This window comes from Serratia marcescens subsp. marcescens ATCC 13880 (genome assembly GCF_017299535.1).
GTDB lineage: Bacteria > Pseudomonadota > Gammaproteobacteria > Enterobacterales > Enterobacteriaceae > Serratia > Serratia marcescens.
Genome location: NZ_CP071238.1, coordinates 343,885 through 400,299 on the forward strand (window position 1 = coordinate 343,885; position 56,415 = coordinate 400,299).

Below are 56,415 nucleotides of genomic sequence, written 5' to 3' on the forward strand. Positions count from 1 at the left end.
CGTTCATGGTGGCCGACGGCCTGGCGGACTTCTCGCGCGACGAACACCTGATGGCACTGCGCTACACCGCCGGCCGTTGCGGCCGGGTGGTGACCACCGCGTCTCTGCTGCCGGCGGCCGGTATCGCCAGCATCGATGCGCTGCGTCAGCAGATCCTGCCGCTGCTGGACGAAGACAGCGAAGACATGGGCAACGATGAAAACCTGATCGATTACGGGCTGGATTCGGTGCGCATCATGGAACTGGCGACCCGTTGGCGCAAGATCCGCAGCGACATCGACTTTATCGCGCTGGCGCGCAACCCGACCATCGACAGCTGGTGGGCGCTGCTTTCCGAAGAGAAAGCCTGATTTTAATCACGAGCAGAGGGCGGCCGTTCGGCCGCCCTGTTGGCTCTATAAGGAGATTTTGATGAATACTTTGATCACCAAGGGAAAACGTGCGGCATTTCCGCTGATGCTGCTGTCTACGCTGCTGTTCTCCAACACCTTGCTGGCGCAGACCGCGCCGGAAGTGCTGCGCAAGCCGGTCGGCAAGGGCGCCTATGAAATGGCCTACAGCCCGAGCGAGAACGCGCTCTACCTGGCCACTTCGCAGAGCCGCAAGCTGGACAAGGGCGGCATCGTCTACCGTTTGGATCCGGCCACGCTGGACGTGACCCAGATTATCCATAACGACATCAAGCCGTTTGGCGCAGCCGTCAACGCCAAGACCGGCACGCTGTTCTTCGGCAACACCGTCAATAACTCGGTGACCGCCATCGACGCCAAGACCGGCGACGTGAAAGGCCGCTTGGTGCTGGACGCGCGCCAGCGCTCCGAGACCGTCAAGCCGCTGGCGCCGCGCGAGCTGGTGGCGGATGCCGACAGCGATACCCTGTACATTACCGGGCTGGGTGAATCCAGCGTGGTGTGGGTGGTGGACGGCAAGGATCTGACCCTGCGCGCCACCGTGACCGACACCGGCAAATACGGCACTGGCCTGGCGCTGGACGCCGCCGCCAAGCGCCTGTACGTCACCAACGCCGACGGCGAGCTGGTGACCATCGATACCCAGAGCAACAAGGTGCTGTCGCGCAAGAAGCTGGATGAGGCTAAAGAGCACTTCTTCCTGAACCTCAGCCTGGATACCGCCACTCACCGCGCCTTCATCACCGATTCCAAGCAGCCGCAGGTGCTGGTGGTGGACACCCGCAACGGCAACATCCTGAGCAAGATCGACGTGCCGGAATCGCTGGCGGTGCTGTTCAACCCGGCGCGCAATGAAGTTTACGTGACCCACCGCCAGGCGGGCGAAGTGAGCGTGATCGACGCCAAGAACTACAAGGTGCTGAACACCATCAAGACGCCGACCCACCCGAACAGCCTGGCGCTGTCGCCGGACGGCCAGACGCTGTATGTCAGCGTCAAGCAGGCTTCCAGCCGCGAGAAAGAAGCGACCGCGCCGGACGACGTGATCCGCGTAGCGCTGAAATAATCCCTCGCTGGTTAAGCGCACACCGAACAGGCGAAGCGGCGACGCTCCGCCTGTTTTTTTTCGCCGTGCGATCTGCGGTATAAAGAGGGGATTGCATTATTGACCCGAAGGAACGTTGGATATGCCCGTCTCACGCTCTCCGCTGTTGTTGTCCATTATCACCTTGCTGCTGCTGGCCGCGCTGATCCACAGCGGCATCAGCCCTTACGATCGCACCACCTGGCTGATGGAGGTGGCGCCGGTATTGATCGTTTTGCCGCTGCTGTGGCTGAGCCATCGCCGTTACCCGCTGACGCCGCTGCTCTACACGCTGATTTTCTTCCACGCGCTGATCCTGATTTTCGGCGGCATGTACAGCTACGCCCGCGTGCCGCTGGGGTTTGAGGTGCAGCAGTGGCTGGGGCTTGGCCGCAACCCATACGACAAACTGGGGCATTTCTTCCAGGGGTTGGTGCCGGCGCTGGCGGCGCGCGAGATCCTGCTGCGCGGCGGTTATGTGCGGGGCCGCAAAATGCTGGGCTTCATGGTGTGCTGTATCGCGCTGGCGATCAGCGCGGTGTATGAGCTGATCGAGTGGTGGGCGGCGCTGGCGCTGGGCCAGGGCGCCGATGAGTTTCTCGGCACCCAAGGCGACCCGTGGGACACGCAGTCCGACATGTTCTGCGCCTTGCTCGGTGCGATAGCCGGCCAGTGGCTGTTCGGTGGTTGGCAAGATCGGCAACTGCGGCGTTTAAAGGCGTAAGCCCGGCGGCGGTTGGGCCTGGTGAAAATAGATATTTCTCGTGCCGCCCGGTATTTGCCGGGCGGCATTTTTAATGCCGACATGATAAAACAACAGCCATCAGTTAAATATTTTGTACTCTGTAATAAAGCGCAATGTTATTTCCTATATTTATGTTTAATTAGTTTTTTATATGTTTTTATAAGAATTTTCTTAACCCATGCCGTGTGCTAGTATTCCCGTGTTTAACAAGGGCTAATTAGTATTGATTAGTTTTTTGAGCGGGGAATAATGAGATACATTATTAATAATAAGATTAAATATCATGAAGATAGATCAGAACTGGTGGATCTCGACGCTGAGCTGCCGCCTCAACCGCTCACCGCCACGTTGAACCGCCTGCTGTCCGCGTTGGTCAGAAACAATAACCTTGTGATCTCTCGCGATACCTTGCTGACGCAGGTATGGGAAGCGCACGGCCAGGTGGCCTCCGGCAATAACCTCAATAACACCATTTCCATTCTGCGCAAGATGTTCGCCGCCCTGGGCGAGGACGACATTATCGTCACGTTGCCACGCCAGGGATTCATGTTTACCGCCGCTTCGTTGAAGACGACGGACAGCCAGGCGGAAGGCTTGCCGCAGGCGGAGACGCCAGCCACGGTGGCTGAGGGCGTATCTTCAGGGGTTTCGAGACGCCTCGCTCGCCTCAAGCGTTTTGGGTTGGCCGCTTTGCTGCTGCTGGCAACGGGGAGCGGGGTATGGGCCTGGCAGGATGCCGGCTATGCGCCGCTGAGTTCGGTAAGCGTCGGGAAAATCGGCAAATGTGACGTCAGGTTTGTGACTTCCTATCATAAGCCTGTTTCTGGGCAGGTGGATTTGACGCATTTGCAAAATATGCTGGCGCAAAGAAAATCAGATCGATGCACGGAACCGGCGACGTTGCTTTATTACGATAGCAAATCGGTGTTGTCTGATGCCATTGGGCGAGTCAGAACGTCTTACTACTATTATTGCCCACAGAACGCGATAGCTACGGGCCAAATGCAATGCGAGAACTACTATGAAGACCGCGCTCAGTAAGCGCTTTTGGCGTTATAGCTACGCTCTGTTGAGTCTCGTGGCGGTGTTAGGCTGTGGCATTTCCGCGTATTTTCTGTTTCTCAAACCGGGGATGCCCGAGTGTCGGGCGGTGCTGTACATGAGCGATCAGATATCCGATAAGTTGATACAGCGGGTTTTGTTGCTCAGCGTAGTGCCGGATGGGCCCCGAAAGGCGACTTTGTTAGTGAATGGCAGTCTGTTTGATGGTGACAGGCGTTATGTCATTGATCGGATTTTAGTGGTCGACTATCAGAAACAAGGGAGTAACTACAGGCTGCATTTGAAAGAGACAATAAGAAAGCCTTTGGATAATTTGGAGAAAGAAGACTTTAATCGACGATTGCCGATGTCCGCACCGGTATTCCATTGGCGGATAGAGCGAGTTGATCCGCGGCACTATCTTTTTACTGGTAACAATGCCCCATTTTTTGTTTGTGCCACTGCAGCTTGAAGGCTCCCCCGGCGTGCCGGGGGGCATTTGTTTCGTTGGCCCTGGGGATAAATGGCGCAAGGTTAAGGCTGTTTATTATTGATGTAATTGTTAATACAAGGGCTATTACTGGCTCGCGGACAATAGGTTAACCATTGCTCTTCTTTTTCGGCGCTGTCATTACGCATGTTGTCATAGTAATAGACATCCGCCTGATATTGACAGTTGAATCCAGCCTGCCGTATCTCTCGCTTAATGCTTGCCAGGTCGCCACTGCCTAATCGCATGGTATAGATTTGGCAATTTTGCTCATTGCCCAGCGGATAAACGCTGATGCGCGTGCTGTTTTGATAAAGCACAATCGCGGCAAACGGCACTAAACAAGCGGCCATAATCATAATTAAACGCTGCGCCGAGCGACGAAAGTTAGGCAACCGAGCCTTCGGTGGCGGCGTTGAGGCTATTTCGGTTTCGCTATAATCATTACTTTTAATCTCATCTGTTTTTATATCCATCTGTTGAATGCTTAAGGCATTAAATTTGAACCCCTGACGGGGATAGGTGACAATAATATCCTCCGCGCCGAACTGCGCCAATGACTTGCGTAAGCCGGAAACGTAATTATTCAGGTTGTTATTGGAGGCTTTCAGCCCATGTTCAACCCAAACGTCATTAAGCAACCTCTCTCGTAGCAGCAGTTTGTCGTTATTACGAATAAACAACGAAAGCAATCTGCTGGTCGGTTTAAGTAAAGCTACTTTATTGCTGGCATTATCGATATGCATCAATGTGCCTTCCTCCTCGTTATAGAGGATGCTCTCATTTATAATGAAAATCATTTCATTTACCCGTCAACTTTCCTGTCGAGAGATTATTCTGAGACCTGCTTGCGCTTTTTTCAATCCCTTGGGGTGGTGGTAAATAGGATTTTTCTCTCTTTCTCTATAATTGGTGTGAAATAGTTGTATGCATACAAGTGAATTAAAATAAATATAGATAATTAAATGATAATTCTTGGCATTAAAATCTATATAAATGAATTTTATTTATATAATAAACTGTGTTTTTGTATTTTTACGACATAACATTCCATTTTTGTAATGGGGAGTGTAAATTTGTTTCCACTGATACGGGGTGCGGAAACGCAACGTATTAGCCACGGAAGCTACGCCCAGAAATAATACGGTGCGTTGAAGATGTGACTCTAAGGATTTAATTTTCTCCACTACTTACTAAGGAATGTAAGGGATCTCTATGAAACTGAATAAAATCATGCTGGCCGCCGTTATGGCTTTTGGTGTTTCTTCTCTGGCTAACGCGGCAGACCAGGGCCACGGTAAAGTGACCTTCTCGGGTTCTATTATCGACGCGCCTTGCTCTATCTCTCCTGAGTCAATGGATCAGACCGTTGAATTGGGTGCGATCTCTAACGTGGCGTTGAAAAACGGCGGTAAATCTACCCCGCGCAACTTTGATATCAAACTGGAAAACTGCGAGCTGACAACTGCTGTTCCTGGCAAGAACAACACCGTTTCTCTGACCTTCACCGGCGCCGTTTCCGCCATTGACAGCAAGCTGCTGGGCATTACCGGTACCGCTAAGGGTGCGGGCATCGCTATCACCGACGGCTCCGGCAACGACATCGTGCTGGGTACGAAAACCAATGCGCAAACGCTGCAAAACGGCGCCAACACCCTGAGCTTCGCCGCCTACCTGCAGGGCGTTAATGCTTCTACCGGGGTTGTTCCTGGCGAATTCCAGTCTGTTGCAGACTTCACCCTGGCTTACCAGTAATCATTCTCCCAATGATGGACGTCTGATTATCGGGCATGCGGGATCACCCGCATGCCATTTAGACCCTGTTACTTCACAGGGAAGGAAGAGAACATGATGAGACAAGGAACGGTGGCACCTTGCCTATTGTGCGCGTTGTTAGGTTTTAGCTCACAGGCTATTTCTGCCTCGCAGGGCTGGGGGCGCGTCAATATGCAAGGAGCTATTCTCGATACTGCCTGCGCCATTGCCACGGAGAGTCGTGAACAAACAATCAATATGGAAATGGTTCCTTTCGCCGATATTATTCGCGACGGGCAGGGGCGGGCGGTGCCGTTCAGCATTGAATTAGTGAATTGCGTACTGGAGCGAGCAGATAAAACGCTGCCGGACTGGAAACAATTTCAAGTCACCTTTGACGGTTTTGCCGACGGTGAATTATTCGGTGTAAAAGGCGAGGCTTCAGGAATAGCACTGAGAATCACTGATGCCGCCGGAAATATAGCCAGGCCGGGTGCGCCTATGCCGCCAATGAATATTATTCCGGGAAGTTATCGCCTGAATTACGCCATGACGTTAATCGGCAATAACCAGCCACTAAAAGCGGGTGACTATTTCTCCGCGGTGCGTTTCAAAATGGATTACTACTGAGGCGAGCGTTATTTACAAGGACTCTAATAAATAAAAGGTTGTGGACATGATGTTTTTGCCTGCAGGGAAGCCGTTTCGTTTTCATCTTCTGAGCACCGGTGTGGCGCTGGCGCTGGCGCTGGCGCTGGGGAGCGTCTGGGCGCCTGTCGCTAACGCGGAGGAGATTCAGTTCAATACCGATGTGCTGGACGTCAACGATCGTAAAAATATCGATCTGAGCCAGTTTTCGCGTGGCGGCTTCATTATGCCCGGCAGCTACAGCATGGTGGTGCACGTCAACAAGAACGATCTGCCGGAGCAATCGGTGGCGTTCTATGCTCCGGACGACGATGCCAACGGCAGCCGCGCCTGCCTTACGCCAGCGCTGGTCGAGCAGTTGGGCATTAAGGACGACATGCTCAAAAAGCTGACCTGGTGGCGTGAGGGGGCCTGTCTGGACGAGGCCAGCCTGCCGGGGATGGAAATGCGTGGCGATCTGGCCACCTCGGCACTGTACCTGAACATCCCCCAGGCCTACCTGGATTATGTCTCGGAGGATTGGGATCCGCCGGCGCGCTGGGACGAAGGCATTCCCGGCATGCTGCTCGACTACAACCTGAACGCGCAGACACAGCGCCAGCTGAAATATGGCACGCAGGATTACAGCCTGAGTGGCAACGGTACGGCGGGGGCTAACCTGGGTGCCTGGCGGCTGCGTGCCGACTGGCAGGCGAACCTGCGCCACCAGACCGGTTCCGGTCAGCCGACGGACAAGCGGCTGGACTGGAGCCGTTATTACGCCTATCGGGCCGTGCCGGCGCTGCGTTCCAAGCTGACTCTGGGTGAAGACTATCTGGACTCCGGGGTGTTCGACAGCTTCCGCTTTGGTGGGGTGAGCCTGCGTTCCGACGACAGCATGCTGCCGCCCAACCTGCGCGGTTACGCGCCGGAGGTAACCGGGGTGGCGAAGAGCAACGCCAAGGTGACCATCAGTCAGCAGGGCAGGGTACTGTATGAAACCACCGTAGCCGCCGGGCCATTTCGCATTCAGGACCTCAACGATGCGGTCTCCGGTGAACTGGACGTGCGGGTGGAGGAGCAGGACGGCAGCGTGCAGGAATTCAAAATGAGCACCGCCAGCATCCCGTACCTGACGCGGCCCGGTTCGCTACGTTACAAGCTGGTGGCGGGTAAGCCGTCGGACATGGATCACCGTTACCAGGGGCCGATGTTCGTCACCGGCGAATTCTCTTGGGGGGTGAGCAACGGTTGGTCGTTGTATGGCGGTACGTTACTCGGTGGCGACTATAACGCACTGGCGCTGGGTATCGGGCGTGATCTGTTGCTGCTGGGGGCGCTGTCATTCGACGTTACCCAGTCGCGCGCCAAACTGCCGTACAACGACGAGACGCTGAGCGGCGGTTCGTACCGCCTCAGCTACTCGAAAAGCTTCGACGAGCTGGACAGCCAGGTGACCTTCGCCGGCTACCGCTTCTCGGAACAGAACTTTATGAGCATGGGCGAGTACCTGAACGCCCGTAGATACGGGCAGCGGTACGGCAGCAGCAAGGAGATGTACACCATCACCTACAATCAGCAGCTGCGCGATCTGGGATTGAGTGCCTACCTCAACTACAGCCACCAGACCTATTGGGACCGGCCGGCCAACGATCGTTACAACCTGACGCTGTCGCGTTACTTCGATGTGGGAAACATCAAGAGCTTGAGCCTGTCGCTGTCGGCCTACCGCAACCGCTACAACGCGCGCAATGACGACGGCATGTATTTGGGGCTCTCGGTGCCGTGGGGTAATGGCACCACGCTGAGCTATAACGCCACGCTGAACCGTGACGACAATACCCACCGTGTGGGGTATTACGATCGCATCGACGATCGCAGCAACTACCAGATCAGCGCCGGCGGTTCGCGCAGCGGCGCCAATCTGAGCGGCTACTACAACCGCGACGGTGATTTGGCACGGATGAGCGCCAACGCCAGCTACCAGCAGGACCGCTACAGCGCATTCGGCCTGTCGGCACAGGGCGGCATGACGCTGACTGCGGAAGGCGGGGCGCTGCACCGCACCAGCAGGGCGGGCGATACTCGATTGTTGCTGGATACCGAAGGCGTGGCCGGGGTGCCGGTACGTGGCTACGGCAGCGCGGTGGCGAGCAACCGCTGGGGCAAGGCGGTGGTGACGGATATCAACAGCTACTACCGTAACAACGCCAGCATCGATCTGGACAAGCTGGGCGACAACGCCGAAGCGATTAAATCGGTAGTGCAGGCGACGCTGACCGAAGGCGCCATCGGTTACCGCAAGTTTGCGGTGATTGCCGGGGAGAAGGCGATGGCCGTGATCAAGCTGGCGGACGGCAGTGAACCGCCGTTCGGCGCGACAGTGCTGAATGCCCGTAAACAGGAGACCGGTATCGTCAACGACGGCGGCAGCGTCTACCTGAGCGGCATCAACGCCGGCGAGCGCATGACGGTGCGCTGGGACGGCGCCGTGCAGTGTGAGGTGCAAATGCCGACGCCGCTGCCGGCTGAGATGTTGGCGACGAATTTACTGCTGCCGTGCCGGGCATTAAGCGCCGGTGCGAACGGCGAAGAACACTGAATTGAGGAGTTTTTATGATGAAGCAACGTAATGTTATCGGTCTGTTGGCCACGACCACTTTATTGGCCGGCGTCCTGGCACCGACGGCGCAGGCAGCCATCGCATTGGACCGTACCCGAGTGATCTTCGATGGCGGCGTGCAGTCGGTGAGCCTGAGCGTGAGCAATCAGAACAAGCAGCTGCCGTACCTGGCCCAGGGCTGGCTGGAGGATGAGCAGGGCAACAAGATCCAGAGCCCGCTGACGGTACTGCCGCCGGTGCAGCGCATCGAGCCGGGCAAGCCGAGTCAGGTGAAGATCCAGGCGCTGCCGGCGGCGAAAATGCTGCCGCAGGACCGCGAGACGCTGTACTACTTCAACCTGCGCGAGATCCCGCCGAAGAGCAACAAACCGAACTCGCTGCAAATCGCATTGCAGACGCGTATCAAACTGTTCTACCGCCCGGCGGCGATCGCGCCGGAACGCAACGCGGCGCCGTGGCAGGAACAGCTGACGCTGAGCAAGCAGGGTGACAAGTACATCGTCAACAACCCAACGCCGTACTACGTCACTATTGTAGATGCCGCCAATCGCAAGGGCGTTGAAGGTGCCAAAGGCTTCGAGCCGTTTATGGTGCCGCCGAAGGGTAGCACGCCGTTAACGGTAAGCGCGGGCAGCGTGGGCAACAGCCCGGTGCTGACCTACATCAACGACTACGGCGGCCGGCCGCCGCTAAGTTTCAACTGCAGCGGCAGCGCCTGCACGGTGGTGCCAGAGAAGAAGGCGGCGGAGTAATACGCCAGGGCGTTGAGCGGGAGGAGGCGGCATGAAGAGCAAGCGACTGGGATGTGTGCTGGCGCTGGTGGCAGGGATGGCAGCCGGATCGGTGATGGCGGCGGACAATATGTTGTTTCACGGTGCGCTGGTGGCGGAGCCTTGCACGCTTAAACCGGGAGATGAGGACATCCGTTTGGATTTTGGCACGGTCATCGACAAGTACCTTTATGCCAATGGCCGTACGCCGACCAAGCCGTTTACTCTGACGTTGCAAGATTGCGATCTTAGTCTCGGTCAAACGGTAAAGATAACCTTCAGCGGCAATAAGAGTCTTGAATTGCCTGACCTGCTGGCGCTGGATGGCGGCAGCCAGGCCAGCGGTATCGCATTGGGGTTGGAAACGGCGGAAGGTAAGCCGGTGGCGCTCAATAAGCCCAGTCAGGAGATGACGCTGGCCAGCGGCAGCACTAGCCTGGCCCTGCGGGTTTATGTGCAGGGTGAGCCGACGGCGCTCGCACAAAAGAGCATCGGTCTCGGCGCATTTTCCGCCGTCGCCACCTTTGGCCTGGAATATGAATAAACCGACAAGGAGAACGGCGGATGGCAGGTAAAGGATTGATAACGGACGACAGGCGGCAGCTGTGTGCCGAGCTGCGCTACTACGCGGTGCTGGGCGGGTTGGCGCTGATGGCGCCGCTGAGCCTGACCGCGCTGCTGTGGTTGTTGCCGGCGGCGCAGGCGGTGGACAACTGGGAGGTCGAGGGGGCTAACGGTGTGCTCTACGTGCATGGTTCGTTGGCGGTAAATGCCTGTCGTCTGGAGATGGACAGCGCGCGGCAGGACATTGCTCTGGGCGAAGTGACTACAGGGCGGTTGGCCCAGTTGGGCGATCGCGGCACATCGGTGCAGTTTGAGCTGCGGCTGCGCGACTGTCTGAACTCTCGGGCTGCCAGCCGGGATGAACGAACCGGAGCGCTGAGTTGGGCGGCGGATCAGCCTGCGGTGCGGGTGAGCTTTAAGGCGCCGGCCGATAAAGATGATTCGCACCTGGTGAGAGTGGCGGGGGCCACGGGGTTTGGCCTTCGACTGTTGGATCAATACGGCCGGGATGCCCGTTTAGGCAGCAGAGGGGCGCCGCTATGGGTAAAGCCGGGTACCGACGTTTTAACCTACACGATTATTCCTGAACGTACGCTGTCGCCGCTAAGAGCAGGAGTTTATCAGGCAAGAATAGATTTTAACCTTAGTTATGACTAAGCACGGTGGAAATAGCGTGCCCAATGCGGCGGAACAGGCAAGGAGGACATGTGAAGACGCGTTTAAGTAGAAGAGAGCTTTCTTGCCTGCTGATGTTCACGGGCATGCTATGGGGGGGCAATGGCAATGCAGAAACACCGATAACGGTTAAAGTGACGATTATGGCGCCATTGCCCTGCATATTGAACGAGAAGCAGCAGATATACGTGAATTTTGGCGACGAGATCATGACCACCCGTATTGATGGGGATGCATATCGCAAGAAAATAGATTATAGCCTGAAATGTGATGAGCAGGCTAAGAACGCCATGAAGCTGCAAATTAAAGGGGATGGCGCGGTCTATGACGGCACGGTATTAAGAACCAGCAGGGATGGGTTAGGGATCGCCTTTGAACAGCAGCAGCCGGGAAAGAAGTTGCCGATCAACAGCTGGGTGAATTTTAACTATCCCAATCTTATCGATCTCTATGCGGTGCCGGTAAAAAAGAGTGGAGCCGATTTAAAAACGGGAGAATTTACCGCTTCCGCCATGCTGTATGTCGATTATCAATAGCAAGGATAAGAGATGAATAAGAACGTGACAGCGGTTTATTTATTTTTGTTGGTAGCGCCATATGTCTCCCTTGAGGCTGCTGAAGGGGTAAACATGACGTTTCGCGGCGGGCTTATTGCTCCGCCGCCCTGCACGATTAACGGCGGAAAAAAAATTGATGTCGATTTCGGTGACCGGGTGGGGGTGAATAAGGTTGATGGGAAGATTTATCGCCAGACTATTGATTATAGCATCACCTGTGAACGCGGCGCTTTGCCCTGGCAAATGACGTTGACGTTAAAGGGTGGCGTCAGCTTTGAGCGCGCCGCGCTACAGACCAATAAACTCGATCTCGGCATCCGAATTTACCAAAATAATACGCCATTTATTATCAATACGCCGTTAAACATTGTACCCGGTGATTTACCGCTGCTGGAGGCGGTACCGATAGCCAAGCCGGGCTCGACGTTGATCGAGGGCGCGTTTTCCGCCACGGCGACCTTACAGGCTGATTATCAGTAAGGGATTTTTCTTGCGGTAGGCCTCTTATATTACTAGGTGTCAGTTAAATTTCATCTTGTAATCAATGATAAGCGATATTCTTTGTATTCACTAATTTATATGATTTTGTGAGGGCTTATGAAAAAGGTCGTAAGATGCATTATTATGCTAAGTACGCTCTTGCTAATAACTAATCAAGTAAGAGCTGCCTGGGAAATGGATATAAAACTTTATCCACAGCAAAAAATATTTAAGGTGAAAGTCATCCGCTGGGATGAGGATGACCCAGCTAAGAATATACTTTTCGGATGTAGGACTTCCGGTATGGGGTGTATGCTGGGAATTTATGGGATTCGTGATGGCGCCTATTTTTACGACGACAATTTTCCCATGCCGGATAGGGTTTCTGATATGCGGACTATGGGGGAGCTGGCTAGAGTATTTAGGGAGCAGGGATATTTGAATAAAGAAATTCGGCGTAGCGCTTGGTATCCATACATTGATTATTGTTTTTATATTGGATATTACGTTATCACTGGACCAAGCACGGCATCGATGGTTCCAGTGCCCGGTGGCGTATCGGAGTGTCCTAAAACTGAAATATTGCCAACTTTTTGCAGTATTACTGAGCCTTATATTGAGCTTAATCATGGTTCCTTAAGTGGCGACTCGGTTAACGGTAATACCGTCAGTAAACCAATTCATGTGACCTGCAACAATGACTTTAATTTAGCGATTAAGTCAAAAAATTCCCAGGGGCAATTGTCTCTTGGTGGTGGGTTAATAAGTCAGTTAAAAGTGAATGGTACCGATCTGGGGCAGGGATATAGTGACGTGGTTGGTCCGTCTGGAAAAACGTTTACGCTCTCTTCCACCTTAAGTGGATATACCGGCGCGACAGGCGATTTTCAGGGATCAAGCGTTATTATCTTGGGTCTGCCGTAAAATCAGATAACTGTGTGGGGTGTTAGAATGGTGTTACAGCACCTCAGTTTTAGATAATCAAATGCTTTCAAGGTCACATAAGGGTTTAATATAAATTAACAAGAATATTAAATTTAAAATAACACTTTGCCAAATGAGTGAGGTGCTATTTTACGCCAGGAGGGATATATAGTGAAGTCAATTAGTTTTCTTATTGATGACGAAAACCGTTATTTTGCCGCCGGCCTGCGGTACAGCATTATGCAATATGCGCAAGCCAACCATCAGGCAGTACGCTTTTTAGCGCCCGGCGGTGCGGTGCAGCCGGATGTGGTGATCGCTTCCGCGAGCCGGCGCGCTCAGCGCTGGCGCAGAACCGGCTATAGCGAAGCGGCGGCGCCTGTCGTCACCATCAAAGAGCGATATTTTGCCGCGTCGAAAGCGAATCGAGTGCTGTATCGCACCGACGATCGCCAGCGTCTGTTCGAATTGCTGAGCGAGATGCTGGAGGGCGCGCATTCTGCAGGCCAGCTTGAGCGCTGTAAGCTTACCTGCCGCGAACGCCAGGTGGTGAATTATCTGAGAAGCGGCCTTGATCAATCACAGGCTGCCAGAATAATGGGCGTGAGCGTCAAAACGGTGCACAGCCATAAGCGTTCCATAATGAGTAAGCTGATGCTAAATCGGAGCCATGACTTTATTTATTGGCTGTTATCCTATGAGGGAGAATATTCCTAACTTTGATGAGGGATATTCTCTTCGCTGAAATTTGTTATTCTCTCCTCGGACCAGATACTTGTTCATAGTTATGCAGTTCACTCAGAGCTGGTTAATAATATAAAGGAGATTAATTCATGGGAAGAATGATTGTTTCACTGATTGGTGCCTGCGTTTTGGTGGCCTCCTATGCGCAGGCCGGTTTTAATGGCAATCAACATGTGCAAGGGAATCAGGGCAGCACCAATGGCGCAGGCAATAGCAATATCGGCCAGTGTATAGCGGGCAACGGCCAGAACGCCGGACAGTGCATCGGGGAAAATAACGGCGTGGCAAACCCTAAAGAGAAAGAAAAGAACGACAGGATTATATCCCTTTGCAGCTCACCGTTTATGAAGAAGTATGCCGCCATTTGTCAATAAATCGTCAGGCGAAAAAGCAGGGAGATAATCGCCTGCTTTTTTGTGTCTTGCCGTTAACTCCCGCATCACATTAACGACAGGCGTACTTTTATTAGTGATTTATTTGGGTGCGTTAGCTCTCGATGTCTGCTGAATAAACCCAAGGACGGTGAAGTGGATCTGTTTTATCTGGCGCTCGGGCTACTGGCGTTGAGTCTTTATTGTTTTTATCAGCATGCGAAGCGTATGCGGAAAAGGCGGCTGGCCATTCAAGAAGATTTTTACCACCGGGTGGTTCGGCTAATCAGCCACAGATAGCAGCGGGAGACTGTGCTTTTGGCGAATGTAGTCTCCCGCGGTAAGGCATTGTGCTAATGCACCGCTCTCACCGGCATAGTGGCAGCGCTATTCCGGCCAACGATTAAGGCGCGACAAGGGCTCATTGACGGCGAAGATATTTGCGTTGATATCAACGATGCCGAAGCTCTTGAGGCGAGCGCTGTGCATCGCCAGATAAGCCTCGGCGCTGGCGAGATCGCGAAACAGATAAACGCCGCCGGCTTCCCCAACTGACTGATTTTCCAAATCAAACCCGGTTATTCGGCGATGGAATGGGCCAGCCCGGCGCTGGCGCCGCGTTGAACAGCGCTTGAGCGCTGGCCCGCAGGGTGAGGTCTTCAGACCGCATAATCGAACGTAGTTCGATGGAGAGTCCGTACCCCAGAAAGCGAAAAACCCGCCATAGGCGGGTTCTTCTGAATATGGTGCCCGGACTCGGAATCGAACCAAGGACACGGGGATTTTCAATCCCCTGCTCTACCGACTGAGCTATCCGGGCAACGCGCAGCATTAAACCGTATTGGCCGAAAGCCGTCAACGGCTTTATGCGTGAAAGACGTTAAAATGCCTCCGGTTGCTGGCTTTTCAGGCAAAGGGCGCAAAAAATGCGCCTGTTCTGGCTATCACCTTGGGTTGGCTGCGCAGCCAACCCGGCCGATTCAGCTCAACGCCCCGTTGCGGCGGCACTGCGCCACCTGCAAGATGTCTTCCGCCAGCCGTTTGGCGACCGATACGTCCTGGAGCTGACGTTTTACCAGCAGTTTGCTCAGGCAGCCTTCCTGAATCAGCTCCATTTGCTGCGCCACCATGTCGGCGTCGTCGGCGTCCATGTCGCGCAGCAGTTCGCGGGTCAGCTCCAGCGAGGTCAGCTTTTGCTGCTCCGCCAGTTGGTGGATCGGGTGATCCGTTTCTGGGAAGAAGCTGCAGGCGGCGATAAACAGGCAGCCGGGATAGCGGTCTTGCTGCACGTATTCCGCCAGTACGTCATAGCGCGCCAGCAGCTTTTGCTGCGGGCTCAGGTTTTCATCCAGCAGCAGCTGGCGGCGCCAGGTGTCGATCTGCTGGCCGTGGTAGCGCAGGCAGTCGTACAGCAGCGCTTCGCGATCCGGCCAGAACCGTTTGAGATCGCCGGGCTGAACGTCGAGTTTTTCCGCCAGCATCTCTAATGTGGCGGTCGCCAGGCCCTGTTGTTCCAACAGGCCCAGCGCGGTATCAAGGACGTGTTCACGTTGCACTTGTGCTTCCTCCCATTCACTTCCGATCTTCAGTGTCAGTTATCGCATCACTTTCTGCAAATGCGCGTTGAAGGCTTCCGCCTTCATAAAACCGGTGACCCGCTCGGCCGTCAGCTCGCGGCCTGCCGGATCGAAGAACAGGATCGTCGGCAGCCCCAGCACCTGCAGGTGCTTCAGCAGCGCCGCCTGTTCGGCGCTGTTGGCGGTCACATCCGCCTGCAGCAATACTGCGTTGGCCAGGCTCGCCTGCACCGCCGCATCGCTGAAGGTGTATTTCTCGAACTCTTTGCAGGCTACGCACCAGTCGGCGTACAGGTCCAGCATCACCGGTTTGCCCCGCGCCTGTTGCAGCGCCAGATCGAGCTGTTCGACGTTGTTGATGCGGGTAAAGGCCAGATGCGGTTGAGCCGCCTGCTGCGCCTGGTCGGCGCCGAAAGCCCAGTCCTGCAGCGGCCGCGCGGCGATCACCGCTGCCGCCAGCAGCAGCAGTTGCAGAGCGCGCGTCCAGCCGCGCGTGCTTCTCAGGCTCAGGGCGAAGGCCCAGCCGAAGAACGCCAGGCCGAGCAGGCTCCACAGGCGCAGGCCCCACAGATCGCCGATCACTCGCTCCAGCAGGAACACCGGCAGCGCCAGAATGACGAAGCCGAAGGCTTCTTTCACGTACTGCATCCACGGGCCGCTGCGCGGCAGCAGGCGGTTGCCGAACAGGGTGACGATCACCAGCGGGATCCCCATCCCCAGCGCATACAGGTACAGCGTGCCGCCGCCGGCCCACAGGTTACCGCTCTGGGCGATATACAGCAGGATGGCGCTGAGCGGCGCGGTGGTGCAGGGCGAGCAAATCAATCCGGCCAGAGCGCCCATCAGGAACACGCCGGTCAGCGAGCCGCCGCGCTGGGTATTGCTCCAGTTCGCCAGCCGGGTTTGCAGCGCCGAGGGCAGCTGCAGGGAATAGAGGCCGAACATCGACAGCGCCAGCGCGATGAACAGCACCGACAGGCCAATCAGGACGTAAGGATGCTGCAGCGCCGCCTGGAACTGCAATCCGGCGGCGGCCACCACCAAGCCCAGCAAGGTGTAGGTGAGCGCCATGCCCTGCACGTAAACCACCGCCAGCGCCAGAATGCGGCCGCTGCTTTGCGGCCGGTCGTGGCCGAGGATGATGCCGGAGATCAGCGGGTACATCGGCAGCACGCACGGGGTGAAGGCGATGCCGATGCCGATCAGCAATGCCCACAGCGGCGAGAACGGCAGGCTGGCCGGTGTTGCGGATTGTTCGGCTGGTTCAGAGGCAGCCGCCGGACGCGGGGCGTCAGCGCCGGCGCTGACCGCATCCAGCGGGATGACCCGGGTTTCCGGCGGGTAGCAAAAACCGGCTTCGGCGCAGCCCTGATAGGTGACGTTGAGGCTGGCGTTGGCCGCCGCCTGTTGCAGCGGCACCTGCAGACTCAACTGCTGTTTGAAAATCGCCACTTCGCCGAAGAACTCGTCCTTGTGGCTCAACCCTTCGGGCAGGGTAAAGGCGCCGAGCGTCGCCTGCTGCGGCACCAGTTTGATCTGCTGGCGATACAGGTAGTAGCCGGGGCGGATCTGCCAGTTCAGCGTTACCTGGTTGCCTTGCTGTTTGAAATCGAAAGCGAAGGCCCGATCGACGGGCACGAACTGGCTGCCGCCCTTCGGCGCGAACAGCGAAGCCTGTGCCGCCTGCGGCAGGAAGCACAGGCTGCAGAGCAGCAAAATCAGTTTAAGGAAGCGTTGATCCATAACAGGTAGTCTTTATCTCCGGCCATCACCGGCAAGACCAGCAGCTCGGGCGTCTGGTAAGGGTGATGTTGTTTCAGGGTGTCGAGCAGGGCTTGCTGACGGCGGCGATCGCTTTTGAACAGCATCTGCACTTCGTATTCCTGTTCCAGTTTCCCTTCCCAGTAATACAGCGAGGTGGCGCCGGGCAGCAGCGTGGCGCAGGCCGCCAGCTTATCGCCCAAGACCCGCGCCGCCAGTTCCTGGGCGCTGGCTTCATCGGGTGCGGTACAGAGTATGACGACAGCTTCGCAATCAGACATCTTCAGCCCTCTCATCGGTTTGAATGGGCACTATACCCTGAAGGCGGATTGGCTAGAAGGCGAGTTTATCGCCAAAAGGAAAACCGGGGCCGCAGCCCCGGTCGAAGCGTTACAGCATGACGCTGCCGAGCAGGAAGCCGAATACCACCGCGAAGATCACGCCCATAGTGCCGGGAATGAAGAACGGATGGTTGAACACGAAGCGGCCGATGCGCGTGGTGCCGGTATCGTCCATCTGCACCGCGGCGACCAGCGTCGGGTAGGTCGGCAGGATGAACAGGCCGGAAACGGCGGCGAAGGAGGCGACGGCGGTCAGCGGCGACACGTTCAGCGCCAGCGCCATCGGCATCAGCGCCTTGGCGGTGGCGGCCTGCGAGTACAGCAGCGCCGAGCAGAAGAAGAAGATCACCGCCAGCAGCCACGGGTGCGCCTGAATGACGCTGCCGGCCGTCTCTTTGATCCAGTCGATGTTGGCCTGTACGAAGGTGTCGCCCAGCCAGGCGACGCCGAGGATACAGATACAGGCGCTCATGCCGGCCTTGAAGGTGCTGGAGTTCAGCACCATGTCAGTGTCGACGCGGCACAGCAGGGTGGTCAGCGTGGCGACGCTCAGCATGATGATCAGGATGGCGTTGGTGGTGTTCATCAGCGGCTTGGCCACCAGGCCCAGGCCCGGGCTGTTGATGATGGCGTAGGCGACCACGCACAGCACGCCCAGCAGGAACAGCAGCACCGAGGTTTTGGCGCGCGGCTTGATCGCCAGCGCGTTGTTGCCGCGCAGGGTGATCAGACCCTCTTCCAGGCGTTTCAGGTACACCGGGTCGTTAGACAGTTTGGAGTCGAACAGCCAGGTCACCAGCAGCGACATCACCAGCACCGCGCAGAAGGTGGACGGGATCACCACCATCAGCAGATGCAGGTAGCTGACGCCGTGGCCTTCCATCACCGAAGACATGTACACCACCGCGGCGGAGATCGGCGAGGCGGTGATGGCGATCTGGGCGGAGACGACGGCGGTCGACAGCGGCCGGCAAGGTTTAATGCCCTGTTCTTTCGCCACTTCGGCGATCACCGGCAGCGCCGAGAGCGAGATGTTGCCGGTGCCGGCGAAGATGGTCAGGAAGTAGGTGACGATAGGAGCGAGAATGGTGATGTGCTTGGGGTTCTTGCGCAGCAGCTTTTCGGTCTGCTGCACCAGGTAGTCCATCCCCCCGGCGACCTGCATCGCGGAGATCGCCGCGATCACCGCCATGATGATGGAAATCACGTCGAAGGGAATGCTGCCTGGCTTGACGCCGATCAGCGCCAGGACCAGAACGCCCAACCCCCCCGCGAACCCGATACCGATACCGCCCAACCTGGCCCCTAAAAAGATGGCCAGCAGAACGATAACCAATTCTACGGCTAGCATAGTGTTTACTCCTTAAAATGAGAGAAATTGAAAATCAAACGTTAAAATTTTGTGGGCGCCGGAAAGTAAAAAGGCACGCTATCCAGAGGATTTAGCGTGCCTTTCAGGGCTACCGGGTAGGTCTGTTATTGTTCATTTTCATCCGTATAGCGTTTGGCTTTATAGGCTGGGTGCATCAGGTTCTCCACGGAGAAGATGTCATCCAGCTCGGCTTCGGTCAGCAGGCCGCGTTCCAGCACCACTTCGCGCACGCTCTTGCCGGTTTCGGCGCAGATCTTCCCGACGATGTCACCGTTGTGGTGGCCGATGAACGGGTTCAGATAGGTGACGATACCGATCGAGTTGAAGACGTAGTGTTCGCAGACTTCTTTATTCGCGGTGATGCCGTTAATGCATTTTTCCAGCAGGTTATAACAGGCGTTGGTCAGGATGTGGATCGACTCGAACATCGCCTGGCCGATCACCGGCTCCATCACGTTCAACTGCAGCTGGCCCGCTTCGGCCGCCATGGTAACGCAAGTGTCGTTGCCAATCACCTTGAAACACACCTGATTGACCACTTCCGGCACCACCGGGTTCACTTTGGCCGGCATGATGGACGATCCCGCCTGCAGCTCCGGCAGGTTGATTTCGTTCAGGCCGGCGCGCGGGCCGGAGGAGAGCAGGCGCAGGTCGTTGCAGATTTTGGACAGTTTCACCGCCAGGCGTTTGAGCGCGCTGTGCACCATCACGTAGGCGCCGCAGTCGGAGGTGGCCTCGATCAGGTCTTCCGCCGGCACCACCGGCAGGCCGCTGACTTCCGCCAGTTTTTGCACCGCCAGCGGCTGATAGCCTTCCGGAGTGTTGAGCGCGGTGCCGATGGCGGTGGCGCCCAGGTTCACTTCCAGCAGCAGCTCCGCGGTGCGGTGCAGGTTGCGGGTCTCTTCATTCAGCAGCACGCTGAAGGCGTGGAATTCCTGGCCGAGGGTCATTGGCACCGCGTCCTGCAGCTGGGTGCGGCCCATTTTCAGAATGGTTTCGAACTCTTTCGCCTTGCGATCGAAGCCTTCGCGCAGCTGGTTGATGGCGTCGATCAGTTTCTGGTTGGAGGCGTACACCGCGATGCGGAATCCGGTCGGGTAGGCGTCGTTGGTGGACTGGCATTTATTGAGGTGATCGTTCGGATTCAGGTACTGGTATTCGCCTTTTTGATGGCCCATCAGCTCCAGGCCGATGTTCGCCAGCACTTCGTTGGTGTTCATGTTCAGCGAGGTGCCCGCGCCACCCTGGAATACGTCCACCGGGAACTGATCCATGCACTTGCCTTTATCCAGCACCTCGTCGCAGGCCTGGATGATCACGTCGGCGATTTTGCGCGGGATGGTTTTGAGTTCTTTGTTGGCCATCGCCGCGGCCTTTTTCACCATCACCATGCCGCGAACGAACTCGGGGACATCGCTGATTTTGCTGTTGCTGATGTAGAAGTTTTCAATCGCACGCAGAGTGTGAACTCCGTAGTAAGCGTCTGCGGGGACTTCACGTGTTCCTAACAGGTCTTCTTCGATACGAATGTTGTTTGACATGAGAACCTTCTCTATGTGTTGCTGCCGAATTAATAATTTGTCAGGTCAAGGCTAAAGGGCACAGCCTAAATTAATATTGCCGAAGGCTTGGGGCGTGAAACGATTAACCAAATCGCCCGTTGCTGCCCAGATCATATGCTGGTTGATAAGAAATGACTGAATCCAGATCACCTTATGGCGTTTAAGGATATGCCCTTTTCCGGTTCTGTGACTTCTTTCACGTTTGTGAACTTTAGCAATAAAAACCGGCTCTCGGTTGAAATGGTGGGGGGATGCCCTCATTGTAATGGTGTCGGCCGTTTACGGCCTCTTTTTTCGCGCCGTCGCCCCCGTGGCGGCCGCGCTTTACCTACCGATAGGAGAACCAGGTGCGCTGGTTACCGCTACTGCTGATATTTCTGCTGGCTTACATAGAAATATCCATCTTTATCAAAGTCGCCGCCGTGCTCGGCGTGGCTGTCACCCTGTTGCTGGTGGTGTTCAGCTCCTGCGTCGGCATTTCGCTGGTGCGCAATCAGGGCATGAAAACCTTCGTCCAGATGCAGCAAAAACTGGCGGCCGGCGAAAGCCCGGCGGCGGAAATGGTGAAAAGCGTTTCGCTGGTGCTGGCGGGCTTCCTGCTGCTGATTCCGGGCTTCTTCACCGACTTCCTCGGCCTGCTGCTGCTGCTGCCGCCAGTGCAAAAATCGCTGACGCTGAAGCTGATGCCGCATCTGTCGGTGTATCGCCCCGGCGGTTGGACGGGCGGCGACGCCGCCAACGGCAACACCTTTGACGGCGAATTCCAGCGTAAGGACGACGAGCGCCCGGTGCTGGAACACCGCCCGGACGAGGATCGCAAACCTCACGATCGTTAAGCAAACGCGGCCCAGGCCGCGTTTTTCATCTCTGCGGCACTCGCCGAACCAAAAATGCGAAATTTTTTTCGTTAGCCCCCTTGAAGGGGGCTGGAACGCCCCCATCTCAAATGCCACGAGGCCGGTAATAACAACCATCCGGTGTACAACCCTAAATCTGATAGAGACCTTCTTACAGGAGAGCGTTCAATGAGTATTCGTCCATTGCATGACCGCGTTATCGTCAAGCGCAAAGAAGTTGAATCAAAATCTGCTGGCGGCATCGTCCTGACTGGCTCTGCTGCGGGTAAATCCACTCGCGGTGAAGTGGTTGCAGTGGGTAAAGGGCGTGTGCTGGAAAACGGCAACATCCAACCGCTGGATGTGAAAGTTGGCGATATCGTGATTTTCAACGACGGCTACGGCGTGAAAGCAGAGAAGATCGACAATGAAGAAGTGTTGATCATGTCCGAAAGCGACATTCTGGCAATTGTTGAAGCGTAATTGCGCTTTATCTTCTGAACTGAACGAGTTGAAGGGAAATACCAATGGCAGCTAAAGACGTAAAATTCGGCAATGACGCTCGCGTGAAAATGCTCCGCGGCGTGAATGTTCTCGCTGATGCAGTAAAAGTGACCCTGGGCCCGAAAGGCCGCAACGTAGTGCTGGATAAATCTTTCGGCGCGCCGACCATCACCAAAGACGGCGTTTCCGTTGCGCGTGAAATCGAACTGGAAGACAAGTTCGAGAACATGGGCGCACAGATGGTGAAAGAAGTGGCCTCCAAAGCGAACGACGCGGCGGGCGACGGCACCACCACTGCAACCGTACTGGCTCAATCCATCATCACCGAAGGCCTGAAAGCGGTTGCTGCAGGCATGAACCCGATGGATCTGAAGCGCGGCATCGACAAAGCGGTTGTCGCTGCGGTTGAAGAACTGAAAAAACTGTCCGTGCCTTGCTCCGACTCCAAAGCTATCGCTCAGGTCGGCACCATCTCCGCCAACTCCGACGAAACCGTGGGTAAACTGATCGCGGAAGCGATGGAGAAAGTGGGCAAAGAAGGCGTTATCACCGTTGAAGAAGGCACCGGCCTGCAAGACGAACTGGACGTGGTTGAAGGTATGCAGTTCGACCGCGGTTACCTGTCCCCATACTTCATCAACAAGCCGGAAACCGGTTCTGTTGAGCTGGAAAGCCCGTTCATCCTGCTGGCTGACAAGAAGATCTCCAACATCCGCGAAATGCTGCCGGTGCTGGAAGCCGTTGCCAAAGCAGGCAAACCGCTGCTGATCATCGCTGAAGACGTTGAAGGTGAAGCGCTGGCGACCCTGGTGGTCAACACCATGCGCGGCATCGTGAAAGTGGCTGCCGTTAAGGCGCCTGGCTTCGGCGACCGTCGTAAAGACATGCTGCAGGACATCGCTACCCTGACTGCCGGTACCGTTATCTCTGAAGAGATCGGTCTGGAGCTGGAAAAAGCCACCCTGGAAGACCTGGGCCAGGCGAAACGCGTTGTCATCAACAAAGACACCACCATCATCATCGATGGCGTGGGCGACGAAGCGACCATCCAGGGCCGCGTTGCTCAGATCCGTCAGCAGATCGAAGAAGCGACCTCTGACTACGATCGTGAAAAACTGCAGGAGCGCGTAGCGAAACTGGCCGGCGGCGTTGCCGTTATCAAGGTTGGCGCAGCGACTGAAGTTGAAATGAAAGAGAAGAAAGCACGCGTTGAAGACGCCCTGCACGCGACCCGCGCTGCAGTGGAAGAAGGCGTGGTTGCCGGCGGTGGCGTCGCGCTGATCCGCGTTGCAGGCAAAATCGCCGCGCTGAAAGGCGACAACGAAGACCAGAACGTGGGTATCAAAGTTGCGCTGCGCGCGATGGAAGCCCCTCTGCGTCAGATCGTGGTCAACGCCGGTGAAGAAGCTTCCGTTATCGCCAACCAGGTGAAAGCGGGCGAAGGCAGCTACGGCTACAACGCTTACTCTGAAGAATACGGCGATATGATCGCGATGGGTATCCTGGATCCAACCAAAGTGACCCGTTCTGCTCTGCAGTACGCGGCTTCCGTGGCTGGCCTGATGATCACAACCGAATGCATGGTCACCGACCTGCCGAAGGCTGACGCACCGGATCTGGGCGCAGCAGGTGGCATGGGTGGCATGGGCGGTATGGGCGGCATGATGTAATCATCCCCCACACGCTTGTGTGCTGAGAACCCCGGTCAAGTGACCGGGGTTTTTTTATGCCTGAGCGCCGCCGCACTGTATTTGATGATATTTTTGCCGCCGGAGGCGATTTAACTGGTAAACTGGTAAGTCATCAGCTGTCGCTCAAGACGTTGGCCCGCTAGCCGTGGCAACGGATGCTTAAGAGATGGCATCGCTTTCTGATAAGCTTTTGCGTAATTCTCAACATCGAATGGGGAACAAGATGCGGATTAAAGCCTTACTGGGTCTTTCGGCAGCGATGCTGCTGGCGGGTTGCAGCACCACTCATGAACTGACCGCTGCGGGTCAGCAGATCAAGTTCACCGACAGCAAGCCGGCGGCGGAATGCCAGCTGCTGGGGGAAGTGACCGGCACCCAGAGCAACTGGCTGTCCGGCAACGGCGGTGAGGGCAGCTCCATGCGCGGTGCGGCCAACGATCTGCGCAACAAGGCGGCGGCGATGGGCGGCAACGTCATTTACGGCGCCAACAGCCCAAGCCAGAACCTGCTCTCCAGCTTCGCGCCGCTGGACAGCAAAATGGTCGGCCAGGTTTACAAGTGCCCGTAAGGCGCTGAGGCCAAACGCCGCACAGAGATAAAAAAAGAGGAATGCCACGGCATTCCTCTTTTCGTTCCATCGGGCCATGTGGCGCGCGTCATTCCTGCATCAGGCGCAGGTCGATCGGCGTTTTGCTCGGTTCGCCGCCCACTTCACGCGTCAGGCGCGGCACCAGATAACCGGACACCTTGCTCAGCAGCGCCTGCATGATGACGCGCGCTTCATCGTCGCTGACCATGAAGTGCGCCGCGCCCTGCACCTTGTCCAGCACGTGGATATAGTAGGGCAGGATGCCGGCGTCGAACAGCGCGTTGCTGAGCGCCGCCAGCGTGTCGGCATCGTCGTTGACGTCGCGCAGCAGCACGCTTTGGTTGAGCAGCGTGACGCCGGCGAGGCGCAGCTGGGCCATGGCGCTCCGCAGCTCGCGGTCGATTTCGTTGGCGTGGTTGATGTGCGTGACCATCAGCACCTGCAGGCGCGAGGCTGACAGCAGACGGCACAGCGCCGGCGTAATGCGCGCCGGGATCACCACCGGCAGACGGGTGTGAATGCGCAGGCGTTTCAGGTGCGGGATGGCCTCCAGTTCGCCGACCAGCCACTCCAACTCGCTGTCTTTGGCCATCAGCGGGTCGCCGCCGGAAAAAATGATCTCGTCGAGTTCCGGGTGTTGGCGGATATAATCCAGCGCCTGCCGCCAGTTGTTCTTGTTGCCCTGATTATCCTGATAGGGGAAGTGGCGGCGGAAGCAGTAACGGCAGTTGACCGCACAGCCGCCTTTGACCAGCAGCAGCGCGCGATTGCGGTATTTGTGCAGCAGTCCCGGCACCACGCTGCGCTGCTCATCGAGCGGATCGGTGGTGAACCCTGGGGCGTTGATGAACTCTTCTCTGGCGGTCAGCACCTGGCGCAGCAGCGGGTCGTTGGCATCGCCGGGGCGCATGCGCGCAGCGAAGGCGCGCGGCACGCGCAGGGCAAACAGCCGGCGGGCATCGCGCCCCTGCGGCAGTTCCGGATGCGTATTCAGTGACAAAAGCTGCAGTAATTCATCGGGATCGGTAATAACATCGGCGAGTTGATGCAACCAATCTTCTCTATGTGCCGTACTTTGGGTTATAATGTGTGCCATTTTTTTGGCTAAGCTACCAGTTCAAATATTCAGAGGGCCATCATGGCGACTTATTCTAGCAACGATTTCCGTCCGGGTCTTAAAATCATGTTCGAGGGCGAACCTTACGCCGTCGAAGCCAGTGAGTTCGTTAAGCCGGGCAAAGGCCAGGCGTTTGCACGCGTGAAAATGCGTCGTCTGCTGACCGGCACCCGCGTGGAAAAAACCTTCAAGTCTACCGATTCTTGCGAAGGCGCAGACGTGATGGACACCAACATGAACTACCTGTACAGCGACGGTGAGTTCTACCACTTCATGCACCCTGAGTCTTTCGAACAGCATCAGGTTGACGGCAAAACCGTCGGTGACGCGGCCAAATGGCTGCAGGATAACGCAGAGTGCATCATCACCCTGTGGGATGGCCGTCCAATCGCCGTTCAGCCGCCGAACTTCATCGAAGCGGAAATCACCGATACCGATCCTGGCCTGAAAGGCGATACCGCAGGGACTGGCGGCAAGCCGGCGACCCTGAGCACCGGCGCCGTGGTGAAAGTGCCGTTGTTCGTCCAGATCGGCGAAGTGATCAAGGTTGACACTCGCTCTGGCGAATACGTCTCTCGCGTTAAATAAGTTTCAAAACAGAGGAACCCTGGCGGTTCCTCTGTTTTACCCCATCCCCGTTCGTTGGCAGAAAATCCGCATGTTCAAGAAAACGTTGTTGGCCGTGCTCTCCCTGTTGTTCCTTTTCTCCCTCAGCAGTTGCAATACGTTTCGCGGTTTCGGCGAAGACGTTCAGCATCTCGGCGGCGCCATTTCGCGCACGGCCAGCTGACCCGGCCCTTAACCCGATGTATTCGCGCCACAAAGCCGGTGGCGATTCCACTCTCTGCGCCAATTTTGACTACGCTTAGAAAGCCGTACTTTTTCATCAACGACAAATAAGGACTTTCTTATGCTGAAGAAAAGTATTATCGCGATCTTCTCTTTGATGATTTTGAGCTCGCTGACCGCCTGCAACACCACCCGCGGCGTGGGTGAAGACATTCAGGCCGGCGGCAAGGCCATTCAGCGCAGCGCGGAGTAATCCGTTCTCCACCCGGCGGCGTTCCCGCTGCGGAGGGCCGCCGCATTTCCACCTCTTGCCTGCGCGTTCACGCTGTTGCTATTCTGCCGCAGTGCGGGTGAGGTTGCCCGCCATTCATCACTCAGCTGAACGGGACGACCCGTTTACGCGTCATTTTATCGGGGACGACCCCAGTGGTAGGGAGGCCGTCTCATGGCCTGGATTATTTTGCTTATCGCCGGTTTGCTCGAAGTGGTTTGGGCTATCGGTCTGAAATACACCCACGGTTTTACCCGGCTGACGCCGAGCATCATCACCATCGCCGCAATGGTGGTCAGCATGTTGCTGTTGGCCAACGCCATGAAAACGCTGCCCGCCGGCACCGCCTATGCGGTGTGGACCGGCATCGGCGCGGTGGGCGCGGCCATCATGGGCATGGTGTTGTTGGGCGAATCGACCAATATTGCGCGCATCATCAGCCTGTGCCTGATCGTGGTCGGCATACTCGGGCTGAAGTTCAGCAGTCACTGATCGGCGGACTGCTGCACCCAGATCAGCGCATCGGTGGCGAAACCGTAGCCCTTGGCTGTCTGCAATAAACGGTCGCGTACGCTGGCGTCAAGCGTCGGCGTGCGCGACAGGATCCACAGATAGTCGCGGTTAGGGCCGCAAACCAGCGCGTAGCGATATTCCGGATCCAGGGCTATCACGTTGTAGCCGCCATAGAAGGGACCGAAGAACGACACTTTCAGCGCCGCGACCTGCGGTGAACCGATAAAGTAGGCTTTGCCTTCGCTTTCTTGCCATTGCTGTTTTTGCGCATTGAAGCCGCGATTGATGACTTTCAGTCCGCCGTCGGCACGCGGGCCGTAATGGGCGGTCACCTGCTGCAAACCGCGTTCAAAACGATGATCCAGACGAGCGATCTCATACCAGGTGCCGAGATAGCGCTGGCTGTCGAAAGGGGTCACGACCTTGATGTCTTTAGGCGGGGAGACGCTGCAGGCGACGGAGAGCAGGGCGGAAAGCATGACGCTAAGCTTTGACCATAAACGCATCGGTGACTCCTGTTTACCGGGGGCGAGTAGACAGTGTAGCCGATGAGAAAAGGGCGGCCAACGGGCGTTGGCCGCCTGAGCGGTTTACAGCGTGACGACGCCGATGACGGTGACGACGCTGAGTATCGCCGCCAGACCGTAGAACACCCACTTGCCGGCTGGCACGTGGATCTTCAGATCGTGCATCGCATGGTGGATGCGGTGCAGGCCGCACCACAGCGGCAGAATGATCATCAGCAGCAGGAACAGACGGCCTATGAGGCTCTGGCAGAACGCCAGCACGCGCTCATAACCCAGCGCTTCACCGGGGAACAGCCCCAGCGGCAGCAGAATGCCGACCAGCAGCACGATGGCCGGCGCGACAATCGCGCCCCACATGCCGCCGGCGCCGAACAATCCCCAGAAAACCGGCTCGTCGGAGCGTTTAGGTGCTTGATTTATCATGATTCCTCCGGATTAGAACAGGGCCACGGCCAGGATGACCACGCTGACGACGATCGTGACGGCCCACAGCCCTTTCACGATGGGGCCCGGTCCCATTTTCTCGCTGTTGACCACGATATTGGCGGCCTTCGGCGCCAGATCGAACCAGGTTTTGGTGTGCAGCGCCGCCGCCAGCAGGGCGACGACGTTGATTAACAGCACCAGCGGGTTCTGCAAGAAGCCGACGAAGCCGGCCCAGCTCTCGGCGCCGCCCTTCAGCGCGAACACGCCGTAGAGCAGCACGATGCTGAACCAGACCGCCAGCACCGAGGTGCCTTCACGCAGCATGTAGAAACGGTAGAAGCCGAGCTTTTGCCACCAGGTGGGCGTCATGGTGCGCACATAGGGCTTACGTTGAGTTGTCATGGCAATTTTCTCCCTTATTGCGGCTTCAACATGGCGATCATGAAGTCTTTGGCGCTCTCCACCTTGCCTTGCTGGATAGCGGCGGCGGGATCGACGTGTTTCGGACAGACTTCGGAGCAATAGCCGACGAAGGTGCAGCTCCAGACGCCGTTTTGGCCGTTGAGCTGCGGCATGCGCTGTTTCTTGCCGTGGTCGCGGTTGTCCAGGTTATAGCGGTGCGCCAGCGTGATCGCCGCCGGGCCGATAAACTCGGGGTTGAGGCCGAACTGCGGGCACGCCGCGTAGCACAGGCCGCAGTTGATGCAGCCGGAGAACTGGTGGTACTTGGCCATCTGCGCCGGGGTCTGCACGTTCGGGCCATCCTCCGGTTTGCGATCGTTGCCGATGATGTACGGTTTGATCGCCTCCAGGCTTTCGATGAAGTGGGTCATGTCGACCACCAGATCGCGCTCGATCGGGAAGTTGCCCAGCGCTTCGACCTTCATGCCGCCGACGTAGTCGCGCAGGAAGGTTTTGCACGCCAACTTCGGCACGCGGTTGACCATCATGCCGCAGGAGCCGCAGATCGCCATGCGGCAAGACCAGCGGTAGGAGAGATCCGGCGCCAGGTTATCCTTGATATAGCCTAGCGCATCGAGCAGCGAGGTCTGTTCGTCGTAAGGCACGGCGTAAGTGACGAAATGCGGTTCGGCGTCGCTTTCCGGGTTATAGCGCATGACGTCGATCTTCAGGGTTTGCATCTCAGCCATTTGCCTGCTCCTTATTCTTTTTCTCCTGCGCTTCGGCTTCTGCGCCGTAGACGCGTTTGGCCGGCGGCAGCTTGGTGATTTTCACGTCGCTGTATTCGAGACGCGGCGCGCCCTGCGGGTTATGGAACGCCAGCGTATGCTTGAGGAAGTTGACGTCGTCACGCTCGGTGCAGCCTTCGTCCAGGCGCTGATGGGCGCCGCGCGACTCTTTGCGGTTAAACGCGGAGTGCGCCATACATTCGGCGACGTCCAGGCCGTAGCCCAGCTCGATGGTGTACAGCAGATCGGTATTGAACACGCTGGAGTTGTCGGTGATGTTGACGCGTTTGAAGCGCTCTTTCAGCTCGGCCAGCTTATCGATGGTTTTTTGCATCAGCTCCGGCGTGCGGTAGATGCCGCAGCCTTCTTCCATCGACAGCCCCATTTCGTCGCGGATCTTCGCCCAGTTTTCGTTGCCTTCCTGCTTCATCAGGTTGCTCAGGCGGGTTTCGACGTCGCGGGTTTGCGCATCCAGCGCGCTGCCGTTGGCCGGCGCGGTTTCCAGCGCGCGGCGCGCCGCGTGCTCACCGGCGACGCGGCCGAACACCACCAGTTCCGCCAGCGAGTTGGAGCCGAGGCGGTTGGCGCCGTGCAGGCCGACGGAGGAGCACTCGCCGACCGCGAACAGCCCCTTGATGCGGGTTTCACAGTTCTGGTCGGTTTCAATGCCGCCCATGGTGTAGTGCGCGGTAGGGCGCACCGGGATCGGATCTTTCACCGGATCGACGCCGACGTAGGCCTTGGCCAGTTCGCAGATGAACGGCAGCCGCTCCAGCAGCTTTTTCTCGCCCAGGTGGCGCAGATCGAGGTAAACCACGTCGCCGCGCGGGGTGGCGATGGTGCGGCCTGCGCGCCATTCGTGCCAGAAAGCCTGCGACACCTTGTCGCGCGGGCCCAGCTCCATGTATTTGTTCTTCGGTTCGCCCAGCGGGGTTTCCGGGCCCATGCCGTAGTCTTGCAGGTAGCGGTAGCCATCCTTGTTCACCAGGATGCCGCCTTCGCCGCGGCAGCCCTCGGTCATCAGGATGCCGGAACCGGGCAGGCCGGTCGGGTGATACTGCACGAACTCCATGTCGCGCAGCGGTACGCCGTGGTGGAACGCCATGCCCATGCCATCCCCGGTCACAATGCCGCCGTTGGTATTGTAGCGGTAAACGCGCCCGGCGCCGCCGGTGGCCATCACCACCGCGTTGGCGCGGATCTGCACGCGGGTGCCTTCCATCATGTTGAGCGCCACCAGGCCGCGCGCCTGGCCGTCATCCACCAGGATATCCAGCACGAAGTGCTCGTCGAAGCGTTGAATTTGCGGGTATTTCAGCGAGGTCTGGAACAGGGTGTGCAGCATGTGGAAGCCGGTCTTGTCGGCGGCGAACCAGGTGCGTTCGATCTTCATGCCGCCGAAGCGCCGCACGTTGACTGAGCCGTCCGGTTTGCGGCTCCACGGGCAGCCCCACTGCTCGAGCTGGGTCATCTCGCGCGGGCACTGATGCACGAAGTGATCGACCACGTCCTGCTCGCACAGCCAGTCGCCGCCGGCGACGGTGTCGTGGAAGTGGTAGTCGAAGGTATCGTGATCCTGAGTGACGGCGGCGGAGCCTCCCTCGGCGGCGACCGTGTGGCTGCGCATCGGGTAGACCTTAGAGATCAGCGCGATTTTCAGTTGGGGATTGGCTTCCGCTGCGGCTATTGCTGCACGTAAACCAGCGCCCCCGGCCCCAATAATGGCAAGATCGGCGTTAAAGGTTTGCACTGCATTCCTCCAATGTTCTTGTTAAGAACGGCAAGTTAAATATCTATGCTTAAAATTTAGCGAACTCTTCGGGTGCTAACTAATTGAACCGATTAATGTTGCTTAAAGGTTAAGGATAGATATCTCCCACCAATAATGGGGAATTAACTATACCTAAAGTTAAGTAGTCGAAATTTGATGTGATCGATTGTTTTGTCGATTAACGCTTGCCCAACAGGCTTGCCTGCCTTTTCGCGTGTTCGGCGTGCTTTACCCTTTTTAACGCGCTTTTGCCGCCCATTTGTCGGAAATTGGCGTTCTGGCCGGTTGCGCATCGTGAAGAATTTGTTTGGCTGCAAGGATGCGAGTAGACTGCATCCCCTGTTTGATTTCGGAGTTAATTACCATGAGCGAAACGGCAAGCTGGCAGCCTAGTGCACCCATCGCCAATTTGTTGAAACGCGCAGCGATTCTGGCTGAGATCCGGCGTTTCTTCGCCGATCGTGGCGTGCTGGAAGTTGAGACGCCCACCATGAGCCAGGCGACGGTCACCGACGTTCACCTGTTCCCGTTCGAGACGCGTTTCGTCGGGCCGGGGGCGGCAGAGGGCCTGACGCTATACATGATGACCAGCCCGGAATATCACATGAAGCGCCTGCTGGCGGCGGGCAGCGGCCCGATCTACCAAATGGGGCGCAGCTTCCGCAATGAAGAAGCCGGGCGGCATCACAACCCGGAATTCACCATGCTGGAGTGGTACCGTCCGCACTACGACATGTACCGCCTGATGAATGAGGTGGACGATCTGCTGCAACAGGTGCTGGACTGCGAGAGCGCGGAGACCCTGTCCTATCAGCAGGCGTTCCTGCGCCATCTGGACATCGATCCGCTGTCGGCGGAGAAGGCGCAACTGCGTGAAGCGGCGGCCAAACTCGATCTGAGCAACATCGCCGATACCGAAGAAGATCGCGATACGCTGCTGCAGCTGCTGTTCACCGTGGGCGTGGAACCGCATATCGGCCGTGAAAAGCCGGCGTTCGTTTACCACTTCCCGGCCAGCCAGGCGGCGTTGGCGGAGATCAGCACCGAAGACCACCGCGTGGCGGAGCGCTTCGAGGTGTATTTTAAGGGCATTGAGCTGGCGAACGGTTTCCGCGAGCTGACCGACGGCCGTGAACAACAGCAGCGCTTCGAGCAGGACAACCGCAAACGCGCGGAGCGCGGCCTGCCGCAGCAGCCGATCGATTACCGCCTGTTGGCGGCATTGCAGCACGGCATGCCGGAATGTTCCGGCGTGGCGCTGGGCGTGGATCGTCTGGTGATGCTGGCGTTGGGCGCCGAGAGCCTGAGCGAAGTCTTAGCCTTCCCGGTCGGGATCGCCTGACGTTTCAGGCGGTGAGAAAAGCAAAAAGGGTCGGCATTTGCCGGCCCTTTTTTTATTGCGGGAAACGCTTACAGCCCCCCGGCGTCACGCTTGGTGTTCGGCGCCGGCGTAGACGGAGGCGTGCGGCCGTTGTTGGTCAACCGCGACAGCGTCTCGGTGCGCACCTGGAACGGCGGGTACGGCAGCGTGATGCCGTGCTCGCGATAACCCGCCAGGATCAGCTGGTGGATCTCATGGCGCAGCGGCATGCGGTGGCCCATCTCGGCGGCGTAAATACGCATCTCGAAGATCTGGATGCCCTGCTGCAGATCGACCAGGTAAACCTCCGGCGCCGGGTTATCCAGCACCAGCGAGCAGCGCTCGGCGGCGTTCATCAGGATCTTGGTCACTTCTTCGCTGTTGGCTTCGCCCGGCGCCGGTACGGTCAGCACCACGCGGGTTAGGGTATCCGACAGCGACCAGTTGACGAACTGTTCGGTGATGAACGCTTTGTTCGGCACGATGATCTCTTTGCGATCCCAGTCCGAAATGGTGGTGGCGCGGGTGTTGATCTTGGTGACGGTGCCGGTCAGGTTGCGGATCGTCACGGTGTCGCCGATGCGGATCGGTTTCTCGAACAGGATGATCAGGCCGGAGATGAAGTTGGAGAAGATCTCCTGCATGCCGAAGCCCAACCCCAGACTGAGCGCGGTAACCACCCACTGCAGTTTTGACCATTCGATGCCGATCCAGGCGAAGCTGAGCACCGCGCCGAACAGCAGCAGCAAGTACTTGGTGATGGTGGTGATGGCGTAGCCGGTGCCCGGCGACAGATCCAGGTGCTGCAGCACCGCCAGCTCCAGCAGCGCCGGCAGGTTGCGCACCAGCTGCATGGTGATGATCAGCACCAGAATGGCGATCAGCACCGCGCCGAGGGTGATCGGATGGGCGGTCTCCACGCCGTTGACCGTCGAAGTCACGTCCCACAGCGAAATGTTTTCCAGGAAGGCGAACGCGGAGTGGATCTCGGACCACAGCACGATCACCGACACCAGCGCGATCAGCGTCAGGATCGATCGCACCAGCCGCAGCGACTGGGCGCTGATGGTGTCCAGATCGAAGTCCGAATCGTCCGGATCGATGGCGCCTTCGGTGCTGTTCGGGGTGTGCGAGGTTTCGTCTTCGCCGCGGGCACGCTGGGCCAGGATGTCGGCGCGGCGCTGTTTGGCGCGATCGAAAGCGATGCGCCGCCGTTGGATCAGCATCCAGCGGCGGATGATGTGGTAGATGACCAGCAGCAGGAACCAGATCGCCACCGAGGTTTCCAGGCGCGCCAACAGCGCCTGCGCGGTGGTGAGGTAACCGACGGTCGACGCCAGCGCCGCCAGCAGCGGCGCCGACAGCAACAGCCCCCAGAAGGCGCTGTTGAGCATGTTGTCGCCGGAGCCGTTTTTATCCAGATACAGCGGAATGCCGGCGCGTTTCAGGCTGTGGGTGACCAGCGCCAGCGCCAGACACAGCAGGATAAAGCACAGCCGCCCCAGGGTGTTGGCGAACTCGCGTTCTTTCAGGCTATCGAAGGTGATCAGCGCCATGATCAGCGGCACGATCAGCCAGATCGACATCTTGTAGTAGCGCATGGCGCGCGAAACCTGCTTCGCCGGCCAGCGGAAGTGCACGATGAACAGCCCCTGCGGGTGGGCGAAGGCGGCGCAGATCATGCAGATCCACAGGATCGGCAGCGTGGCGGTCACCCCTTTGCCGATCGCTTCCGCCACCGGGTAGTTCCAGGCGCTCTGCAGGCCATAACCGAGGGCGGCCCACAGCACCGGCAGCGGCATCGCCACCAGAATCGACCAGAATACGGTGCGCACCGTCAGGAAGAATTCGTCCTGCGTCACCTTGCCGACGCGGCTGCTGGCGCGCTCGAGGAAGGCGTGATAGTGCTTGCGCGAACTGATGCTGAAAATCACCAGCAGCAGGGCGCCGAAGATCGGGATCAGCGTTTCGCGGCTGGTCACCATCATCATGAAGGCGCCACCGAGCTGCGACAGCGTGTCCAGCGACAGGACGCGGGTCAGATCGTGCGCCACGTTGAGCGGATAAGAGAAGTTGATCGGATTGACGTCCGGCACCCAGAACAGATAGCGGTGGGTGGCGTCGCGGATCTCGTTCAACGCTTCGATCAGCTGGGTGTTGGCCACCTTCAGCTTGGTCAGCTCGAGGATTTGGGTGTCGCAACCGGACAGCAACGAGTTGAGCAGTTCGCGCTGGGTGCGCAGCTGGGCATCGACGATGCGCTGCTCCTGGTTGGTCAGCGCGCTGCCGTCGTCGCGCTTGAATTCGCGCTGCGACAGTTTTTCCAGCTGGTTTTCAAACTGCAGGCGCTGCACGCGCAGCTGGGCCATGTCGCCGTCCAGCTGTTGCGGCTTGGGCATTTCCGGCAGTGTCGCCACCTGGGCGCGCAGGGTTTCCCCCAGCGCCGACGACGAGCCGAGCCATTGGGCCTGTTCGATGATGGTGCTCAGCGCCTGGCGCACCTGCAGCGTCTGCGCCGCCGCCTGCCGCTGCTGCGACGAAATCAGATCCATGCGCTGCGCCTGGCTGTTCAGCGCGGCGGACAGTTCGCGGTTGATCTGCAGCTGCTGGCTGATGCTTCTTGGCAAATCGCCGTTCTGCTCGGCCAACTGCTCGGTTTTTTCCAGCGCCAGCTCCGCTTCGCGTTGGCGTTGGGCGTTGAGGTTGTTGCGCAGCGCCTGCAGCTGAACGTCTATTTTCTCGTGGCGCTTTTTATAGACCTCGGCGCGCATGCGCGCCAGCTCCTGACGGTTGTTGGCCGACAGCTGCGCCAGCTCCAGCTCGTCCACTTTGGCTTTGCGCGCCGCGGCTTCGGCCTGCAGCAGGGCCAGGGCGGCCTGCGCATACGGCGTGGTTGGGTTGGCGGGCTGCGCCTGCAGGCGGCGCTGCACTTCCGTCAGCGCACGGCGGGCGTCGGTCTGCTGCTGCGGCAGCTGGCCGAGCGAATCGCTGATTTCCCGCGTGCGATCCTGCTCTTGCTGCAGCAGGCGCGCCTGTTCCAGCAGCAGGCTGCTGGTTTGCAGGATCTGCTGTTCCAGCTCGGCGGCCGGCAGATCGTCGCCGTTCGGCAGGATCTTGTTGCTTTCCAGCACCAATTGACGGCGCAGTTCCTGCGTCATCTTCGGGAAATCGTCGATCACTCTCTGATACTGCTCGGAGCGAGTCTGCGACTCTTTGCGCTCCGTCAGCCAGTTGAGGGCGCTTTGCAGCGCCTCGGTGGTTTCCGCCTGATTCGGCGCGTTTTTGCTGCTTTCCGCCTGCTTCAGCTCCTGTTTGAGCTGGGTCTCGGTCGGCACGGGGGCGGCCAGCGCCGGTTGCCACAGCAGGCAACCGAGCAAAAGCGTGATGAAAAGGCGCACGGCGTCGATTCCTTTAGATCGGGGTCTGTGGTGTTTCAGCGGCGGCCGGGATTTCGGCGAAGGCTTCACCCATGCGGGTGACGGTGCCGTTATGCAGCTGCGGCGCGAACTGCACGCTGCCTGCGGTAAACAGGTTGATCACCGTGGAGCCGAGTTTGAAACGGCCCATTTCGGCGCCTTTTTCCAGCGCGATGGCGCCTTCTTCGCCGGCGGCCGGGTAGGTCCAGCGTTTGATGATGCCTTCGCGCGGCGGCGTGACGGTGCCGGCCCAGACGGTTTCGATGCTGCCGACGATGGTGGCGCCGACCAGGATTTGCACCATCGGCCCGATGTCAGTGTCGAAGACGCAGATCACGCGCTCGTTGCGAGCGAACAGGTTAGGCACGTTGGCGGCGGTGAGCGGGTTGACCGAGAACAGATCGCCCGGCACATAGATCATTTCGCGCAGTACGCCGGCGCACGGCATGTGTACGCGGTGATAGTCGCGCGGCGCCAGGTAGGTAGTGGCGAACAGGCCGTTGCGGAACGGCTCGGCCAACAGGTAGTTGCCGGCCAGCAGCGCTTCCAGGCTGTAGTGGTGGCCTTTGGCCTGGAAGATTTGGTCCTCGCGGATCGGGCCGAGCTGGCTGATGGCGCCATCGGCAGGCAGCGCCAGCCAGTTGGCGTCGGCGATGATCGGGCGCGCGCCATCGCGCAGCGGGCGCACGAAGAAGTCGTTGAAGGTGGCGTAAGACGCCAGGTCCGGGTTTTGCGCTTCCTGCATGTCCACGCGGTAGTAGCGGGCGAAGGTTTTGACCACCAGTTGGGTCAGCCAGCCGGCCCGTTTGTCGGCGCCCCAGCCCGCCAGGCGGGTCAGCGCCAGCTTCGGCAGCCAATATTGCAGTTTAATCTTGATGCTATCCAGCACGTTAACCTCGTGAATCAGGGTAAAGGGCGCGCATTGTAACGAGGGCCTCGCCGTCGTCAATGCTCGCCCGTCAGTGTCAGTCTGCGGCGTCCGTGAAGTTCTTGCGAACCTTCACCTGAGCCATGCTTTCCAGAATGCGGTGGTAATTGTCGAAACGCTCTTCCGCGATGTCGCCTTTCTCCATCGCCGCGCGGATGGCGCAGCCGGGATCGGTATCGTGGCGGCAGTCGCGGAATTTGCAACCGCCTAAATAATCACGGAATTCGACAAAGCCGCGGGTGATTTGTTCCGGCTCCAGGTGCCACAGGCCAAACTCGCGCACTCCGGGGGAGTCGATCACGTCGCCGCCATGCTGGAAGTGGTACAGCCGCGCGGCGGTGGTGGTATGTTGCCCGAGGCCCGATACGTCGGAAACCTGATTTACCAGAATTTGCTCTTCAGACGGCGGCAACAGCGCGTTCAGCAGGCTGGATTTGCCTACCCCCGACTGGCCGGCGAAGATGCTGATGCGCCCGGCCAGCGCCTGTTCGAATTCCGCCATGCCTTCCCGCGTCTGGCTGGAGACTTCCAGCACCCGGTAGCCAATCTTGCGATAGATATCCATCATGCCGTCGACCAGCTTGCGCGCTTCGGCGTCCAGCAGGTCAATTTTGTTGAGCACGATCAGCGGCTCGACTTCGAGCGTTTCGCAGGCCACCAGATAGCGGTCGATGATGTTCAGCGACAGCTCGGGCAGGATCGCCGACACGATGACGATCTGATTGATATTGGCGGCGATCGGCTTCACGCCGTCGTAGAAGTCCGGGCGCGTCAGCACCGAGGTGCGCTCGTGCACCGCTTCCACAATGCCCTTCACCCCTTCATGGGCGCCCAGGCCGGGGCGCCACACCACGCGATCGCCGGTGACCAGCGAACGCAGCGTGCGGCGGATGTTGCAGCGGTGCTGAGTGCCATCCGGCGCCTCAACGTCGGCGTGCATGCCGAAACGGCTGATGACGACGCCTTCCTGCGGCTCGCCCAGCTGGGAATCATCCGGTTCCGGTTTGTTATCGGCGCGCTTCAGACGGCGCTGATGGTTCGCCTGCACGCGGCGTTGCTGACCTTTGGACAGTTTGTTCTTACTCACTGCGCCTCACTTGAATCGGTTTTATACCTTTACGTATACGCACAGCTGCGGCGAGGGACTAGCCCCGGGCGCAGCCTTGAACCCGTCAGGGTATATGTCGCCCAAGGCGACCAAAAAGACTATGATACACGCTATTTTATATTAAATAACCGTTGTTAGCCGCCGGCTGCGGCGCGTTGCCACCGGCGGCGCCCGTCGTTTCGTCCGCACAGCGTTTTTCTCTCGGCTTTTAGGCAGGAAACATCATGACAGGAAACGAAAATAACCTGATTTGGATCGATTTGGAGATGACCGGGCTGGATCCCGAGCGTGACCGCATTATTGAGATCGCCACGCTGGTCACCGACGCCAATCTGAACATCCTGGCGGAAGGGCCGGTGATCGCCGTGCACCAATCCGACGAGCAGCTGGCCTTGATGGACGAGTGGAACGTGCGCACCCATACCGGCAGCGGGCTGGTGGAGCGGGTGAAAGCCAGCCGCCAGGACGATCGCGCCGCCGAGCTGGAAACCATCGCCTTCCTGCAGCAATGGGTGCCGGCCGGCAAATCGCCGATTTGCGGCAACAGCGTGGGCCAGGATCGCCGTTTCCTGTTCCGCTATATGCCCGAGCTGGAGGCCTACTTCCATTACCGCTATCTGGACGTCAGCACGCTGAAGGAACTGGCGCGCCGTTGGAAGCCGGAAATTCTCGGCGGCTTTAAGAAGCAGGGCACCCATCAGGCGCTGGATGACATCCGCGAATCGGTGGCCGAACTGGCTTATTACCGCGAACATTTCATTCAGCTTTAAGGTGATGGCGGCCCCTGCGGGGAAAAAACGGCGTTTTTAGCCGCTTAATTCGCCAATCTGGCGCTTTAATCGGCAATCAAACAAAAATCGCGTTTTTTTGCTTTCAGGGGCTTGCGGCAAAAAGGATTTCTCGTATAATGCGCACCCCGTACCGATGAAGAATTTCGTAACGTTCCACCATCGATACGCCGGGCGGGAATAGCTCAGTTGGTAGAGCACGACCTTGCCAAGGTCGGGGTCGCGAGTTCGAGTCTCGTTTCCCGCTCCAAATTCAACAATGTCGCGATGCGGCATGATGAATAAATAAAGCAGTATCAAGCAGTACCTATGCGACGCGGGAATAGCTCAGTTGGTAGAGCGCAACCTTGCCAAGGTTGAGGTCGCGAGTTCGAGCCTCGTTTCCCGCTCCAAAAATTCAAAGGTCACGCCAGTGTTTGGTGACCGGATGCCAAAAGCATCTCTATGCGGGAATAGCTCAGTTGGTAGAGCACGACCTTGCCAAGGTCGGGGTCGCGAGTTCGAGTCTCGTTTCCCGCTCCAATTTTCTCTTCGTTTCAAACTCAAGTCCAACGCCTTATCCGGCGCGGATTTTTGTCCCGTTTTACACGCCTGCTAAAAATGTTGTGAACAGAGTTATCCACAGCCTCTGCACATAAACTCGCCTGCCTGAAAAATCAACGTCATACAAATTAAATATTTATCTATTTGATTTATATGCTTATTTATTTATCCCAAAACGTTATGCCGATCACTTGCTCTTTTTGTTGCAGTTGAAAGACAACGTGTTTTTATTTTTATGCACAAATCCACAGAGTGAGTCTTCCGGCGATAAGCCCGCGCGGCGCACGCCGTCAGGCGTCCCTCGGCAAACCTTTTTCCACAGCCCGTATCAGCCGTTTTTTCTGTGCCGTCTGCACCTCGATGCCCTGCGCTTCGCGGCGGGCGAGCTGTTGCGCCAGCGCCCAGTGGATATGTTCGTCCAGCATGCTGTCCTGGCCCAAACGCGTGCGCAGCGCGAGCACGACGCCGTCTTCATAAGGCGCATTGCCCAGCGCTACGGCGATATTGCGCAGCCAGCGCAGGTGGCCGATGCGGCGTATCGCCGAGCCTTCGGTGATGCGCAGGAATTTTTCTTCTGTCCAGTTGAACAGATCGATCAGCTGCGGCGCATGCAGCGCGGCGCGCGGGCTGAAATCGTCTTCGTCGGTGAGCTGCGAAAAGCGATTCCACGGGCAGATCAGCTGGCAGTCGTCGCAGCCGTAGATGCGGTTGCCGAGCAGCGGGCGGAATTCTTCCGGGATCGCGCCTTCCAGCTCGATGGTCAGGTAGGAGATGCAGCGCCGGGCGTCGACGGTATAGGGGGCGACGATGGCGCCGGTCGGGCAAGTGGTGATGCAGGCGACGCAGCGGCCGCACTGTTCTTCCTGCGGCTGATCCACCGGCAGCGGCAGATCGATCAGCAATTCGCCGAGGAAAAACCACGATCCGGCTTCGCGGTTGAGAATTAGTGAGTGTTTACCAACCCATCCGATGCCCGCCTTGGCGGCCAGCGCGCGCTCCATCACCGGCGCAGAATCGACAAAGGGGCGGAAATTCAACTCGCCGCAGTATTCCTGGATCTGATCGCCCAGTTTTTTCAGGCGCTGGCGCAACAGCTTGTGATAGTCACGCCCCAGCGCGTAGCGGCTGACGTAGCCCAACTGCGAATCTTGCAAGGTGCTGGCGAACGCCGCCTTGGCCGGCAGGTAGTTCATGCGTACGCTGATCACTCGCAGCGTGCCCGGCAACAGTTCGTGAGGGCGTGCGCGCAACATGCCGTGGCGCGCCATCCATTCCATCTCGCCGTGGTACTGCTTGTCGAGCCAGGCCTGCAGCTTCGGCTCTTCAAGGCTCAGATCGGTATCGCAGATGCCAACCTGCTGGAATCCTAGCGATTGCCCCCATTGCTTGATATGTTGGGCGAGTTGATGAAGATCGAGGGGGTGCGTCATGACGGGCCACAGTGAAAAAGCATACGCTGACAGTTTACCACACTCTGTCTGGCCTGCGGATTGGATCCGTCGCTCGGAACCCGCGGCGGCGGCCTCGCTCGGTATTTCTCTTTACGATTTGATGCAGCGCGCCGGTCAGGCGGCCTACGCGCTGGCGCGCAACGCGTACCCTTCCCGCGACCACTGGCTGGTGCTGTGTGGCCACGGCAACAACGGCGGCGACGGCTATGTGGTGGCGCGTCTGGCGAAGGCGGCGGGCGTGCAGGTGACGCTGATCGCCTGCGAAGGCGCACGTCCTTTGCCACCGGAAGCCGCAGCGGCTCGCGAGGCCTGGCAAGCAGCAGGCGGCGACATTCTGCCGGCGAACAGCCGCTGGCCGGCGTCTGTTTCGCTCATCATCGACGGCCTGCTGGGCACTGGTCTGGGCAGCGCGCCGCGTGCGCCTTACGACGCGCTGATCGAGGCCGCCAACCGCCATTCGGCACCGGTGGTGGCGCTCGATATTCCGTCCGGCCTGCTGGCGGAAAGCGGCGCGGCGCCAGGCGCGGTGGTGCGTGCCGCGCACACCGTCACGTTCATCGGCCTCAAACCGGGGTTGCTGACCGGCCAGGCGCGTGACTGGGTCGGGCAACTTCATCAGAATGCGCTAGGCTTATCGGGTTGGTTGGCAAGGCAACCGGAGCAGATTCAGCGGCTTACCGCCGAGGTGTTGCCGCGCTGGCTGCATCCGCGCCGTCCTTGCGCTCATAAGGGCGAGCATGGCCGCCTGCTGTTGGTGGGCGGCGATAGCGGTTTCGGTGGCGCCATTCGCATGGCGGCGGAGGCGGCGCTGCGCAGCGGGGCTGGATTGGTGCGAGTGCTTACTCACATCGATCATGTTGCGCCGCTGCTGACGGCCAGGCCGGAGCTGATGGCGCAGGCGCTGGACGAGGCGACGCTGCGGCAGGCGATGCAATGGGCGGATGTGCTGGTGATTGGCCCGGGGCTGGGCCAGGCTGAGTGGGGCAAAAACGCCTTGAGCGTGCTGCAAACCAGCGATAAACCAGCCTTGTGGGACGCCGATGCGCTGAACTTGCTGGCATTAAATCCCGAGAAACGGCAGAATCGCGTGATGACTCCGCATCCTGGAGAGGCGGCGCGGCTGTTGAGCTGCAGCACTGCTGACATCGAGAGTGATCGCTTACTTGCCGTGCGCAAGCTGACGGCGCGCTACGGCGGTGTGGCGGTGCTGAAAGGCGCCGGTACGCTGATCGCCGATGAGCAGGGGCAGATGGCGATCGCCGACGTCGGCAACGCCGGCATGGCCTCCGGCGGCATGGGCGATGTGCTGTCGGGCATCATCGGCGGTTTGCTGGCGCAAAAGCTCCCGCTGTATGATGCCGCCTGTGCGGGCTGCGTCGTGCATGGCGCGGCCGGCGATCGCGTAGCGGAAAGACAAGGAACAAGAGGCATGTTGGCGACCGATTTACTGCCGGACATCCTTCATTTCGTTAATCCTGAGTGGGCAAAATAGACTTTATCGAATGAAAGAACTCGTTTTACCTCTGCCGGACGAGGCAGCGACTGTCGCTTTGGGCACCACTTTGGCCAAGGCCTGCGATCGCGCCAGCGTCATCTATCTCTACGGCGACCTGGGCGCCGGTAAAACCACCTTCAGCCGTGGCTTCCTGCAGGCGTTGGGGCATCAGGGCAACGTCAAAAGCCCGACCTATACGCTGGTAGAGCCCTATGCCTTGCAGCCGTTGGCGGTGTATCACTTCGATCTGTATCGCTTGGCCGATCCGGAAGAGCTTGAATTCATGGGCATTCGCGATTACTTCGCGCAAGACGCCATCTGCCTGGTCGAATGGCCGCAGCAGGGTACCGGCGTGCTGCCGGAGCCGGACCTGGCGCTGCACCTCAGCTATCAGGGCGAGGGGCGAGAGGCGAAGATTGAGGCGATTTCCGCATACGGCAGCCAGTTGTTAGACCGCATTCATGGATCACAGGGATGATGCTGCAATGACGCAGGTGTTGAAAAAATTTGCGGTCATCATGCTGATCGCCGTGCTGGGGCCGCTCGGCGCGTTGAACGCGCTGGCGGCGTCCTCGCTGTCCGATATCAAAGTGTCGAACGCCCAACGCGAAGCGACGGTGTCGGTGAGCTTCAATGGTCCGCCGGACTATGCGTTTTTCCCGCTGCACGGCCCGGAACGGGTGGTGCTGGACGTTAATCAGAAGGGCAAGGTCGGCGGTCTTCCGCTCAATTTCAGCGGGCAAAACCTGGTGAAAAGCATTCGCTCCAGCGCGCCGAAAGACGCTCAGAGCGTGCGCCTGGTGTTTGATCTGACCCAGCGCGCCAAAACCCGCGTTTCCACTCGCCAGAACGGCGGCGTGCATACCGTAGTGTTCACCATTTCGGCCGAAGGCGGCGCCAATATCGTGGCGCGTAAAGCGCCGGTGCAAACGCCTCCGCCGGTCGCCGTCAGTCAACCGCCGCGTCAGGCGCCGGTCGCGGTGCGTGAAGCGCCGGAGCCGCCGCTGCGCAAAGCGCCGACGGGATCGAATCCCTTTACCCAAAAACAGACCGTGGTCGCAGGCACCGCCACTGAGGTCACGCCGCGCAGCAGCCGCGTTTCCGCCGGTTCCGGCGATCGGGTGGTGGTGGCGATCGACGCCGGCCACGGCGGCCAGGATCCGGGGGCCATCGGCCCGAGCGGGTTGAAAGAAAAGAATGTCACCATCGCCATCGCGCGTCGCCTGCAGGCGATGCTGGACGCCGACCCGCAGTTCAAACCGGTGCTGACGCGTAACGGTGACTATTTCATCTCGGTGATGGGGCGTTCCGACGTTGCGCGTAAACAGGGCGCCAACGTGCTGGTCTCCATCCATGCCGACGCCGCGCCAAACCGCAGCGCCAGCGGCGCTTCCGTCTGGGTGCTGTCCAATCGCCGCGCCAACAGCGAAATGGCCGGTTGGCTCGAACAGCATGAGAAGCAGTCTGAGCTGCTCGGCGGCGCCGGCGATTTGCTGGCCAATAGCCAGGCCGACCCTTATCTGAGCCAGGCGGTGCTGGATCTGCAGTTCGGTCACTCGCAGCGCGTCGGGTACGACGTGGCGGTGAAAGTGCTGCAGCAGCTGCAGAGCGTCGGATCGTTGCATAAACGCCGGCCGGAACACGCCAGCCTGGGCGTGCTGCGTTCGCCGGATATTCCATCGCTGCTGGTGGAAACCGGATTTATCAGTAATAGCACGGAGGAGCGGCTGCTGGGCAGTAGCGCGTATCAGGAGAAGATTGCCAAGGCCATTCATAACGGCCTGCGCAGCTACTTCCTGGCGCATCCGCTGCAAGCCGACCCAAAGGTGGAAAACCGACCGCTGGACGTCGCAGCGGCGGTTAACACCTCAACACCAGACGTGCGTCAGCCGGAGCCTATCGTCAGCCCGGCCGGCGCGAGCCGCAGCGTTAGCGGCAAGACCCAGATCCACGTGGTGAAACGGGCGGAGACGCTGTCCGGCATCGCCGACAGCTACGGCACCACCATGGCGGCGCTGCGGGATCTGAACAAACTGAAGAAAGACGGCGTGTGGGTCGGGCAACGCCTGAAGGTGCCGGCGGGGAAAACCGCCGCCGTCACCGCCGTCGCCAAAGCGAAAACGCCGGCGAAAAGGCCGTCTAAACATAAAGTGGCCCGCGGAGATACGCTGTCCTCCATCGCTTCCCGCTACGGGGTCAGCGTCGGCGATCTGAAACGGGTCAATAATCTGAAGTCGGACGTCGCGCCGCTGGATCGGACGCTGACCATTCCGCAGGCCTAGCGCCACCGCTACAGGAGTCAGCATGCCTATCCAGGTGTTACCGCCACAGCTCGCCAACCAGATCGCCGCCGGAGAGGTGGTCGAACGCCCCGCGTCGGTCGTCAAAGAGCTGGTGGAAAACAGCCTGGACGCCGGTGCGACGCGCATCGATATCGATATCGAACGCGGCGGCGCCAAGCTGATCCGCATTCGCGACAACGGTTGCGGTATCGGCAAGGACGATCTGGCGCTGGCGCTGGCGCGGCACGCCACCAGTAAAATCAGCACGCTCGACGACCTGGAGGCGATCGTCAGCCTCGGTTTTCGCGGCGAAGCGCTGGCCAGCATCAGTTCGGTGTCCCGTTTGACTCTGACGTCGCGCACCGCCGACCAGAGCGAAGCGTGGCAAGCCTATGCCGAAGGGCGCGAGCAGGCGGTGACGGTCAAACCCGCCGCGCACCCGGTCGGCAGCACGCTGGAAGTGCTGGATCTGTTTTACAACACCCCGGCGCGCCGCAAGTTCATGCGTACCGAGAAAACCGAATTCGGCCATATCGATGAAGTGGTGCGGCGCATCGCGCTGGCGCGCTTCGATGTGGCGATCAACCTCAGCCACAACGGCAAACTGATCTGCCAATACCGAGCGGCGAAGGAAGAAAGCCAGCACGAGCGCCGTTTGGGCAGCATCTGCGGCCCGGCGTTTTTGCAGCATGCGCTGAACATCGACTGGCAGCACGGCGATCTGAGCATCCGCGGTTGGGTGGCGGATCCGGCCGGGGCGCGCCAGCTGGGTGAAATGCAGTATTGTTACGTCAACTGCCGCATGATGCGCGATCGTTTGATCAATCACGCCATTCGTCAGGCCTATCAGGATCAGTTGAAGGACGATCAGCAGCCCGCTTACGTGCTGTATCTGGAGGTCGATCCGCACCAGGTGGACGTCAACGTGCATCCCGCCAAGCACGAGGTGCGTTTCCATCAGGCGCGGCTGGTGCACGATTTTATCTACCAGGCGGTGACCACCGTGCTGCAACAGGCCGGTCAGACTCCGTCGCTGTCGCTGGCGGAAACGCCGGACGAAGCGCCCGCGCCGGTCTGGCAGCAGGAAAACCGCGTCGCCGCCGGCGGCAACCATTTTTCTCAGCCTGCGCCGCGCCGTGAAACGCCGCCACCGGCCGGCACCGCCCGCGAGCGGCCGCCGCAGCCGAGCTGGCAAGCGGCGGGCGGTTATCAGAAACGCGAAGGCGAGCTGTACGGTAAACTGATGCAGCCCGCCGCCGAGCCGCCGGCCGAGGCCGCGCCGGAAGTCTCGATCAAGCCGCCGCTGTTCCCGCCGGCGAAAGCCGCAGCGGAAACGCCGTTGGCGGGCGGCCAGCACAGTTTTGGCCGGGTGTTGATGATCCATCCGCCGTGTTATGCGTTGATTGAACAGCGCCAGCAGCCGGCGTTGCTCAATCTTACGGTGGCCGAGCGCTGGCTGCGTCAGGCGCAGCTCAACCCGCCGACGGAAGGGCTGCGGCCGCAGCCGCTGCTGATCCCAGTCAAGCTGACGTTGGAAAAGAGCGAAGCGGCGGCCATCGCGCGGCATCAGGCGCTGCTGACGATGATGGGGCTGGAGCTGCAGGCGGATCACGGCCGTGTGACGCTGCGCGCAGTGCCTTTACCATTACGCCAACAAAATTTACAAAAACTGATACCCGAACTGTTAGGCTATCTGGCCGAACATCAGGAGATGTCGCCCGCGGTGCTGGCCACCTGGCTCGCTCGCCGTCTTGGCAGCGAACATGAACAGTGGAACACCTCGCAAGCGATACAATTGCTGACCGACGTTGAACGACTTTGCCCGCAGCTGGTCAAATCGCCACCGAGCGGACTTTTACAACCCGTTGATTTACAGGCCGCACTGGCGGCCCTCAAGCATGACTGACACTGAAATGACACCACGTCCCCCGGCTATTTTCATCATGGGGCCGACCGCCTCGGGCAAGACCGCGCTGGCGATCGCGCTGCGCGAACGCCTGCCGGTGGAACTGATCAGCGTCGATTCCGCGCTGATTTACCGCGGCATGGATATCGGCACCGCCAAGCCGAGCGCCGAAGAATTGGCGCAGGCGCCGCATCGGCTGATCGATATTCGCGATCCCGCCGAAGCTTACTCGGCCGCGGAGTTCCGCGCCGATGCGCTGAAAGAGATGGCCGACATCACCGCCGCCGGCCGCATTCCGCTGTTGGTGGGCGGCACCATGTTGTATTTCAAGGCGTTGCTGGAAGGATTGTCGCCGTTGCCGTCCGCCGATCCCGCGGTGCGCGAGCGCATCGAACGGCAAGCGGCGGAGCAGGGCTGGGAGGCGTTGCACCGTCAGTTACAGGCGATCGATCCGGTCGCGGCATTGAGAATTCATCCGAATGATCCGCAGAGACTGTCCAGAGCACTGGAAGTTTTTTTTATTTCGGGTAAAACTTTAACGGAACTGACTAAAATTTCGGGTGAATCGTTGCCGTATCAAGTTCACCAATTTGCGATAGCGCCGACCAGCCGTGAGTTGATCCATCAACGCATCGAGCTGCGGTACCATCAAATGTTGGCGGCGGGTTTTGAGACGGAAGCGCGTGCACTTTTCGCACGGGGTGATTTGCATACGGACTTGCCCTCCATTCGCTGTGTCGGTTACCGCCAGATGTGGTCATACTTGTCTGGTGAAATTAGTTACGATGAGATGGTTTATCGTGGTATTTGCGCAACACGTCAGTTGGCTAAACGCCAAATGACCTGGTTACGGGGTTGGGAGTCGGTCCATTGGTTGGACAGTGAAAAGCCGGGAGAGGCTTTGGACTCGGTGACACAGGTTGTTAGTGCATAGGTTGGGTGATTGTGTACAATTGCTGAGTATTCAGCGCGCAAATTTTTTACGTCGTTTATTTTAGAGCCGACAGGTTCTTAGTTACAAACAACAAGCAAATAAGGAAAAGATAGAATGGCTAAGGGGCAATCTTTGCAAGATCCGTTCCTGAACGCATTGCGTCGTGAACGTGTTCCGGTTTCTATTTATTTGGTGAATGGTATTAAGCTGCAAGGCCAGATTGAGTCTTTTGACCAGTTTGTCATCCTGTTGAAGAACACGGTTAGCCAGATGGTGTACAAGCACGCTATCTCTACCGTTGTCCCGTCACGTCCGGTGTCGCATCACAGCAACAACCCGAGCGGCGGTTCAAGCAACTATCACCATGGCAACAATCCGTCTGCGCAGCAACAGCCGCAGCAGGAAAGCGATGACGCTGAATAAAGCGCGTTGCAAGTCAACCATGACGGGGAGCATAAGCAGCCGCGGGCTGTTTATGTCCCCCAAACTCACGGTGAGTGTCCGTTTGAGAGGTTGCACGCTTGTTTGACCGTTATGAAGCCGGTGAGCAGGCCGTACTGGTTCATATCTATTTCTCGCAAGACAAAGATACGGAAGACCTCAACGAGTTCGAATCGCTGGTCTCCTCAGCCGGTGTCGAAGCTTTGCAAGTGGTGACTGGTAGCCGCAAAGCCCCGCATCCGAAGTACTTTGTCGGCGAAGGAAAGGCCGAAGAAATTGCAGATGCGGTGAAAGCCAGCGGCGCGTCTGTTGTCCTGTTTGATCATTCCCTTTCCCCGGCGCAGGAAAGAAACCTCGAGCGCCTGTGCGAATGCCGGGTGATCGATCGCACCGGGCTGATTTTAGACATCTTCGCCCAGCGTGCCCGCACCCATGAAGGTAAGCTGCAGGTGGAGCTGGCGCAGTTGCGTCACATCGCCACGCGTCTGGTACGCGGCTGGACGCACCTGGAGCGGCAAAAAGGGGGGATTGGCCTGCGCGGGCCGGGGGAAACCCAGCTTGAGACCGACCGTCGCCTGTTGCGCGATCGCATCAGCTTGATTCTGCGCCGCCTGGAGCGGGTAGAAAAGCAGCGTGAACAAGGCCGACGCGCGCGGACCCGTGCCGATGTGCCGACCGTATCGCTGGTGGGCTACACCAACGCCGGCAAATCCACCTTGTTTAACCGAATAACGTCTGCCGAGGTGTATGCGGCGGACCAGCTATTTGCCACCCTGGATCCTACGTTGCGGCGCATTGACGTGCCGGACGTGGGGGATACCGTGTTGGCGGATACCGTAGGCTTCATCCGGCACCTGCCGCACGATCTGGTGGCCGCCTTCAAGGCGACGCTGCAGGAAACGCGCCAGGCATCTCTGCTGCTGCACGTCATCGATGCCGCAGATCCGCGCGTCGATGAGAACATCGAAGCGGTGAACACCGTGCTGGCGGAGATAGACTCGGATGAAATTCCTACACTGTTAGTGATGAACAAAATAGATATGCTGGACGATTTTGTGCCGCGTATCGACCGCAACGACGAAAACCTGCCGATCCGGGTGTGGCTGTCCGCCGCCAGCGGAGAGGGTATTCCGTTGCTGTATCAGGCGTTGACGGAGCGCTTATCGGGGGAGATCGCGCATTACGAATTGCGCTTACCGCCACGGGCAGGCCGTCTTCGCAGCCGTTTTTACCAGCTTCAGGCGATTGAAAAAGAGTGGAACGAAGAAGACGGCAGCATTGGCGTGGTGGTGCGAATGCCGATCGTCGAATGGCGTCGTCTCTGCAAGCAAGAACAGGACCTGATTGACTTTATCGTATGATCATATCCTGTTACATTTATGCTTCGCGAAAGCCTGAAGTACCCAATCACAGAATATGGAGCTAAAACATGGCGTGGAATCAGCCCGGTAATAACGGACAGGACCGCGACCCGTGGGGGAGCAGCAATAATAATGGCGGCAACTCTGGCGGTAACAACAAAGGCGGTCGTGATCAAGGGCCACCTGATTTGGACGATATCTTCCGCAAACTGAGCAAGAAATTGAGCGGTTTCGGCGGGGGCAAAGGCTCCAACAGCAATAGCGGCGGCACCGGCACCTCTGGCCCGGGCTTCAGCGGCCGCATTATCGGTATCGCGGCGGTCGCCGTGGTGGTGATCTGGGCCGCTAGCGGCTTCTACACCATCAAGGAAGCCGAGCGCGGCGTCGTGACGCGTTTCGGCAAGTTCAGCCATCTGGTGCAGCCGGGCCTGAACTGGAAGCCGACCTTCATCGACGACGTGCGTCCGGTGAACGTGGAATCCGTGCGCGAATTGGCGGCGTCCGGCGTGATGCTGACCTCCGATGAAAACGTGGTGCGCGTGGAAATGAACGTGCAGTACCGCGTGACCAACCCGGAAGCGTACCTGTTCAGCGTCGTCAATGCCGACGACAGCCTGAGCCAGGCGACCGACAGCGCCCTGCGCGGCGTAATCGGCAAGTACTCGATGGATCGCATCCTGACCGAAGGCCGTACCGTGGTGCGTAACGATACGCAGCGCATGCTGGAAGAGACCATCCGTCCTTACAACATGGGCATCACGCTGCTGGACGTCAACTTCCAGGCGGCGCGTCCGCCGGAAGAGGTGAAGGCGTCGTTCGACGATGCGATCGCCGCGCGTGAGAATGAGCAGCAATACATCCGTGAAGCGGAAGCTTACGCCAACGAAGTTCAGCCGCGTGCGAACGGCCAGGCGCAGCGTCTGCTGGAAGACTCCAAGGCTTATAAGGACCGTACCGTCCTGGAAGCTCAGGGTGAGGTGGCGCGCTTTGCCAAGCTGTTGCCGGAATACAAGTCCGCACCGCAGATCACCCGCGAGCGTCTGTATATCGAAACCATGGAAAAAGTGCTGGGCCATACCCGTAAGGTGTTGGTGAGCGACAAAGGCAACAACCTGATGGTGCTGCCGCTGGATCAGATGCTGCGCGGCCAAGGCGCGGCGGCGGAGAGCGGCAACAAGGATACCAGCCTGATTCGCCTCAATCCGAATCCTGCGCCGGCTGCCAACAGCAGCACTCCGCGCACCAGCGGCGGATCGGTTATGGATCAGCGCCGGGCGAATGCGCAGCGTGACGACACCACTCGCGTAGGGAGAGAGTAATCAATGCGTAAGTCTTTTGTAGTTATTGTCCTCGCGGTGCTGGTGGTGCTGTACGCTTCGCTGTTCGTGGTGCAGGAAGGCCAGCGCGGCATCGTGCTGCGCTTCGGCAAGGTTCTGCGCGACGGCGAAAACAAGCCGCTGGTGTATGCGCCGGGTCTGCATCTCAAGATCCCGTTCATTGAGACCGTGAAGAACCTGGATGCGCGCATCCAGACCATGGACAACCAGGCCGATCGCTTCGTGACCAGCGAGAAGAAAGACCTGATCGTCGACTCCTATCTGAAGTGGCGCATCAGCGACTTCAGCCGTTACTACCTGGCGACCGGGGGCGGCGACGTCTCCCAGGCCGAAGTGCTGCTGAAACGCAAGTTCAGCGACCGTCTGCGTTCCGAAATTGGCCGTCTGGACGTGAAAGACATCGTGACCGACTCGCGCGGCAAGCTGATGTCTGACGTGCGTGACGCGCTGAACACCGGCACCGTGGGTGACGGCGAAGAGGTGGCGACCACCGAAGCCGATGACGCTATCGCCTCTGCGGCGGCGCGCGTTGAGCGGGAAACCACCGGCAAACAGCCGCAGGTGAACCCGAACAGCATGGCGGCGTTGGGCATCGAAGTGATCGACGTGCGTATCAAGCAGATCAACCTGCCGGCCGAAGTGTCCGACGCCATCTACCAGCGTATGCGCGCCGAGCGTGAAGCGGTAGCCCGTCGTCTGCGCTCGCAGGGCCAGGAAGAAGCCGAGAAGCTGCGCGCCAGCGCGGATTACGAAGTGACCCGTACCCTGGCGGAAGCCGAGCGTCAGGCGCGTATCACCCGCGGTGAAGGCGATGCCGAAGCGGCCAAGCTGTTCGCCAACGCGTTCAGCCAGGATCCGGATTTCTATGCCTTTATCCGCAGCCTGCGCGCCTATGAAGCCAGCTTCAAGGACAACCAGGACGTGCTGGTACTGAGCCCGGACAGCGATTTCTTCCGCTACATGAAGTCGCCTGATACCCTGCGCAAATAAGCGCGGCAGGCAATCTGATCGAGGGCCCGTTTACGCGGGCCCTTTCTCGTTTTTGGGGGATGCATGAACTCAACGATTTGGCTGGCGCTCGGGCTGGTTCTGGTGCTGGAAGGATTGGGGCCGATGCTGTTTCCGCAGGCCTGGCGCAAAATGATTGTGGCGATGTCGCAGCTGCCGGACGCGACGCTGCGGCGATTTGGCGGTGGAATAGTGGTTGCGGGCTGCGTGATCTACTACATGTTGAGCGGCCGCACGGGTCTTTAAAGTCTAGCCCAAAATTTATGCAATCGTATGCTAAAAGTGCTGAAAATCGAAAATTACGGTGGTAGAATCCATTTTTAAGCAATCGGTGATTTTGAAAAATGGGTAAGAACGTCGTCGTACTGGGCACCCAATGGGGTGACGAAGGTAAAGGCAAGGTTGTAGACCTGCTGACTGAACGGGCTCAATATGTTGTGCGCTACCAAGGTGGCCATAACGCTGGCCACACTCTGGTAATCAACGGTGAAAAAACCGTCCTTCATTTAATTCCTTCAGGTATTCTGCGTGAAAACGTCACCAGCATCATCGGCAACGGTGTTGTTCTGGCGCCGGACGCGTTGATGAAAGAAATGGGTGAACTCGAAGCGCGTGGCATCCCGGTACGCGAACGTCTGTTACTCTCTGAAGCTTGCCCGTTGATCCTGCCTTACCACGTTGCGTTGGATAACGCGCGTGAGAAAGCGCGCGGCGCGAAAGCGATCGGCACCACCGGTCGCGGCATCGGCCCGGCTTACGAAGATAAAGTGGCTCGTCGCGGCCTGCGCGTCGGCGACCTGTTCAACAAAGAAACCTTCGCCGTTAAGCTGAAAGAGATCGTCGATTACCACAACTTCCAGCTGGTCAACTACTACAAAGTTGACGCCGTCGATTATCAGGCGACGCTGGACTACGTGCTGTCTATCGCCGACATCCTGACCGCCATGGTGGTTGACGTTTCCGAACTGCTGGACGGCGCGCGCAAGCGTGGCGACCTGATCATGTTCGAGGGCGCTCAGGGCACCCTGCTGGATATCGACCACGGTACTTATCCGTACGTGACCTCTTCCAACACCACCGCCGGCGGCGTGGCTACCGGTTCCGGCATCGGCCCGCGTTATGTGGATTACGTGCTGGGCATCGTGAAAGCCTACTCCACTCGCGTGGGTGCAGGTCCGTTCCCAACTGAACTGTTCGATGAAACCGGCGAATACCTGTGCAAGCAGGGTAACGAGTTCGGCGCCACCACCGGCCGTCGTCGTCGTACCGGTTGGCTGGACGCGGTAGCGGTGCGCCGCGCCGTGCAGATCAACTCCCTGTCCGGCTTCTGCCTGACCAAACTGGACGTCCTGGACGGCCTGAAAGAAGTGAAGATCTGCGTGGGCTACCGCATGCCGGACGGCCGCGAAGTGGACACCACTCCGCTGGCGGCTGAAGGCTGGGAAGGCATTGAGCCTATCTACGAAACCATGCCGGGCTGGAGCGAAACCACCTTTGGCGTGAAAGAGCACAGCAAGCTGCCTCAGGCTGCGCTGAACTACATCAAGCGCATCGAAGAAGTGACCGGCGTACCGGTAGACATCATCTCTACCGGCCCGGATCGCAGCGAAACCATGATCCTGCGCGACCCGTTCGACGCATAATCAGGCTTTGCGGCATTAAACAAACCGGGCGCGTCCCGGTTTGTTTTTATCCTGACTCCCTCCGATTGCGGTTTCACGTCAAAAAATCCTTTCATAAACCCGCCTTAGGGCGCGGGATTCGCTAAATAATTAGCGACGAACTCTCCGGCTGGTTTATTATCCAATGAGTAATCTTTTGAATAGCGCCGAAAAGCGGCGTATCAGACGGGTAAAGTGATACCCAGAGGTAAGATGTGCAGTTAACAAGTTTTACTGATTATGGCCTGCGGGCGTTGATCTACATGGCCTCGTTGCCGCAGGACAAGATGACCAGCATCTCGGAAGTGACTGAGGTTTATCGCGTGTCTCGCAACCATATGGTGAAGATCATCAATCAGTTGAGCCGGGTAGGTTTTGTCACGGCGGTGCGCGGCAAGCATGGCGGCATACGTTTGGGCAAACCGGCCGAGAGCATTCGCCTCGGTGACGTGGTGCGGGCGCTGGAGCCGCTTGCGCTGGTTAACTGCAGCAGTGAGTTTTGCCACATTACCCCTGCCTGCCGATTGAAGCAGGTGCTCCACCAGGGCGTACAGAATTTCCTTGAAGAGCTGGATAAGCATACGTTGGCCGACATGGTCGAAGACAATCCGCCGCTCTACAAGCTATTGCTTGTCGAATAAAACGACGTTGAGAAGACAAGGCTCAACGTCATCCTGCTGATGACAACGGAGGAACCGCAATGTCACAAGATCCATTCCTGGAACGAGAAGCAGAAAAATACGAATCCCCTATCCCCAGCCGTGAATATATCCTGGCCCATTTGGCGAAAAGAGAAACGCCGGCCAGCCGCGAAGAACTGGGCAACGAATTGGGCCTCAGCGGCGAAGAACAGCTGGAAGCGCTGCGCCGCCGCCTGCGCGCCATGGAGCGCGATGGCCAGTTAGTGTTTACCCGCCGCCAGTGCTACGCGCTGCCGGAACGTTTGGATCTGCTGCGCGGCACGGTGATCGGCCACCGCGACGGCTACGGCTTCCTGCGCGTTGAAGGCAGCAAAGACGATCTGTACCTGTCTGCCGAACAAATGAAAATGGCGATCCACGGTGACGTGGTGCTGGCGCAGGCCTTGGGCGCGGATCGCAAAGGGCGCCGCGAAGCGCGCATCGTGCGCGTGCTGGTGCCGAAAACCAGCCAGATTGTCGGCCGCTTCTTCATGGATGCCGGTACCGGCTTCGTGGTGCCGGACGACAGCCGTCTGAGCTTCGATATTCTGATCCCGGCGGACAGCGTCAGCGGCGCGCGCATGGGCTTTATGGTGGTGGTGGAGCTGACTCAGCGCCCGACCCGCCGCACCAAGGCGGTCGGCAAGATCGTCGAGATCCTCGGCGACAAGATGGGCACCAGCATGGCGGTGGACATCGCGCTGCGCACCCATGAGATCCCGCATACCTGGCCGCCGCAGGTGGAAAAACAGGTAGCCGATCTCAGCGAACAGGTGCCGGAAGCGGCCAAGAAGGGCCGCGTCGATCTGCGCAAGCTGCCGTTGGTCACCATCGACGGTGAAGACGCGCGCGACTTTGATGACGCCGTGTACTGCGAGAAAAAACGCGGCGGCGGCTGGCGCCTGTGGGTGGCGATCGCCGACGTCAGTTACTACGTGCGCCCGCGCACCGCGCTGGACGATGAAGCGCGCAGCCGCGGCAACTCGGTGTATTTCCCGTCGCAGGTGATCCCGATGCTGCCGGAAGTGCTGTCCAACGGGCTGTGCTCCCTGAACCCGCAGGTCGATCGTCTGTGCATGGTGTGCGAAATGACCATCTCCGCCCAGGGGCGCCTGTCGACGGCCAAGTTCTACGAGGCGGTGATGAGCTCTCACGCCCGCCTGACCTACAACAAGGTGTGGCACATTCTGCAGGGCGATCAGGAGCTGCGCGAGCATTACCATCCGCTGGTCAAGCACCTGGAAGAGCTTCACGCCATGTATAAGGTGCTGGATAAGGCGCGCGCCGAGCGCGGCGGCATCGCGTTTGAAACCGAAGAAGCCAAATTCATCTTCAACGCCGAACGCCGCATCGAGCGCGTGGAGCCGACGGTGCGCAACGACGCCCACAAGCTGATCGAAGAGTGCATGATCATGGCCAACGTGGCGGCCGCGCGCTTCGTCGAGAAACGCAACGAGCCGGCGCTTTACCGCGTGCACGATCGTCCGAGCGACGACCACATCTCCGCGCTGCGCAGCGTGCTGAGCGAGCTGGGGCTGACGTTGGGCGGCGGCAACAAGCCGCAGCCGAAGGACTATGCGGTGCTGATGGATGAAGTGTCCGAGCGCCCTGACCACGAAATGCTGCAAACCATGTTGCTGCGTTCGATGAAGCAGGCGATTTACGATCCGGAAAACCGCGGCCACTTCGGCCTGGCGCTGGCGTCTTATGGCCACTTCACCTCGCCGATCCGCCGTTATCCGGATCTGGCGCTGCACCGCGCGATCAAATATCAGTTGGCCAAAGAACACGGCGAGCAGAAAGAGCGCTGGACGCCGACCGGCGGCTGGCACAGCGAGTTCGAAGAGATGCTGCAGCTGGGCGAACACTGCTCGATGACCGAGCGCCGCGCGGACGAAGCGACGCGCAACGTCGCCGACTGGCTGAAGTGCGACTTCATGCAGGATCACGTCGGTGAAGTGTTCAGCGGCATCATCTCCAGCGTGACCGGCTTCGGCTTCTTCGTGCGCCTGAACGATCTGTTCATCGACGGGCTGGTGCACGTATCAACGCTGGATAATGATTACTATCGCTACGATAATATCGGCCAGCGCCTGATCGGCGAATCTTCCGGCACGGTCTATCGCCTGGGGGATACGGTGGAGATCCGCGTGGACGCGGTGCACATGGACGAGCGCAAGATCGATTTCGCACTGGTATCCAGCACCCGCAAAGCGCGCGGTGAAGGCAAAACCGAGCGCGATCGCGCCAAGAAGGGCGGCCAGCGCACGCTGCGCGACAACGGTAGCGCGGGGCGCGGCAAGCGCCGCGGCGGCAAACCGCCGGCCAACTTCGAGCCGGACAGCGCCTTCCGCAAGCAGGATGACGCCAAGCCCGCGGACAACGTGAAGAAGGCGAAGAAGAAAGCCAAGAAAGCGTCCGACAAAACGCGGAAAATCGCGGCGGCGACCAAAGCCAAGCGCGCAGCCAAGAAGAAAGGTGCCGAGCAGGCCTAACCTGCCGCACATCGTTATCATCGGCCGGTTATCGCCGGCCGCACGAATTTAAAAGAGCATCATGAGCGAAATTATTTACGGCATCCACGCCGTCAAAGCCCTGTTAGAGCGCGACCCGCAACGCTTCCTGGAAGTGTTTATTCTGAAAGGCCGCGAAGATCGCCGTCTGCAACCGCTGATCGCCGAGCTGGAAGCGACCGGCATCGTGATCCAGGTGGCGAACCGTCAATGGCTGGATGACAAGGTTGAAGGCGCGGTGCACCAGGGGATCATCGCCCGGGTGCGCGAAGGGCGCCAGTATCAGGAGAACGATCTGCCGGGCCTGCTGGAAAGCGTGGAGACGCCGTTCCTGCTGGTGCTGGACGGCGTGACCGACCCGCACAACCTCGGCGCCTGCCTGCGCAGCGCCGACGCGGCCGGCGTGCACGCGGTGATCGTGCCCCGTGACCGTTCCGCCCAGTTGAACGCCACCGCCAAGAAAGTGGCCTGCGGCGCCGCCGAAAACGTGCCGTTGATCCGCGTGA

At 58.7% G+C, this 56,415-nt stretch carries 56 protein-coding genes, 4 tRNA genes and 1 pseudogene (2 of these 61 cut by a window edge); 43 read left to right on the forward strand and 18 right to left on the reverse strand.

What is annotated here, in order from left to right; all coding sequences use genetic code 11:
- The 5 genes from J0F90_RS01525 to J0F90_RS01545 all read left to right on the forward strand — a co-directional run.
- Positions 1–350, forward strand: the end of a protein-coding gene (locus J0F90_RS01525; protein WP_016929399.1) for an isochorismatase. The gene continues 511 nt to the left of window position 1, outside the view; the window shows 350 of its 861 coding nt (coding positions 512–861); the start codon falls outside the window, past its left edge; it ends in the stop codon at positions 348–350.
- Between the two features lie 106 nt (positions 351–456).
- Positions 457–1,476 (forward strand): 7-bladed beta-propeller protein YncE, encoded by a 1,020-nt coding sequence (gene yncE, locus J0F90_RS01530; protein WP_391564977.1) that lies wholly within the window; start codon positions 457–459, stop codon positions 1,474–1,476.
- 121 nt (positions 1,477–1,597) lie between these two features.
- On the forward strand, positions 1,598–2,218 hold the full coding sequence (locus J0F90_RS01535) for a DUF2238 domain-containing protein (protein ID WP_042706402.1): 621 nt from the start codon (positions 1,598–1,600) through the stop codon (positions 2,216–2,218).
- A gap of 270 nt (positions 2,219–2,488) precedes the next feature.
- Positions 2,489–3,280 (forward strand): winged helix-turn-helix domain-containing protein, encoded by a 792-nt coding sequence (locus tag J0F90_RS01540; protein WP_033638939.1) that lies wholly within the window; start codon positions 2,489–2,491, stop codon positions 3,278–3,280.
- Entirely contained in the window at positions 3,261–3,752 is a 492-nt protein-coding gene (locus J0F90_RS01545; protein WP_033638938.1) for a hypothetical protein, read from the forward strand. Before J0F90_RS01540 ends, J0F90_RS01545 begins: the two co-directional genes overlap by 20 nt.
- A 62-nt stretch (positions 3,753–3,814) precedes the next feature.
- Here the strand turns inward: J0F90_RS01545 and J0F90_RS01550 are convergent, their stop codons facing one another.
- Positions 3,815–4,516 carry a winged helix-turn-helix domain-containing protein gene (locus J0F90_RS01550; protein ID WP_227944635.1) on the reverse strand — a complete coding sequence of 234 codons (702 nt, stop codon included), beginning with the start codon at positions 4,514–4,516 and terminating at the stop codon, positions 3,815–3,817.
- Between the two features lie 469 nt (positions 4,517–4,985).
- Here J0F90_RS01550 and J0F90_RS01555 point away from each other — a divergent pair, with 469 nt between their 5' ends.
- The 11 genes from J0F90_RS01555 to J0F90_RS01605 all read left to right on the forward strand — a co-directional run bounded on the left by J0F90_RS01555 (position 4,986) and on the right by J0F90_RS01605 (position 13,863).
- On the forward strand, positions 4,986–5,525 hold the full coding sequence (locus J0F90_RS01555) for a fimbrial protein (RefSeq protein WP_033638936.1): 540 nt from the start codon (positions 4,986–4,988) through the stop codon (positions 5,523–5,525).
- Between the two features lie 96 nt (positions 5,526–5,621).
- Entirely contained in the window at positions 5,622–6,155 is a 534-nt protein-coding gene (locus J0F90_RS01560) for a fimbrial protein (RefSeq protein WP_033641324.1), read from the forward strand.
- A gap of 46 nt (positions 6,156–6,201) precedes the next feature.
- Entirely contained in the window at positions 6,202–8,754 is a 2,553-nt protein-coding gene (locus J0F90_RS01565) for an outer membrane usher protein (protein WP_033638935.1), read from the forward strand.
- Positions 8,755–8,771: 17 nt separating this feature from the next.
- Positions 8,772–9,527, forward strand: coding sequence for a fimbria/pilus periplasmic chaperone (locus J0F90_RS01570; RefSeq protein ID WP_033641323.1), 756 nt, complete (start codon positions 8,772–8,774; stop codon positions 9,525–9,527).
- Positions 9,528–9,558: 31 nt separating this feature from the next.
- Positions 9,559–10,089 (forward strand): fimbrial protein, encoded by a 531-nt coding sequence (locus J0F90_RS01575; protein ID WP_033638934.1) that lies wholly within the window; start codon positions 9,559–9,561, stop codon positions 10,087–10,089.
- A 20-nt stretch (positions 10,090–10,109) separates the two neighbouring features.
- Complete coding sequence (locus J0F90_RS01580; protein WP_033638933.1) at positions 10,110–10,766, forward strand: fimbrial protein; 657 nt, start codon at positions 10,110–10,112, stop codon at positions 10,764–10,766.
- A 50-nt stretch (positions 10,767–10,816) separates the two neighbouring features.
- On the forward strand, positions 10,817–11,320 hold the full coding sequence (locus J0F90_RS01585) for a fimbrial protein (protein WP_227944634.1): 504 nt from the start codon (positions 10,817–10,819) through the stop codon (positions 11,318–11,320).
- Between the two features lie 12 nt (positions 11,321–11,332).
- On the forward strand, positions 11,333–11,821 hold the full coding sequence (locus J0F90_RS01590; RefSeq protein WP_033638932.1) for a fimbrial protein: 489 nt from the start codon (positions 11,333–11,335) through the stop codon (positions 11,819–11,821).
- Between the two features lie 117 nt (positions 11,822–11,938).
- Positions 11,939–12,745, forward strand: a complete 807-nt coding sequence (locus J0F90_RS01595; protein WP_126186593.1) for an MrpH family fimbial adhesin — start codon at positions 11,939–11,941, stop codon at positions 12,743–12,745.
- A 171-nt stretch (positions 12,746–12,916) separates the two neighbouring features.
- Positions 12,917–13,462 carry a helix-turn-helix transcriptional regulator gene (locus tag J0F90_RS01600; protein ID WP_033638931.1) on the forward strand — a complete coding sequence of 182 codons (546 nt, stop codon included), beginning with the start codon at positions 12,917–12,919 and terminating at the stop codon, positions 13,460–13,462.
- 116 nt (positions 13,463–13,578) lie between these two features.
- Positions 13,579–13,863, forward strand: a complete 285-nt coding sequence (locus J0F90_RS01605) for a hypothetical protein (RefSeq protein WP_033638930.1) — start codon at positions 13,579–13,581, stop codon at positions 13,861–13,863.
- Positions 13,864–14,247: 384 nt separating this feature from the next.
- On the opposite strand, the pseudogene J0F90_RS01610 reads toward J0F90_RS01605, so the two are convergent.
- The 7 genes and pseudogenes from J0F90_RS01610 to aspA all read right to left on the reverse strand — a co-directional run.
- A pseudogene (locus J0F90_RS01610) lies at positions 14,248–14,474 on the reverse strand (YdhR family protein); the annotation flags it as partial.
- A gap of 130 nt (positions 14,475–14,604) precedes the next feature.
- A tRNA-Phe gene (locus J0F90_RS01615) sits at positions 14,605–14,680 on the reverse strand.
- A gap of 160 nt (positions 14,681–14,840) precedes the next feature.
- Positions 14,841–15,416 carry a division control transcriptional repressor DicD gene (gene dicD, locus J0F90_RS01620; RefSeq protein WP_015376374.1) on the reverse strand — a complete coding sequence of 192 codons (576 nt, stop codon included), beginning with the start codon at positions 15,414–15,416 and terminating at the stop codon, positions 14,841–14,843.
- A gap of 39 nt (positions 15,417–15,455) precedes the next feature.
- Positions 15,456–17,180: a protein-disulfide reductase DsbD gene (locus J0F90_RS01625; RefSeq protein WP_033638929.1), complete on the reverse strand. Its 1,725-nt coding sequence runs from the start codon at positions 17,178–17,180 to the stop codon at positions 15,456–15,458.
- On the reverse strand, positions 17,156–17,479 hold the full coding sequence (gene cutA, locus J0F90_RS01630) for a divalent cation tolerance protein CutA (RefSeq protein ID WP_004929657.1): 324 nt from the start codon (positions 17,477–17,479) through the stop codon (positions 17,156–17,158). Before cutA ends, J0F90_RS01625 begins: the two co-directional genes overlap by 25 nt.
- A 109-nt stretch (positions 17,480–17,588) precedes the next feature.
- Positions 17,589–18,890, reverse strand: coding sequence for an anaerobic C4-dicarboxylate transporter (locus tag J0F90_RS01635; RefSeq protein ID WP_016929379.1), 1,302 nt, complete (start codon positions 18,888–18,890; stop codon positions 17,589–17,591).
- A gap of 125 nt (positions 18,891–19,015) precedes the next feature.
- The gene (gene aspA / locus J0F90_RS01640; RefSeq protein WP_004929659.1) at positions 19,016–20,452 is read right to left on the reverse strand and encodes an aspartate ammonia-lyase; all 1,437 of its coding nucleotides are present in this window, start codon (positions 20,450–20,452) and stop codon (positions 19,016–19,018) included.
- Between the two features lie 368 nt (positions 20,453–20,820).
- On the opposite strand from aspA, the gene J0F90_RS01645 reads away from it, so the two are divergent.
- The 4 genes from J0F90_RS01645 (at position 20,821) to J0F90_RS01660 (ending at position 24,072) form a co-directional block, all read left to right on the forward strand.
- Positions 20,821–21,309, forward strand: coding sequence for an FxsA family protein (locus J0F90_RS01645; RefSeq protein WP_004929660.1), 489 nt, complete (start codon positions 20,821–20,823; stop codon positions 21,307–21,309).
- Positions 21,310–21,498: 189 nt separating this feature from the next.
- Entirely contained in the window at positions 21,499–21,792 is a 294-nt protein-coding gene (locus J0F90_RS01650; RefSeq protein WP_004929661.1) for a co-chaperone GroES, read from the forward strand.
- Positions 21,793–21,836: 44 nt separating this feature from the next.
- The gene (groL, locus tag J0F90_RS01655; protein WP_033638928.1) at positions 21,837–23,483 is read left to right on the forward strand and encodes a chaperonin GroEL; all 1,647 of its coding nucleotides are present in this window, start codon (positions 21,837–21,839) and stop codon (positions 23,481–23,483) included.
- Positions 23,484–23,727: 244 nt separating this feature from the next.
- Positions 23,728–24,072, forward strand: coding sequence for a DUF4156 domain-containing protein (locus J0F90_RS01660; RefSeq protein WP_025305007.1), 345 nt, complete (start codon positions 23,728–23,730; stop codon positions 24,070–24,072).
- 88 nt (positions 24,073–24,160) lie between these two features.
- Here J0F90_RS01660 and epmB read toward each other — a convergent pair whose 3' ends face one another.
- Complete coding sequence (gene epmB / locus J0F90_RS01665; protein WP_028127561.1) at positions 24,161–25,189, reverse strand: EF-P beta-lysylation protein EpmB; 1,029 nt, start codon at positions 25,187–25,189, stop codon at positions 24,161–24,163.
- A 42-nt stretch (positions 25,190–25,231) separates the two neighbouring features.
- Here epmB and efp point away from each other — a divergent pair, with 42 nt between their 5' ends.
- The 4 genes from efp (at position 25,232) to sugE (ending at position 26,762) form a co-directional block, all read left to right on the forward strand.
- Entirely contained in the window at positions 25,232–25,798 is a 567-nt protein-coding gene (efp, locus tag J0F90_RS01670) for an elongation factor P (protein ID WP_004929666.1), read from the forward strand.
- Between the two features lie 70 nt (positions 25,799–25,868).
- On the forward strand, positions 25,869–26,000 hold the full coding sequence (locus J0F90_RS01675; protein WP_004929667.1) for an entericidin A/B family lipoprotein: 132 nt from the start codon (positions 25,869–25,871) through the stop codon (positions 25,998–26,000).
- Positions 26,001–26,120: 120 nt separating this feature from the next.
- On the forward strand, positions 26,121–26,252 hold the full coding sequence (locus tag J0F90_RS01680) for an entericidin A/B family lipoprotein (protein WP_004929668.1): 132 nt from the start codon (positions 26,121–26,123) through the stop codon (positions 26,250–26,252).
- A gap of 192 nt (positions 26,253–26,444) precedes the next feature.
- Positions 26,445–26,762: a quaternary ammonium compound efflux SMR transporter SugE gene (gene sugE, locus J0F90_RS01685; protein ID WP_004929669.1), complete on the forward strand. Its 318-nt coding sequence runs from the start codon at positions 26,445–26,447 to the stop codon at positions 26,760–26,762.
- Here the strand turns inward: sugE and blc are convergent.
- From blc to frdA, 5 genes are all read right to left on the reverse strand, one after another.
- A complete protein-coding gene (blc, locus tag J0F90_RS01690) occupies positions 26,756–27,289 on the reverse strand; it encodes an outer membrane lipoprotein Blc (protein WP_033638927.1) in 534 nt (177 codons plus the stop codon). The genes sugE and blc overlap by 7 nt on opposite strands.
- 84 nt (positions 27,290–27,373) lie before the next feature.
- Positions 27,374–27,733 carry a fumarate reductase subunit FrdD gene (gene frdD, locus J0F90_RS01695; protein ID WP_004929672.1) on the reverse strand — a complete coding sequence of 120 codons (360 nt, stop codon included), beginning with the start codon at positions 27,731–27,733 and terminating at the stop codon, positions 27,374–27,376.
- 12 nt (positions 27,734–27,745) lie between these two features.
- The gene (gene frdC, locus J0F90_RS01700; protein ID WP_025305010.1) at positions 27,746–28,138 is read right to left on the reverse strand and encodes a fumarate reductase subunit FrdC; all 393 of its coding nucleotides are present in this window, start codon (positions 28,136–28,138) and stop codon (positions 27,746–27,748) included.
- A 14-nt stretch (positions 28,139–28,152) separates the two neighbouring features.
- A complete protein-coding gene (locus J0F90_RS01705; RefSeq protein WP_004929676.1) occupies positions 28,153–28,887 on the reverse strand; it encodes a succinate dehydrogenase/fumarate reductase iron-sulfur subunit in 735 nt (244 codons plus the stop codon).
- Positions 28,880–30,676: a fumarate reductase (quinol) flavoprotein subunit gene (gene frdA / locus J0F90_RS01710; RefSeq protein ID WP_033638926.1), complete on the reverse strand. Its 1,797-nt coding sequence runs from the start codon at positions 30,674–30,676 to the stop codon at positions 28,880–28,882. Before frdA ends, J0F90_RS01705 begins: the two co-directional genes overlap by 8 nt.
- Before the next feature lie 385 nt (positions 30,677–31,061).
- Between frdA and epmA the strand changes: the two genes are divergently transcribed.
- On the forward strand, positions 31,062–32,039 hold the full coding sequence (gene epmA, locus J0F90_RS01715; RefSeq protein ID WP_028127564.1) for an elongation factor P--(R)-beta-lysine ligase: 978 nt from the start codon (positions 31,062–31,064) through the stop codon (positions 32,037–32,039).
- A 68-nt stretch (positions 32,040–32,107) separates the two neighbouring features.
- Here the strand turns inward: epmA and mscM are convergent, their stop codons facing one another.
- The 3 genes from mscM to rsgA all read right to left on the reverse strand — a co-directional run bounded on the left by mscM (position 32,108) and on the right by rsgA (position 37,488).
- A complete protein-coding gene (mscM, locus tag J0F90_RS01720; protein WP_033638925.1) occupies positions 32,108–35,455 on the reverse strand; it encodes a miniconductance mechanosensitive channel MscM in 3,348 nt (1,115 codons plus the stop codon).
- A 13-nt stretch (positions 35,456–35,468) separates the two neighbouring features.
- Positions 35,469–36,362: an archaetidylserine decarboxylase gene (gene asd / locus J0F90_RS01725; protein ID WP_028127565.1), complete on the reverse strand. Its 894-nt coding sequence runs from the start codon at positions 36,360–36,362 to the stop codon at positions 35,469–35,471.
- Between the two features lie 76 nt (positions 36,363–36,438).
- Positions 36,439–37,488, reverse strand: a complete 1,050-nt coding sequence (gene rsgA / locus J0F90_RS01730) for a small ribosomal subunit biogenesis GTPase RsgA (protein WP_033638924.1) — start codon at positions 37,486–37,488, stop codon at positions 36,439–36,441.
- 245 nt (positions 37,489–37,733) lie between these two features.
- On the opposite strand from rsgA, the gene orn reads away from it, so the two are divergent.
- The 4 genes from orn (at position 37,734) to J0F90_RS01750 (ending at position 38,819) form a co-directional block, all read left to right on the forward strand.
- Complete coding sequence (gene orn, locus J0F90_RS01735; protein WP_004929689.1) at positions 37,734–38,279, forward strand: oligoribonuclease; 546 nt, start codon at positions 37,734–37,736, stop codon at positions 38,277–38,279.
- A 192-nt stretch (positions 38,280–38,471) separates the two neighbouring features.
- Positions 38,472–38,547, forward strand: a tRNA-Gly gene (locus tag J0F90_RS01740).
- 66 nt (positions 38,548–38,613) lie between these two features.
- Positions 38,614–38,689: transfer RNA gene (locus J0F90_RS01745), tRNA-Gly, on the forward strand.
- 54 nt (positions 38,690–38,743) lie between these two features.
- Positions 38,744–38,819: transfer RNA gene (locus J0F90_RS01750), tRNA-Gly, on the forward strand.
- A 311-nt stretch (positions 38,820–39,130) separates the two neighbouring features.
- Here J0F90_RS01750 and queG read toward each other — a convergent pair.
- Positions 39,131–40,270, reverse strand: coding sequence for a tRNA epoxyqueuosine(34) reductase QueG (queG, locus tag J0F90_RS01755; protein ID WP_016929367.1), 1,140 nt, complete (start codon positions 40,268–40,270; stop codon positions 39,131–39,133).
- Here queG and nnr point away from each other — a divergent pair.
- The 14 genes from nnr to rlmB all read left to right on the forward strand — a co-directional run.
- On the forward strand, positions 40,269–41,783 hold the full coding sequence (gene nnr, locus J0F90_RS01760; RefSeq protein WP_033638923.1) for a bifunctional ADP-dependent NAD(P)H-hydrate dehydratase/NAD(P)H-hydrate epimerase: 1,515 nt from the start codon (positions 40,269–40,271) through the stop codon (positions 41,781–41,783). The two genes, queG and nnr, sit on opposite strands and share 2 nt — an antisense overlap.
- Before the next feature lie 10 nt (positions 41,784–41,793).
- The gene (gene tsaE, locus J0F90_RS01765) at positions 41,794–42,264 is read left to right on the forward strand and encodes a tRNA (adenosine(37)-N6)-threonylcarbamoyltransferase complex ATPase subunit type 1 TsaE (RefSeq protein WP_025305017.1); all 471 of its coding nucleotides are present in this window, start codon (positions 41,794–41,796) and stop codon (positions 42,262–42,264) included.
- 7 nt (positions 42,265–42,271) lie between these two features.
- A complete protein-coding gene (gene amiB, locus J0F90_RS01770) occupies positions 42,272–44,068 on the forward strand; it encodes an N-acetylmuramoyl-L-alanine amidase AmiB (RefSeq protein ID WP_033638922.1) in 1,797 nt (598 codons plus the stop codon).
- Between the two features lie 22 nt (positions 44,069–44,090).
- A complete protein-coding gene (mutL, locus tag J0F90_RS01775; RefSeq protein ID WP_033638920.1) occupies positions 44,091–45,974 on the forward strand; it encodes a DNA mismatch repair endonuclease MutL in 1,884 nt (627 codons plus the stop codon).
- Positions 45,967–46,908, forward strand: a complete 942-nt coding sequence (miaA, locus tag J0F90_RS01780) for a tRNA (adenosine(37)-N6)-dimethylallyltransferase MiaA (protein WP_004933679.1) — start codon at positions 45,967–45,969, stop codon at positions 46,906–46,908. The genes mutL and miaA overlap by 8 nt, the downstream gene beginning before the upstream one ends.
- Positions 46,909–47,022: 114 nt before the next feature.
- Positions 47,023–47,331, forward strand: coding sequence for an RNA chaperone Hfq (hfq, locus tag J0F90_RS01785; RefSeq protein ID WP_004933678.1), 309 nt, complete (start codon positions 47,023–47,025; stop codon positions 47,329–47,331).
- A 98-nt stretch (positions 47,332–47,429) separates the two neighbouring features.
- Entirely contained in the window at positions 47,430–48,710 is a 1,281-nt protein-coding gene (gene hflX / locus J0F90_RS01790) for a ribosome rescue GTPase HflX (RefSeq protein ID WP_004933675.1), read from the forward strand.
- Between the two features lie 68 nt (positions 48,711–48,778).
- Positions 48,779–50,029, forward strand: a complete 1,251-nt coding sequence (gene hflK, locus J0F90_RS01795) for an FtsH protease activity modulator HflK (protein ID WP_004933672.1) — start codon at positions 48,779–48,781, stop codon at positions 50,027–50,029.
- A 3-nt stretch (positions 50,030–50,032) separates the two neighbouring features.
- On the forward strand, positions 50,033–51,037 hold the full coding sequence (hflC, locus tag J0F90_RS01800; protein ID WP_004933669.1) for a protease modulator HflC: 1,005 nt from the start codon (positions 50,033–50,035) through the stop codon (positions 51,035–51,037).
- Between the two features lie 63 nt (positions 51,038–51,100).
- The gene (locus J0F90_RS01805) at positions 51,101–51,301 is read left to right on the forward strand and encodes a DUF2065 domain-containing protein (protein WP_004933666.1); all 201 of its coding nucleotides are present in this window, start codon (positions 51,101–51,103) and stop codon (positions 51,299–51,301) included.
- Between the two features lie 98 nt (positions 51,302–51,399).
- A complete protein-coding gene (locus J0F90_RS01810; protein WP_004933663.1) occupies positions 51,400–52,698 on the forward strand; it encodes an adenylosuccinate synthase in 1,299 nt (432 codons plus the stop codon).
- Between the two features lie 233 nt (positions 52,699–52,931).
- On the forward strand, positions 52,932–53,357 hold the full coding sequence (gene nsrR / locus J0F90_RS01815; RefSeq protein WP_033638919.1) for a nitric oxide-sensing transcriptional repressor NsrR: 426 nt from the start codon (positions 52,932–52,934) through the stop codon (positions 53,355–53,357).
- Positions 53,358–53,416: 59 nt separating this feature from the next.
- The gene (rnr, locus tag J0F90_RS01820; RefSeq protein WP_033638918.1) at positions 53,417–55,891 is read left to right on the forward strand and encodes a ribonuclease R; all 2,475 of its coding nucleotides are present in this window, start codon (positions 53,417–53,419) and stop codon (positions 55,889–55,891) included.
- A 61-nt stretch (positions 55,892–55,952) separates the two neighbouring features.
- Positions 55,953–56,415, forward strand: the 5' portion of a protein-coding gene (gene rlmB / locus J0F90_RS01825) for a 23S rRNA (guanosine(2251)-2'-O)-methyltransferase RlmB (protein WP_004933653.1). Its footprint extends 269 nt past the window's final position; 463 of the gene's 732 nt are visible here — the first part of the coding sequence; its start codon is at positions 55,953–55,955; the stop codon falls past the right edge of the window.

Bases quoted from the DNA above. Each gene is read 5' to 3' on its own strand.
- miaA (WP_004933679.1), top strand. From the start codon at position 45,967: ATGACTGACACTGAAATGACACCACGTCCCCCGGCTATTTTCATCATG.
- nnr (WP_033638923.1), top strand. From the start codon at position 40,269: ATGACGGGCCACAGTGAAAAAGCATACGCTGACAGTTTACCACACTCT.
- J0F90_RS01560 (WP_033641324.1), top strand. From the start codon at position 5,622: ATGAGACAAGGAACGGTGGCACCTTGCCTATTGTGCGCGTTGTTAGGT.
- J0F90_RS01625 (WP_033638929.1), bottom strand. From the start codon at position 17,180: ATGGATCAACGCTTCCTTAAACTGATTTTGCTGCTCTGCAGCCTGTGC.
- aspA (WP_004929659.1), bottom strand. From the start codon at position 20,452: ATGTCAAACAACATTCGTATCGAAGAAGACCTGTTAGGAACACGTGAA.
- J0F90_RS01810 (WP_004933663.1), top strand. From the start codon at position 51,400: ATGGGTAAGAACGTCGTCGTACTGGGCACCCAATGGGGTGACGAAGGT.
- J0F90_RS01575 (WP_033638934.1), top strand. From the start codon at position 9,559: ATGAAGAGCAAGCGACTGGGATGTGTGCTGGCGCTGGTGGCAGGGATG.
- J0F90_RS01705 (WP_004929676.1), bottom strand. From the start codon at position 28,887: ATGGCTGAGATGCAAACCCTGAAGATCGACGTCATGCGCTATAACCCG.
- epmB (WP_028127561.1), bottom strand. From the start codon at position 25,189: ATGGCACACATTATAACCCAAAGTACGGCACATAGAGAAGATTGGTTG.
- hfq (WP_004933678.1), top strand. From the start codon at position 47,023: ATGGCTAAGGGGCAATCTTTGCAAGATCCGTTCCTGAACGCATTGCGT.
- J0F90_RS01605 (WP_033638930.1), top strand. From the start codon at position 13,579: ATGGGAAGAATGATTGTTTCACTGATTGGTGCCTGCGTTTTGGTGGCC.
- tsaE (WP_025305017.1), top strand. From the start codon at position 41,794: ATGAAAGAACTCGTTTTACCTCTGCCGGACGAGGCAGCGACTGTCGCT.
- amiB (WP_033638922.1), top strand. From the start codon at position 42,272: ATGACGCAGGTGTTGAAAAAATTTGCGGTCATCATGCTGATCGCCGTG.
- J0F90_RS01805 (WP_004933666.1), top strand. From the start codon at position 51,101: ATGAACTCAACGATTTGGCTGGCGCTCGGGCTGGTTCTGGTGCTGGAA.
- blc (WP_033638927.1), bottom strand. From the start codon at position 27,289: ATGCGTTTATGGTCAAAGCTTAGCGTCATGCTTTCCGCCCTGCTCTCC.
- J0F90_RS01590 (WP_033638932.1), top strand. From the start codon at position 11,333: ATGAATAAGAACGTGACAGCGGTTTATTTATTTTTGTTGGTAGCGCCA.
- J0F90_RS01545 (WP_033638938.1), top strand. From the start codon at position 3,261: ATGAAGACCGCGCTCAGTAAGCGCTTTTGGCGTTATAGCTACGCTCTG.
- J0F90_RS01660 (WP_025305007.1), top strand. From the start codon at position 23,728: ATGCGGATTAAAGCCTTACTGGGTCTTTCGGCAGCGATGCTGCTGGCG.
- hflK (WP_004933672.1), top strand. From the start codon at position 48,779: ATGGCGTGGAATCAGCCCGGTAATAACGGACAGGACCGCGACCCGTGG.
- J0F90_RS01565 (WP_033638935.1), top strand. From the start codon at position 6,202: ATGATGTTTTTGCCTGCAGGGAAGCCGTTTCGTTTTCATCTTCTGAGC.
- J0F90_RS01675 (WP_004929667.1), top strand. From the start codon at position 25,869: ATGTTCAAGAAAACGTTGTTGGCCGTGCTCTCCCTGTTGTTCCTTTTC.
- yncE (WP_391564977.1), top strand. From the start codon at position 457: ATGCTGCTGTCTACGCTGCTGTTCTCCAACACCTTGCTGGCGCAGACC.
- sugE (WP_004929669.1), top strand. From the start codon at position 26,445: ATGGCCTGGATTATTTTGCTTATCGCCGGTTTGCTCGAAGTGGTTTGG.
- J0F90_RS01580 (WP_033638933.1), top strand. From the start codon at position 10,110: ATGGCAGGTAAAGGATTGATAACGGACGACAGGCGGCAGCTGTGTGCC.
- rnr (WP_033638918.1), top strand. From the start codon at position 53,417: ATGTCACAAGATCCATTCCTGGAACGAGAAGCAGAAAAATACGAATCC.
- queG (WP_016929367.1), bottom strand. From the start codon at position 40,270: ATGACGCACCCCCTCGATCTTCATCAACTCGCCCAACATATCAAGCAA.
- J0F90_RS01595 (WP_126186593.1), top strand. From the start codon at position 11,939: ATGAAAAAGGTCGTAAGATGCATTATTATGCTAAGTACGCTCTTGCTA.
- J0F90_RS01635 (WP_016929379.1), bottom strand. From the start codon at position 18,890: ATGCTAGCCGTAGAATTGGTTATCGTTCTGCTGGCCATCTTTTTAGGG.
- groL (WP_033638928.1), top strand. From the start codon at position 21,837: ATGGCAGCTAAAGACGTAAAATTCGGCAATGACGCTCGCGTGAAAATG.
- J0F90_RS01550 (WP_227944635.1), bottom strand. From the start codon at position 4,516: ATGCATATCGATAATGCCAGCAATAAAGTAGCTTTACTTAAACCGACC.
- epmA (WP_028127564.1), top strand. From the start codon at position 31,062: ATGAGCGAAACGGCAAGCTGGCAGCCTAGTGCACCCATCGCCAATTTG.
- J0F90_RS01540 (WP_033638939.1), top strand. From the start codon at position 2,489: ATGAGATACATTATTAATAATAAGATTAAATATCATGAAGATAGATCA.
- J0F90_RS01680 (WP_004929668.1), top strand. From the start codon at position 26,121: ATGCTGAAGAAAAGTATTATCGCGATCTTCTCTTTGATGATTTTGAGC.
- J0F90_RS01555 (WP_033638936.1), top strand. From the start codon at position 4,986: ATGAAACTGAATAAAATCATGCTGGCCGCCGTTATGGCTTTTGGTGTT.
- J0F90_RS01650 (WP_004929661.1), top strand. From the start codon at position 21,499: ATGAGTATTCGTCCATTGCATGACCGCGTTATCGTCAAGCGCAAAGAA.
- frdC (WP_025305010.1), bottom strand. From the start codon at position 28,138: ATGACAACTCAACGTAAGCCCTATGTGCGCACCATGACGCCCACCTGG.
- J0F90_RS01535 (WP_042706402.1), top strand. From the start codon at position 1,598: ATGCCCGTCTCACGCTCTCCGCTGTTGTTGTCCATTATCACCTTGCTG.
- mutL (WP_033638920.1), top strand. From the start codon at position 44,091: ATGCCTATCCAGGTGTTACCGCCACAGCTCGCCAACCAGATCGCCGCC.
- cutA (WP_004929657.1), bottom strand. From the start codon at position 17,479: ATGTCTGATTGCGAAGCTGTCGTCATACTCTGTACCGCACCCGATGAA.
- hflC (WP_004933669.1), top strand. From the start codon at position 50,033: ATGCGTAAGTCTTTTGTAGTTATTGTCCTCGCGGTGCTGGTGGTGCTG.
- orn (WP_004929689.1), top strand. From the start codon at position 37,734: ATGACAGGAAACGAAAATAACCTGATTTGGATCGATTTGGAGATGACC.
- J0F90_RS01570 (WP_033641323.1), top strand. From the start codon at position 8,772: ATGAAGCAACGTAATGTTATCGGTCTGTTGGCCACGACCACTTTATTG.
- frdD (WP_004929672.1), bottom strand. From the start codon at position 27,733: ATGATAAATCAAGCACCTAAACGCTCCGACGAGCCGGTTTTCTGGGGA.
- efp (WP_004929666.1), top strand. From the start codon at position 25,232: ATGGCGACTTATTCTAGCAACGATTTCCGTCCGGGTCTTAAAATCATG.